The organism is Aeromicrobium sp. EU05-FHT14F07 (assembly GCF_058790455.1).
Genome location: NZ_JBYTCR010000003.1, coordinates 1 through 55,460, shown reverse-complemented (window position 1 = coordinate 55,460; position 55,460 = coordinate 1). Strand labels below are relative to the sequence as shown.

The following is a 55,460-nucleotide window of genomic DNA, read 5'->3' as shown; positions in this document are numbered from 1 at the left end:
CTCGTGCTCCAGGGCGCCGGCGAACCAGCGCAGGTTGCGGTCGTGGTCGGGCTCGACGGGGTCGACCGACGTCACGCGGAGGCCTCCGGTCGTGACGGTGCCGTCCTTGTCGAGGAGGACGACGTCGGCGGCGGCCACGTCGGCGACCGCGGCAGGATGCGGCAGGCCGATGTCGCGGCGGGCGACCCCGGCCCGCGCCGACCGCAGGGCCGCAGGGCCGGCGCAGAGTGCCGCGGCGGGCCCGGCGGCCACGAGCACCGCGGCCGCGACGAGGAGTCCGCGGTCGGGGGTGTCGGCCACGGCCCACCCGATCCCGGTCACGACGGCTCCGGCGGCGAGCAGGACCGTGGCGGCGCCGGGAACGTCCACGAGGCTCTGCTCCCCGCGCCAGCGGAGGACGAGGCTGAGCAGCGCGGCGGAGGCGACGACCGCGACCGCCATGGTCGGGGTGGTGTCGACGACCGTCTCGACGACGGTGGCGGCGAGCGCGACGAGGAGGCCGACGCTGCCGATCATCCCGGGCCCGACGCGGCGGCGCGCCAGCTCGACCGCCGCCTCTCGGTGCACCGGCACGGCCAGCGCGACGGCGAGGACGGCGACGCCGACGAGCACCCACCGCCAGCCGTCGAAGTGCAGGTCGGGCACCATCGACACGCTCACGGTCGACGCGGTGAGCAGCAGCCCGAGGACGAAGGTGAGCGCGAGGCAGCGGTGCGGGCCGCGCGAGGAGAGGCCGGTGGCCGCGTGGGCAGCGGTCACGGGGTGTCCTCCGCCCGGAAGCGCTCGAAGTCGCTCTGGTCGCCGGCCTTCCACAGCGGCACGCTCGCCTTGAGCAGCATCGTCAGCTGCACGAGGAACTCCGTGTCGTGCATCGCCTCGCCGAACAGCTCGTTGATGCGCTTCCAGCGGTAGCGGACCGTCTGCGGGTGCACGCCCAGACGGGCGGCGATCGCCGGTGCGCTGTCGCGGGTCTCGAGCCAGACGAGCAGCGTCTCGGAGAGGATCTCGCGCGAGTTCGGGGTCTCGGCGAGCAGGGGGCTCAGCAGCTCCTGCCCCAGCTGCTGGCGCAGCGTGGGCTCGGCGTGCAGCCAGATCTGCGTGCGGTGGGCCCGGCAGTCGATCACCTGCGCGTCGGGGATCACCCCGCGGCGCACCAGCTCGAGCGCCCGGCGTGCCCAGCGGAACGCCGAGGGCACGTCGGCCGGCTCGACGGCCCAGCCGATTGCGGCGCGGGGGACGCCGGCGTCGACGAGCGCCGCCGTCATGCAGTCCTGGTGCGTGGCGTCGACCATGACAACGACGGTGTCGTCGTGGCCGACGAGCAGCGCGTCGCGCGAGAGCACACCGAGGTCGCGGCGCTCTCCTCCGAGCTCGGCCACGGCGAGCACGATCGAGGTGGGGATCCGCCAGACTGTGTCGCTCCCGGGCTCGGCCGTGCCGGTGAGGAGCTGCTCGGCGAGGACGGCGCGGGCACGGTTCGGGTCCGCCTCGCGCTGCCGGACCGTCTCGGTGTGCCCGGCCTCGACTTGCTCGACGAGGTGGTCGACGAAGGCCAGCAGGCCGTCGGAGACGACGGCCGGTGTCGTGCCGTCGACGGTGAGGTGCCGCAACCGCGACCACGCCGTGCGCGTGCCGGTGCCGAGGGCCAGGTGGAAGTCGTCGAGCGAGCGGCCGGCGCGGGCCTCGCAGCGACCGATCGAGCGGAACATCTCGTCGAGGCCGCGGTCGCGGTGGGGCGCGCCGTCGAGCTCGTCGAGAAAGCGGTGGAGCGCGGTGGTGACCGCCTCGACCACGATCGGGTGGCGGGGCGACTCCCCGTAGTAGGGGATGCGCGCGCAGACGGCGTCGACGAGACCGGTGGCCAGCTCGGGCACCTCGCGGCGCAGACGCCGTGCGTGGGAGGCGACGAGGTCGGACGTGGGGCGGTCCGCGGACAGCGTCATCGCGCGGATCCGTGCGGTCCAGGTCCCATCGTCGGCTCCCCGTTCCGATGACTCGTGTGGCTGCACCGAGTTCTACCCCGTCGCCGGGCGCACGTCAACGATGAGCCGACCGTGCGACGTGGTCGGGCCGTGGTCGGACGTGGTGCACAGGGCCGTGCCCTCCTGTCGTCGCTCGGAACGGCCCGCTCCGGACCGCGCCCCCGTCGAGGACTGTGCCCCACGACCCGCGTCAGCGCAGGGCGGTCGTCTTCCATCGGTCCGGTTCTTGTCATGCGGGTGACAAGAACCGCGCCGATTTGCGACCGCCGGCTCCGAACGCGCGACGCCGACCCGCCGCGTACGACACGGTCTGGCCAGACATGTGACCCAGCGCACTGTGCTGCGTCCGCGTCGTCCCGCACCCAGGGACGTCGCGCCCCCCGATGTCGGTACGGAAGGACACCCATGAGGTTCGGATCTCGACGGACGACCGCCGTGGTCGCTGCAGGTGTGGTGGCGGTGGCCGGCCTGGTGGTCGTGGCGGCCACCAGCCAGGCGGCGCTGCCGACCAGCGGCGACCGGATCGCGCACTGGTCGGCGGTCGCCGACCCCGAGGGGGGCAGCAGCGTCGTCCAGCGCGCCGACATCCCTGCGCCGTCCGGCCAGCGGTTCACCGAGGTCCTGCCCCTCACGAACGTGGACAACGTGGCGGCCCTGACGGACCGTCAGGAGGTGCACTTCTACGGTTCGGCGAACCTCAACGTGCCGGCCGGCCTCGACGGGGCGACGGTCCGTGACGTCGACGTCAGCGGGCCGGTCCTCGGCGTCGTGACGGCGAGCGGCGACGTGACGACGTGGAATCGGTTCGGGGGCGACCAGCCCGCACCGCAGCCGCCCGCCGACCTGTGCGCGGCGACCCAGCTCTCGGTCGGCGGCACCGTCGACTTCGCAGTGGTGCGTTGCGAGGATGGCTCGGTCGAGGCCTTCGGCCGCAGCGGCGTGCGCTGGAGCGTGCCCGCCGACCTGCCCGAGGTCACCGAGGTCCGGGGCGGTTTCCTGTCCGGTGCGGCCGGACCGATCGTCCGCGTGCTGACGAAGGACCAGAAGGTCCTGCAGTGGACGCCGTCCAGCTCGACCGCACCCGTCACGGCGTCGGAGAACCCGGTGACCCAGGGCAAGCAGGTGGCGAGCCTGACGACGGCCACCGCGCTGACGACGTCGGGCGCCTTCCTCGACCTCGGGATCAACGACCAGCTGGCCCCGACCCGGCCCGTGCGACGCGGCGGTGCCACTCCGGCGCTGCTGGCCAAGCCGCTCGCGCACGTCGCCGTCGCCGACACCGGCGCGGGCCAGTACCTCACGCGCGACGGGGAGTTCGACGGCTGGAGCCCCGACACCGGCGTCATGATCGAGCTGCGCAAGCTCCCGTCGCGGCTGTCGGGGGCGAGCCTCGTGTCCGTCGGCACGGCCTCCGGCCACAGCGCGGTCATCGTCGCCGACACGGCGGCGCCCGAGGGCCCGAAGGTCACGGCACCGTCTCAGGTTTCGGGCGCCACCAACGGCGCCGCGCGTCCCGGCGACACGCTCACCGGCAAGGCTGCGACCTTCGACCCGGCCTCCGACGACGTGACCACGCAGTGGCTCGTGGACGGCAAGCCGGTCGCCGGCACGCAGGACCAGCCCACGTTCGCCGTGACCTCCGCCCAGGTGGGCAGCACCATCGCCTTCCGTACCAGCGCCGCTTTCCCGGACTCCGGCGATCCCGTCGTCTCGGACTCCTCCACGGTCACCGTGGTGAAGGCCGAGGGCCCGAGCGTGGTGAAGGTTTCGGCGGTCGAGGGGTTCGGTGCGCCGGACGTGTCGGTCAAGGGGACGTTCGCGAGCTTCTCGGAGGAGCCTGAGGATCGTGAGGCGTACTGGTTGGTCGACGGCGAGAAGGTCGCTGGGCAGGGGACGCCGGATGCGAAGGAGCTGTTGCTGACCGAGGACATGGTGGGCAAGAAGGTGCAGTTCGTGACGGTGGGCTACTTCGCCGACGACGTGGAGGTGGAGTCGGTCTCGGAGCCGTTGACGGTGCGGGTGAAGCTGGTCGAGGTCTCTCCGCCGACGGTCGAGGGGACACCTGAGGTGGGCTCGACGTTGAAGGTCGCGAAGCCGGCGGTGTTCAACGACGACTCGCCCGACGTGACCATCTCGCACAAGTGGTACCGCGACTTCGTCACCGTGGTCGGCGAGGGAGACACCTACACGCTGACCAAGGACGACATCGGTTCGACGATCTACTACAGCGCCGAGGCGATCCGTCCGGGTGAGGCGTTCCCGGCGTACTCGTTCGACTTCACCGGGGTCGGCCCCGTCACGGCGGCCAAGCCCAGCGTGACGTCCCCCTCGACCGTCCAGGGCTTCGGTGCGCCGGACGTGTCGGTGAAGGGGACGTTCGCGTCGTTCTCGCAGGAGCCTGAGGATCGTGAGGCGTTCTGGTTGGTCGACGGCGAGAAGGTCGCGGGTCAGGGGACGCCGGATGCGAAGGAGCTGTTGCTGACCGAGGACATGGTGGGCAAGAAGGTGCAGTTCGTGACGGTGGGCTACTTCGCCGACGACGTGGAGGTGGAGTCGGTCTCGGATCCGTTGACGGTGCGGGTGAAGCTGGTCGAGGTCTCTCCGCCGACGGTGGAGGGGACGCCGGAGGTGGGTTCGACGTTGAAGGTCGCGAAGCCGGCGGTGTTCAACGACGACTCCTCGGACGTGACGATCTCGCACAAGTGGTACCGCGACTTCGTGACGGTGGTCGGTGAGGGTGAGACGTACACGCTGACCAAGGACGACGTCGGTTCGACGATCTACTACAGCGCCGAGGCGATCCGTCCGGGTGAGGCGTTCCCGGCGTACTCGTTCGACTTCACCGGGGTCGGCCCCGTCACGAAGGCCGCGCTGACGGTCACGGGCCTGCCCGTCATCGAGGGTGACGCGGTGGTCGGCAAGACGCTCACCGCGGCCCCTGCACCGTCGAGCGACGACGACGCGACGGTCGCGTTCCAGTGGTTCGCCGACGGCCAGCCGATCGACGGTGCGACCGAGAAGACCCTGGTGCTCACCGACGGGCTCATCGGGAAGCCGGTCACGGTCCGCCAGACGGTGTCGCGTGACGGCGCGACCGAACCGGGCGCCAACCTCGCCCAGGCGACGTCGGAGCCGCGCACCGTGCGCGCCAAGCCGGTCGACCTGACGGTGACGAAGCCCGCCACCGTCGAGGGCAAGCGCATCGTCGGCCAGACGGTGACCGGGTCGCCGGCCACGTTCAGCGACCCAGAGGCCGGCGTGACCAGCTACTGGATGGTCGACGGCAAGCGCACCACGGCGACCGGCACGACCCTCACGCTCACGGCCGAGCACGTCGGCGCCTCGATCCGCTACGTCAGCGTCGCCGAGCGCGCCGAGGACGACGCCACGGCGGAGTCCGTGAGCGAGGGTCAGGTCGGGCCGGTGCTGGCGCAGGTGGCCGTGAAGACCGCGACGAAGCTGTCGGGCACGGCCAAGGTCGGCAAGACGTTGACGGCCACCCCCGCGACGTTCACCGGTGGGGAGGTCACGGTCGACGGCTCCTGGTGGGCCGACGGGACGAAGCTCGACCAGGGCGGGCTGAAGCTGCCGCTGACGGCCGAGCTCGAGGGTGCGGTGATCACGTTCCGTGCCACGGCCAGCCGCTCGGTCGACGGTGTCGACGAGCAGAAGACGTCGGAGGCGTCGAGCCGGAAGGTGGCCGCGGCCGACACGTCGACCCCGCCCACGACCCCGCCGACCACTCCGCCCGGCGGTGGCACCGACCCGAAGCCCCCGGCGGCCGGCCAGCCGTCGACGGACATCGTCCAGGGCTCGACCACGGTGGAGCGCGGCGACGTGCTCACGCTCCGACTGAGCCCCCGGCGTGCCGGCGACAAGGTCGTCGTGATGCTGTTCTCGACCCCCACCAACCTCGGCACCCACACGGTCGCGGCCGACGGCACGGTGCGGGTGAGGATCCCGCAGGGCGTGGACCTCGGGCGGCACCGGATCGCGGTCTACGACGCCGCGTCGGGCGCCCTCCTCGCCTGGCAGGCCATCACGGTCGTCGACGCCGCCGGAGGCACAGGGACCGGCGTCGGCTCCGGCGGCGGCGCGAGCCTGCCCGACACGGGCACCCCCGTCGATGCGCAGCTCATCGGCCTCGGCGCTGCCCTGCTCCTCGTCGGTGCCGGGGCGATCGGCTACCGCGCCCGTCGGCGGCCCAAGCACCGGGTGGGCTGACGTCGGACGTCAGTGGGTGGCGGGTCGAGCGGCCCGCCACCCGTCGGCGTCCCCAGCCAGGAAGTGTCACCTCCGTGACAGGTCTCGGGTACTCGGCGGGGCCCCGGGTGGTCCCGGCGCTGGACTCCTGCCGGCTCGTCGTCGATCTTCGGATCATCAGTGACGAGCGGAGGAGACCTTCTCATGCACACGTGCACGAAGCGGGCCGTCTCAGCGGCGGCATTGGTGCTGTCGGTGGGCATCGCTTCTCCGGCCTGGGCTGGGGGCTACGAGGTCGTCGTGGGAGGAAGCGTCTCGGCGTCCGACCACCCCGTCACCGCGACGAGCGTCGCGTCCCCTCAGTGGGTCTACGAGAAACCGAGCGGTTCCATCCTCAGCATGGCGTGCTCCAGCACACGCCTCGACCTGACGGTCCGGTCGGGCGCGAGCTCCGGTGCGTTCGCCCTCGCGCCAGGCGGGTCGAGCGCCGGCGGCAGCGGGCCGTTCAGTGTCATCAGCCATACCCACGTCGGGACCTGGCAGCTCGACCTCACGGGGTCCGCGACGGCAGGTAGTACCGACGTCGTCGACGGGGTGCTGCGGCACGTGCGGGTCGATCATGCGAACGCGGCCTGCAGGTTCTCGGTCGTCGGCGAGGCCCGTGTGCGCTTCCACGAGGCGACACAGCGTCTCGAGGTCGTCGAGAGAGGACGCTCAGGGTGGTTGCGTCAGATCGGTGTCGTCGGATGCCTGGGTCAGATCCGTGAGGGTGGGGTGGTCGACTGGCGGGTCACGTTCGACCTCGCCTCGCCGGACGGTGTGATCACGGTCAGGTAAGTGTGGCCTGCTTGGATGCGATGGGGCGCACCCTCTGGCTCACGGAGTCCTGTCCGGGAACGGAAGCTCCTCAGGCACGGGCCGGATCCGCGGGTTGTACGGCTGGTTGAGGTCGTCCGGGCACTTCGGGCCCAGGGTCTTCGGCGAGGTGCCGGGCGCCGGCGGGATGGAGCGCCCCGTGCCCTCCTCGTAGAACTGGCAGCCGAGAGATCCGATCCTCAGCGACAGCGGGTTGCCCGCACCGGAGATCGCGGTGGTCAAGAGAGGGGAGATGTCGTCACCGGAGGCGGTCGTGCAGCCTCGGAAACGCGGCACATCGATGGTTCCGTCGAGCTGTCCCCCCTGCAGTGCGACGAAGCTGGTCGACGGATCGAAGTCCGTCACCGACGGCGGCGGGGGTTCCCCGACAGGGAAGCTGGAAGGGCGGCTAGCGGTCGCGATGCGCGCGTCGGGCGCGAGGCATCCTTCGCCGAGGCGTACATCCTGGCCGTCGACCTCCACAGATCGCACCGCCACGTCGACCGTGGCGGAGAACTCCGTCGACGGGTAGAACTCCGTGGTGCCTCTCGAGGAATTCACGAGATGGAGGTAGAACGGGATGGGCAAGTCGGAGCTGTCCCGCTTCTGGCTGATCTGCAAGACGACCGTCGCGGGAATCGCGCCGAAGGCGACCGTCCGGACGGAGATGCGTGGAGACTGCCCGTAGTTGTGACGAGAGCCTCGGGGGGAGACGAAGTGCGCCCACACATCGACGGTGGAGTCATTGCCGCCCGCATCGTTCTGGCTCACGGTGAAGGCCGAGTTGGCGGCTAGGAGGCCGATGGGGACGCGAGCCCACTGCTTCGAAGCGGACGACCCGGTCATGCCCGTTTGCATGACGTTCATCCCCGTGAAGTCCTCCTGCACGTTCGGGGTGCTCTCGCAGGTACCGGGCGCCCACGCGAAGGGTCGGCATTCGGCGTAGGGCAGACCGGGATACCACGTACCCGGTCGCTGGGGCTTCTCTTCGGCGGAGGAGGAACCGCTGATCAGCACGAGGGCCAACGCGCAGCTCAGCACGGCGAACGGAAGGCGCACTCTCATCCCGACAGCGTCGACGTCAGTGGTCCCGCGGGTCAAGCACGAAGGGTCGTAGCAGCACTGTCCGGATGGAGGATTGTCATCCGCATGACAAGTTGCCGGTGATCCTCCGGGCCGGGCCGGGGCGCGACGCGCAGAACCATCACATCCCCCTCGCGCCGCGGTCGGTGCTGTCGTCATCGTCGCGCCGGTTCACTCCGCGGAGACATCGTCGCGCTGGTGCGGGACGCGGCCGATCGAGAGAAATTGTCACGCGCATGCCAATCTTTCGACCGATCCGAGCCGCGTCGGGGCGGGGGTGTTGCGGACAGTGGGCGATCTGTGGAGCCATGAGGTCGTGACCGCGGTCACATGACCTCATCGGCAGATCGGAAGGAACACCATGAAGATCAAGCACGCAGCCATCGGCACCGCCGCCCTCGCTCTCGCAGGAGTCGCGGCGGCTGGTCCGGCGCTCGCCACCGGCAGCTCCTACACCGTCGCGGTCGGCGGCAGCTCCGCGGCCGGGACCCACAACATCACTGCTGCGTCGACGGGATCGCTCAGCTTCGCGGTCCCCACCCTCAGCATGAGCTGCACCAGCGCGGCCGTCCCGTCGTCGCCGGCCTCGACCGTGGCCTCGGGCACCGGCGTGGTCGACATCGCCGCCATCAACAAGATCAACTTCACCGGTTGCACGGGCCCTGGTGGTGCCCTGACGGTCACCACCAGCGGCTCCTGGAAGCTGCACGGCACCAGCGCCGCCACCAGCGGCTCGTCCGACGTCGTGAGCGGCCACGTGGAGAACATCACGGCCGTCGTCTCGAACGCCGTCTGCCGCTTCACCGTCACCGGCTCCGCCACCGGCAGCTTCAACGAGGCCAACCAGCAGCTCAGCGTCAACGAGACCGGGTTCACCGGCAACCTCAAGGTCTCCAACGTGACCGGCTGCCTCGGCCAGGTGCAGAACGGCCAGTCCGCGAACTTCACCGGCAACTTCCAGGTGACGTCGCCCGACGGCGCCATCAACGTCAGCTGAACCTGACGGACTCGCCAGGGACGGCGGGTGGGGTCGGGCGAACCCCGGCCTCACCCGTATCCCCACGGGGCGTGGAGCACGCGCTCGACGCCTCCCCAGCACGTCTGAGAACTCACGGCTCGACCTCCGCGTCGCGGTCCGCGCAGCGGCCCAGGGGCGCCCACCTCCCAAGGAGTACACATGACCACCACCCCCACCGCCCGCTGGCGCAAGCGCGCTGCCGTGGCAGCCACCGGCGCAGCCGTCGCGCTCGTCCCCCTGGCGGCGCACGCCGCCACGATCGTCACGATCAACTACGACGCCCAGGGCACCTCGCACATCGCGAAGACCAACTCCGACGTCGCGCTCGGACCCACCACGCTGCGCACGGACCTGGACATCGACACCGGTGACTTCACCGGCTCGCTGCCCCTGCCCGGCACCTCGACCGAGTTCAAGATCGCCGGCTTCCTGCCCGTCAAGGCGAACGTCGACTTCGTCGAGGCGGCCCCGCTCACGGGTAACATCAACCTGACGCAGACGCAGGCGCAGGTCAGCTCCACTGCGACGTACTACGTGAAGCTGTCGAACATCAAGGTCGCCGGCTTCCCGACGTTCGCGGGCTCGAAGTGCCAGACGAAGGCGCCCGTGACCATCCCCGTCGGCACGCGCCCGGACGAGGGCTTCGATCTCATCAACGGCGGCGAGCTCGTCGGTACCTACACGATCGGCAAGTTCGAGAACTGCGGCATCAACACCCCGCTGATCAACAGCCTGGTGCCCGGCGCCGGCAACACCGTCGACATCACGGTGACGAACGGCGTCATCGCGGAGTAGGCCCGCTCCGTCGTCCAGATCGGCCCCGCGTCACCTCCGACGCGGGGCCGACCTGCTCCGGCACCGCTCGAGAAGGAGAACGTCATGACCATCGCACGCACCGCCCGCCGCGCCCTGCTGGGCGCGGCCGTCGCGGTCACCGTCGCCGTCGCCATCGGCCCGGCTGGTGCGACGGGCAACACCGTCGCCGTCGCCGTCGGCGGTTCCGTGGCCGAGGGATCGCATGCTTTCGCCGCTGCGTCCACCCGCTCCGTCCGGGTGGAGTCGAAGACGTTCACCTGGTCCTGCTCGGGTGCGACCATCCCGTCGAGTCCGGTGTCGGAGGTCAGATCGGGTCAGAATCTGACCGACGTCCTTGAGATCCGCGCTCTGCCGTTCCAAGGTTGCACGTGGCCCGGTGGAGCGTTGCCGATGGCCCTGACCACTCCGGCGACCTTCCGGGTCACCGGTCCGGCCACGTCGGGTAGCAGCGACGTCGTCCAGGGTCGGATCGATGGCGTCACCATCACAGCAAAGAACGCGATCTGCGACTTCACGGTCAGCGGTTCGATGCGAGCGTCACTGAACGAGGCCACGCAGCAGCTGAGCGTCGACGAGGCCGGCTTCACGGGGAACCTCGTGATCTCCCAGGTCCGGGGGTGCCTCGGCCAGGTGCAGAACGGGCAGGCGATGAACCTCAACCTGAATCTGCAGCTCACCTCGCCCGACGGAGCGATCAACATCAGCGGTTCCTGAGACCGAGCGGCCGCTCGGAAGCGCGGAGCAACCTTCATCATCACTCTCGGTCCAGGAGGACTCATCACATTCACGCGTAACTCGCCACGGGCACTCGCTGTTGCTGGCGCCCTTCTCGCCCTCGCCGTCGGCATCGGCCCAGCGGCTGCCACGGGGAACAGTGTCACGGTCGCCGTCGGCGGGTCCTCTGCGCCGGGATCCCACTCCATCACGGCCGCTACGTCCGAGGTGGTCTCATGGGCATCGCCGATCCTGGCCTGGAGCTGCACCCAGGCCACGATCCCGCCGAGTCCGGTGTCGGACGTCAGCTCGGGGTCGGGCGTGACCGACGTCCTGCAGATCCGCGCGCTCCAGTTCGGGGGCTGCGTGTGGCCCTATGGTTCGATCTTGATCGAACTCACCACTCCGGCGTCCTTCCGCGTCACGGGTCCGGCCACGTCGGGCAGCAGTGACGTCGTCCAGGGTCGGATCGATGACGTCACCATCAGGGCAAAGAACGCGATCTGCGACTTCACGGTCAGCGGTTCCATGCGAGCGTCGCTGAACGAGGCCACGCAAAAGCTGGCCGTCGACGAGTCCGGCTTCACGGGCAACCTCGTGATCTCCCAGGTCAAGGGCTGCCTCGGCCAGGTGCAGAACGGGCAGGCGATGAACCTCACCATGAATCTGCAGCTCACCTCGCCCGACGGAGCCATCAACATCAGCGGCTCGTGAGGCTTGAGGCCAGGCTGAGACGAGCTGTCGCCCGAAGCTAGAGGATGGCTCGTGGACGAAGGCTTCCCAGGCTGCTACGCATCGGTATCCTGAAGGTGGCGCGGGCTCAGGAACGCCTTCCGATCTGCCGAGAGACGACAGCCTCCTGGGCCCGCGCCACCTTCCGCGCGGTCAGACCGCGCGCCGCCACCGCAGCATGCTCGACTCCAGTGCGTTGAGGAGCGTCGCGGTCTGGGTGGGGTCCTCGAGGCGCGAGCCGAACAGGTCGCGCAGGCGACGCAGGCGGTGACGCACCGTCTGGTCGTGCACGCCCAGCTCGGACGCCAGGGCCGGGGCGCTGTGGTGCGTCTGCAGCCACAGCAGCAGCGTCTCCGCCAGGGCCATGCGGCGCTTCGGGGTCTGGGCGAGCAGCGGCGCGAGCTCGCGCTCGTCGAGCAGGCGCCGCAGCGCGGGGTCGGCGTGCGTGCACAGGAGGTCCTGGTGCTGCTCCACCTCCACCAGGCCGTCCGCGGGGGCCGAGATCACGCCCTCCTGCAGGAGCGACAGCCCGCGTGACGCCCAGCGGCACGCCAGGTGGGTCTGGGCCGGCGGCACGCTCCACGCGAGCGACACCGCCTCGCCGGTGCGGTGCGCGACGTCGCGGGCGAGCTCGCGCGCGACGTCGGGGGTGGCCACGACGATGAGCCGGCCGTGCTGCACTCCGGAGAGCGCTCCGGTGCACGTGCCGGCGAGCCGCGTCGTGTCCTCGGTGTCGCGGGTGACCGCGACGACGACCTCGTCGGGGAGCGTCCAGGAACATCGCTCCGCCAGCATCTCCAGCTCGGCCGGACAGGTGCCGCGCAGGAGGGCGACGAGCATGGCCGCGCGGCCCTCGTCGTGGTCGCGGCGTGCGCGGGCGCTGGCTCGGGCGAACCCGCGCACGGCGTGCTCGAAGAGCCGCTTCTGGTAGGCGAGCAGGCCGGCGCCGAGCGCGCCGACGACCTCGGCCGACTGGCCCAGCTCGCTCGCCGCGAGCTGCAGGTCCGTCCACGACTCCTGGGTCGCGATCTGGTGGGCCGCGCGCATCGCGTCGAGGTTCAACCCCGCCGTCGACTGGTAGCTGCCGACCCACTGGTAGAAGGTGAACACCTCGGTGCCCTGGGTCGGGGCTCCCGCGATGGTGTCGACGAACAGCTCGACGGCGCGACGGATGGCCTCGTCGATGCCCAGGTGGATCTTCGGGTCCCCCTGGGCGGCGAAGCCGGCCACCTCGCTGCGGATGCGCTCGACGATGCGCCGGGTCAGCTCGGCCGAGCGGGGCCGGTAGGCGGCGACGACGTCGGCGGGCAGCAGCGGCAGGCCCAGCGACTCGCGCAGGTTGGTGCGGGTGGACGTACGGGTGGCTTCCCTGTCGGAGCCGTGGTGGGTCAGTGCTGTCATGTGTCTCCCCCTTGCTCGTGTCCGGGCGCAGTGCGGGGGCGCTCGGACCATTCCCTCGAGCGTCAGTCAACGGATCGTGCCGCGACGAGTCCAGGGTCGAGGAGGGGGAGGGGACGAATCGGTCAGGAAGTTGTGACGCGGGTTACAACTTCCTGAGAGGGGTCGACGGGAGGGGTCAGGGACGCAGCAGGTCGAGCGGGTCGACGCCGAGTCTCTCGGCCAGCTGCTCGAGGCTGACGAGCGTCAGGTTGCGCTCCCCGCGCTCGACCGATCCGAGGTAGGTGCGGTGGTAGCCGAGCTGGTCGGCCAGCTTCTCCTGGCTCAGTCCCAGTTGCTTGCGGTGCGCACGCAGGCGCTGCCCGACGACGTGCTGCAGTGACTCGCTCACGCAGGCAGCGTGTCGCAGTGCGACTCATCGGTCGACAGACGGATGAGTAGCGCGTGGCGTCGGAGGCGCGCGACTCACTCCCGCTCGCGATCAGCCTGCGCGGGATCCGTGGCGGCAAGGGCGGCCGCGAGGCGGCGCGCACCGGCGGGGTCGAGGACGAGGCGGGCGATACCTGACTCCTCCAGGACGATCCACTCCTCGGGGTCGTGGCAGCGTCGGGTGCGGACCACGCAGACCTCGCCGTGCGTCGGGTGCGGCGTGGGGTCGTCGGCGGTGCGGCGGGCGAGCACGACCGGGACGTGGACCGGGACGCCGTCGTGGTGCCGGTCGTCCGGGTGGTCGTCCTCGGCGTGCGCGGTCGCGCACCAGGCGGGACAGGGTTCGTGCAGCCAGCTGGGGCGCTCGGGTCGGTCGCCGGGCATGCAGCTCCCTTCGTCGGTCGCGCGGTGGGGACACGAGGAACGCTAGGCGTCGCTGCGGACACCGGACCTGCGTCCGCATCGCCTCCATCCTGCGACTCATGGGTAGCGGATGCGGACCGGTCGGTGACGGCGACGGCGGGTGCGATCGAAAGTTGTCACGCACCTGACAAGCAAAGGTTACGAAAAGGTGAAGTTTGCTCTCGACGGGGTGCGGCCCTGGCGGGGTGGCGCACGACACACCTACGGTCACCACGGTTGGACGCATCGTGCACGCGTCCCGCGGACGGTCGACGGAGGGACGAGGACACCATGGGCGGAAGCGTCGAGGTACGGGGGCTGACCAAGACCTTCGGCCGCCAGAACATCTGGCACGACGTCACCCTCACGCTGCCGCCGGGTGAGATCACCGCGCTGCTGGGCCCGTCCGGCACCGGCAAGTCGGTGTTCCTCAAGTCGCTCATGGGCATCGTCGACCCCGAGCGCGGCGAGGTGCTCATCGACGGGGTCGACATGGTCTCGGTCAAGGAGGCCCACCGCCTCGAGCTGCGCAAGAAGTTCGGCGTGCTCTTCCAGGACGGTGCCCTGTTCGGCTCGATGAACGTCTACGACAACGTCGCCTTCCCGCTGCGTGAGCACACCCGCATGAGCGAGGACGAGATCCGCCAGGTCGTGCTCGACCGGCTCGACATGGTCGGTCTGCTCGGCACGGAGCACAAGGTCCCCGGCGAGATCTCCGGCGGCATGAAGAAGCGCGCCGGCCTCGCCCGCGCCCTCGTCACCGACCCCGAGATCATCCTCATCGACGAGCCCGACTCCGGCCTCGACCCCGTGCGCACCTCCAACCTCGCGCAGCTGCTGGTGGACGTGAACACGGCGACGGACGCGACCATGCTCGTCGTCACGCACAACATCGAGCTCGCGCGCACCCTGCCCGACAACCTGGGCATGCTCTACCGCCGCGAGCTCGTCATGTTCGGGCCGCGCGAGGAGTTCCTGCTCACCGACCACCCCGTCGTCAGCCAGTTCATGAGCGGCGACCCCGAGGGTCCGATCGGCATGAGCGAGGAGAACGACCACCGCACCATCGACCTGTTCGACGAGCCCGTCGACTACGGGCCGGGCGGGCCGATCCGCGGCGGGGGCGCCCGCGCCATCGAGGTGCTGCCTCGTCAGCTCGAGCCGCGCTCGGGCGTGGCGCGGCCCAGCTCGGTCCGGCACCGCGAGCGGGTGAGCGCCGGCAACGCGCCCCTCTACGTCGCCGACGACGACGACACCCACCGAGCGGAGGCGACCCCGACGTCGGGGGCGGTCACCCGCTCCCTCACCGCGACAGGCGACGTGTTCGCCCTCGCGCTCGACGCGACGCGTGCCACGTTCCGTCGTCCGTTCTCGGCCCGGGAGACGCTCGAGCAGTTCTGGTTCGTCGTGAGCGTCTCCTGGATCCCCGCGATCCTCGTGGCCATCCCGTTCGGTGCCGTGATCGCGCTCCAGCTCGGCACGCTGACGGTGCAGGTCGGCGCGCAGTCGTTCACCGGCGCGGCCAGCGTCCTGGCCGTCGTCCAGCAGGCAGCGCCGATCGTCACCAGCCTGGTCATCGCCGGCGCGGGCGGGGCGGCCATCTGCGCCGACCTCGGCTCGCGGCGCATCCGCGACGAGATCGACGCGATGCGGGTCATCGGCGTCGACCCCGTGCAACGACTGGTCGTGCCGCGCGTGCTCGCCTGCATCGGTGCCGCCGTCCTGCTCAACGGCCTGGTGTCGGTGGTCGGCGTGGTCGGCGGCTACGTCTTCAACGTCATGGTCCAGGGCGGCACGCCGGGCGCCTACCTCGCCAGCTTCACCGCGCTCGCGCAGATCTCCGACCTGTGGGTCGGCGAGCTCAAGGCCGTGATCTTCGGCTTCATCGCCGGCATCGTCGCCTGCCACCGCGGCCTCAACACGGCGCCCGGGCCGAAGGGCGTCGGCGACGCGGTGAACCAGTCGGTCGTCATCACGTTCCTGCTGCTGTTCTTCGTGAACTTCGTCGTCACGACGCTGTACCTGCAGCTCGTCCCGGGCAAGGGAGCCTGACATGACCCTCACGCCCGCCCAGGGTCCCGGTGCCCGCGCACCGCGTCCCGAGCCGACGCTCGCCGAGCTCGGCGTCGACGACCGCCCGCCCCGCTGGTGGGACCGCCCGCTCGACGCGATCGCCTCCGCGGGTGCGGAGCTGCGGTTCTACGGTCGCGTGCTCGCCTGGATCCCGGCGACGGTCAAGCGCTACCCGCGCGACGTGCTCCGCCTGCTCTCGGAGGTCAGCTTCGGCTCCGGGGCCCTGGCCGTCATCGGCGGCACCATCGGCGTGATGCTCGGCATGACCCTGTTCGTGGGCAGCGTGGTCGGCATGCAGGGCTACGCGGCCCTCGACCAGATCGGCACGTCGGCGCTCAACGGCTTCATCTCGGCCTACTTCAACACCCGCGAGATCGCGCCGCTGGTCGCCGCGCTCGCCCTGTCGGCCACGGTCGGCTCGGGGTTCACCGCCCAGCTCGGCGCCATGCGCATCAACGAGGAGGTCGACGCGCTCACCGTGATGGCGGTGCCCAGCGTGCCGTACCTCGTCACCACGCGCGTGGTGGCGGGATTCATCGCCATCATCCCGCTCTACGTCATCGGTCTGCTCACGTCGTACTTCGGCGCGCGCATGGTCACGGTGTACCTGCACGGGCAGTCGGCGGGCACCTACGACCACTACTTCTCGCTGTTCCTGCCGCCGATCGACATCCTGCTGTCGTTCGCGAAGGTGCTGGTGTTCGCGGTGCTGATCATCCTCATCCACTGCCGGCTCGGGTTCACGGCGCACGGCGGGCCCGCCGGCGTCGGCATCGCGGTGGGCACGGCCGTGCGTCGCAGCATCGTCACGGTGGCCGTGCTCGACCTGGTCCTCTCCATGGCGCTCTGGGGCACCACCACGACCGTCAGGATCGCCGGATGAGCGCGCGCCGTCGCGAGGCACCCCGCTGGGTCGACGTGCTGCTCGGGCTCACCTACGGGCTCGTCGTCGTCGCCCTGGTCGGCGGGGCGGTGCTGGCCTACAACCGGGCGTTCGTGCCGCGCTCGGACGTCGAGCTGCGCACCGACTCGGTCGGCAACGCCCTGCAGAAGGGCTCGGACGTGAAGCTGCACGGCGTGCCGGTCGGGGAGGTCGCCAAGATCAGCACCGCGCCCGACGGCGCCGTGCTCACGCTCGCCCTCAAGCCCGACGTGCTGAAGCGGCTCTCGCCCGACACCACGGCGCGGCTGCTGCCCAAGACGCTCTTCGGCGAGCGGTACGTCGACCTGCAGTCGACCTCGGCCTCCGCCGCGGACCACCTCCAGGCCGGCGCCACGATCCACCAGGACGCCTCGTCCGACGCGATCGAGCTGCAGAAGGTGCTCGACGAGCTGCTGCCGTTGTTGAAGTCCATCCAGCCGGAGAAGCTGCAGGCCACGCTCAACGAGCTGGCCACGATGCTGCGCGGCCGCGGCGGCGAGCTCGGCGACACGCTCCAGGCGTGGGGCGAGTACGTGCAGCGCCTGCAGCCGAGCGTCCCCCTGCTCACCGAGGACCTCGGCCGGCTCGCCACCGTCGCCGACACCTACGCCGACGCCGCGCCCGACCTGCTGACGGCGCTCGACGACCTGACCACCACGTCCGGGACCCTCGTCGACAAGGGCTCGGCGCTCACCGAGGTGTACCAGCGGGTCATCGCGTCGGCCGACGAGAGCCGCGGCTGGGTGGCGTCGAACGCCAACACGATCGAGATCCTGTCCGGCGAGAGCCGCAAGGCGCTCGAGGCCGCCGCGCCGTACGCCCGCACCTTCCCGTGCCTGCTGCGCTCGGCCCGCCAGTTCATCCCCCGGATGGACAAGGCGCTCGGCAAGGGCACGAGCAAACCGGGCCTGAAGGTCGTGCTCAACGTCAGCCCGCCACGCAGCGGCTACCAGCCCGGTCGTGACACGCCCCGCTTCGGTGGCGGCGGCACGCCGTCCTGCCCTTACGTGCCCACCGGCTCCGCGCCCCGCGCGGCGAAGGCGTCCGCCCAGCCCGCCGCGATCGCGCCACCCGCCTACGACACCCGCGCGTCCGCCGTCGCGTCGCCGGGCCTCGACGAGGCGAACTCGCCGGCCGAGAACCAGCTGATCGCCGAGCTCATGGGACCCAGCCAGGGCATGAGCCCCGACGACTACCCGCGCTGGGCCAGCCTGCTCGTCGGCCCGACGCTGCGCGGCACGGAGGTGGAGCTGCGATGAGGGCGACGATCGTCAAGAGCGTGGTGTTCACCGTCGTCACGGTGCTCGCCACCGTCATGCTCGCGGGCACCATCCGCAACTCCACGCCCGGTTCCACGAGCCGCTACACGGCCGTGTTCTCCGACGCCACCAGCCTCAACCGCGGCGACGACATCCGCATGGCCGGCGTCAAGGTCGGCACCGTCACCGACGTGCGCGTGCGCGACAACCGGGTCGCCGGGGTCGAGTTCACCGTGCAGGACGCGGTCCGTCTGCCGCGGGGGACGATCGCGCAGCTGCGGTTCCGCAACCTCGTCGGCCAGCGCTACATCTCGCTCGAGCCGCCGGAGACCAGCACGGGCGGCTCGCTGCCCGCGGGCCACACCTTCGGACTGCGCGAGACACGTCCCGCGCTCGACCTGACCATGCTGTTCAACGGCTTCCAGCCGCTCATGCAGTTCCTCGACCCGAAGGACGTCAACGCCTTGAGCGGTCAGATCATCGCCGTCTTCCAGGGGGAGGGCGCCACTGTGGAGGGTCTGCTGTCGAGCACCGCGAGCCTCACGTCGACGCTCGCGCAGAAGGACCGGGTGATCGGCGAGCTGATCGACAACCTCACGCAGGTGCTCGACACCGTGAACGGTCGCACCGACGAGCTCGACCGCACGATCGTCACGCTCCAGCAGCTCGTCTCCGGGCTCGCCGAGGACCGCAAGACGATCGGCGACACCCTCGACGGCATGGGCCGGCTCACGACGAGCGTCTCGGACCTGCTGGAGGAGGGTCGCCAGCCCCTCAAGGCGTCCATCGGCTCGCTCGGCGACCTGTCGGCGCAGCTGGCCGACGCCGAGGACACGCTCAACACGTTCTTCGCGCGCCTGCCCGTCAAGCTCGACCGGATCGGCCGCACCGCGTCCTACGGGTCCTGGATCAACTTCTACGAGTGCGAGATCACCGGCGTCATCCCGCGCCCCGAGGGCTACTTCGGCGACCTCGGCGCCAAGCCGGTCGCGAAGAGGTGCACCGCATGAGCCCGTCCCGCAAGGCCCGTTCGTTCCCGACCGCGTTCGGCGAGCGCAACCGCGTGTGGATCGCGGTCGTCGGGCTCACCGTCATGGCCGTCGTGTTCCTGCTGGCGTTCAACGCGCAGGCGCTGCCCGTCGTCGGCGGCGGAGCCACCCACCAGGCGCGGTTCGCGGAGGCGGGCGGCCTGAAGCCCGGCAACGAGGTGCGCGTGGCCGGCGTCAAGGTCGGCGAGGTGACCGACCTCGACCTCGACGGCGCATCGGTGCTCGTCACCTTCCGCGCCAAGGGCGTGCGCATCGGTCCGCAGTCACGCGCCGCGATCAAGGTCAAGACGACGCTCGGCCAGAAGTTCCTGGCGGTCGACCCGCTCGGCGCCGGCGAGCTCGACGGCCCCATCCCGCTGCAGCGCACCAGCACCCCCTACGACGTCAACGCGGCGTTCTCCGACCTGTCCGACACGATCGGCGCCATCGACACCGACCAGCTCGAGACGAGCCTCGACGTCCTGTCCGACGCCTTCCAGGACACGCCGAAGGCCGTGCGCGAGTCGGTGTCCGGACTGACCGACCTCTCCCGCGTCATCGCCAAGCGCGACGACGAGCTCGCCCGGTTGCTGAAGTCGACCCGCGAGGTCAGCGGCACGCTCAAGGACCGCAACGCCGAGTTCTCGAAGCTGCTGCAGGACGGCAGCGCGCTCCTCGACGAGCTCGCGGCACGGCGCCAGACCGTCCAGGCCCTGCTCGACGGCACCAAGCGCCTCGGCACCCAGCTCGTCGGACTGGTCCGCGACAACGAGGCCCAGCTGCGTCCCGCCCTGGCCAAGCTCGACCAGGTCGCGCGGATCCTCCAGGCCAACCAGGGCCAGCTCGAGGCGTCGCTGCGACGTCTGGCCCCCTACTACCGCACGCTCGCGTCGGCCACCGGCAACGGCCCGTGGATCGACTCCTACATCTGCGGCCTGTTCGACTCCTCCGGCAGCCCCGAGCTGCGCAACGACGTCGTCCGGGACTGCAAGCCGAGGAAGGGAGGGGGCCAGTGAGACGCCGCAGCCTCGTGCTCGCCGTCGTCGTGGCGCTCGCCGTCGTGGCCACCGTCGGCTGGCGCGCCACCGCCGACCGCGACCGCACCACCGTCAAGGCCGTCTTCGAGTCCAGCGTCGGCCTGTACGTCGGCTCCGACGTGCAGATGCTGGGCGTGCCGGTCGGCAAGGTCACCGGCGTCGACCCCGGCCCCGCCGGCGTCACCGTGACGATGCGCCTCGACCACGGCGAGGCGGCCGCCGCCGACACCGCCGCGGTCATCGTCGCGCCCACGCTCGTGTCCGACCGGTTCGTGCAGCTGACGAAGCCGCACGTCTCCGGCCCGGAGCTGAAGGACGGCTCGGTGCTGCCCATCGACCGCACCGCCGTGCCCGTCGAGATCGACGACCTCTACGCCAGCCTCACCGACGTCAGCGAGAAGCTCGGCCCCGACGGCGCCAACCGCGACGGTGCGCTGTCGCGCTTCCTCGACGTCGCCGACCGCAACCTGCGCGGCCAGGGCACCAAGATCAACCAGCTCATCAGCGACTTCGGCGACGCGTCGGGCACGCTCGCCGACTCCAGCGACGACCTCTTCGCGACGATCGGCAACGTCAAGGAGTTCAACGACATGCTGGTGGAGAACGACACGTCGGTCGCCAACGTCAACCGGCAGTTCGCCGAGGTCAACGACTACCTCGCCGACAGCAGCGGAGACCTCGCCGCCGCGATCGACAACCTGGGCCAGGCGCTCGCGATCGTCGACGACTTCATCCGCGACAACCGCGGCGCGCTGCGCACCAGCGTCGAGAACCTGCAGGGCCCGACGCGGGTGCTCGTCAACCAGCGCCAGGCGCTGGAGGAGACGGTGCGCCTCGTGCCGCTGGTCCTGCAGAACTTCCTGCGCGCCTACGACCCCCAGCGCAAGGCCCTGACCGGCCGCGGCAACCTCAACGAGGCGTCTATCTGGGCGCCCGGTGGCGACGCGCCCACCCTCCTGCCGGGGACGAACCGATGAGGCGGCTCACGCGCCGGCTCGCGGTCGCCGTCGCGGCGGCCGGGCTCGCCACGCTCTCGGGCTGCGGCATGCTCAGCGGGGGCGTCTACGACACGCCCCTGCCGGGCGGTGCCGACGTCGGCTCCCGGCCGATGCACATCACCGCCGACTTCGACGACGTGCTCGACCTCGTGCCGCAGTCGAGCGTCAAGGTTGACGACGTCGCCGTGGGACGGGTCGACCGCATCCGGCTCAACCCCGACGGCCGCAGCGCGCGGGTGACCCTGCTGGTCAACCGCGACGCCCAGCTGCCGGCCGGGACCGTCGCCCGGCTCGAGCAGACGTCGCTGCTCGGCGAGAAGTACGTCGCGCTCGTGCGGCCCGAGACACCGCAGGCCGGTGCTCCCGTCGGCGACGGCACGCGGCTCGGCCTGGCCGACACGTCGCAGGCCGCGGAGGTCGAGCAGGTGCTGGGCTCGCTGTCGATGGTGCTGAACGGCGGTGGCATCGGCCAGTTCCAGGAGATCTCCCGCGAGCTGCAGCAGGTCTCGACGGGTCGCCCCGAGGAGATCCGCGCGTTCCTGCGGCAGATGGACCAGTTCGTCACGACGCTCGACGACCGCAAGGAGTCGATCACCGCGGCGCTCGACGGGCTCAACCGGCTGTCGAAGAACCTCCAGGCCGACCAGGACAAGATCGCGAACGCCCTCGACGGGCTGTCGCCCGGCATGCAGGTGCTCGTCGACCAGCGCAAGCAGCTGGTGGCCATGCTGTCGTCGCTGGACCGGCTGTCGACGGTCACGGTCGACGTGCTCGACAGGAGCCAGGACGACATCGTCGCCGACCTGAAGGCGCTCGACCCGATCCTCGACCAGCTCGCCCGCTCCGGCCGCGACCTGCCCGAGTCGCTCGAGATCCTGCTGACCTACCCGTTCCCCGACTCCGTGCTCGGAGCCATCAAGGGCGACTACCTGAACGTCTTCGTCGAGACCAACTTCCGCACGCTCCCGGCCGGCTGCCAGGCCGCCGGCTGCGCGTGGCCGCAGGTCGAGGACCCGAACTACCCCAAGGGTGGTTCCGTCAGCGGCCAGGGGAAGGCCCTCGACCCGCAGCAGCTCCTCCAGCGCCAGCGCGACGCCGCAGGCGGGGACGGCGACGACCAGGAGCCCGACGAGGCGCCGCCGAGTCTGCTGCCGCCGACGTCGTCGCCGGCCCCGGGCTCCCCGAGGCCGTCGATGCCGGTGCCGAGTGCCACCGTGCCCACCCCGGACCGCACGCCCACCCCGTCGCCCTCGGCGTCGTCGTCGGCCACGCCGTCCACCAGCCCGCGAGAGGGTGAGCAGTGATGCTGACCGGACGCATCAAGGCGCAGATCGTGGCGTTCGTGGTCCTCGGGCTGCTCGCCACCTCCTACCTCGGCCTCAAGTACGTCGGCCTCGACCCGTTCTCGACGGGCTACACGGTGACGGCCACGCTGCCCGCCGCGGGAGGGGCGTTCGAGAACGGGCAGGTCACCTACCGTGGCGTGCCCGTCGGGCGCATCGACAAGCTCGACCCGACCGACGACGGCGTCCGGATCACGATGTCCATCGAGGGTGGCGCGCCGCGCATCCCGGCGGACGCCAGCCCCAAGGTGGTCAACCGCTCCGCCATCGGCGAGCAGTACGTCGACCTGCAGGGCGGGACGGCCGGCGGCGCGGCGCTGAAGAACGGTGACCGGCTGAGTGCCGGGGCCGAGTCCCAGCCGCCGGACATCGACACGCTGCTGCGGTCGGGGGAGAAGTTCGTCGGCTCGGTGCCGAAGGAGGCGCTCACGTCGGTGATCGACGAGGGCTACGACGCGACGCAGGGGGTCGCGCTCGACTTCGGCTCGCTGCTGGAGAGCTCCCAGCGGTTCCAGAAGGCCGCCGACCGCAACTTCGTGGTCACCCGCGGTCTCATCGAGAACTCCGACCGGGTGCTGCGGACGCAGGAGGCGTCGTCGCAGAGCATCCGCTCGTTCAGCGCGGACCTGTCGACCATCGCCGCGACGCTCGAGTCGTCCGACGGCGACCTGCGCACCCTCATCGACAACACCCCGGCGGCGGCGCGCGAGATCGACACCCTCTTCCAGGAGGTGGGCCGCCCTCTCGGCGTCGTGCTCGCCAACCTGGTCACGCCGGCGCAGGTGTTCGGCATCAACGCGAACGGTGTCCAGGACGCGCTGGTCACCGCGCCGAGGGCGTTCAGCATCGGCTGGACGATCACGGGCTCCCGGGGGATCAACCTCGCCCTCTCGCAGTCCTACTTCTCCCCGCTGCCGTGCACGACGGGCTACGGCGGCACGACCCCACGTCGCGGCACGGACACGTCGTCGGGTCAGTCGTTCAACCGCGACGCGGGCTGCCGCTCGGGCGCCGGGTCGTCGAACGTCCGAGGCCCGAAGAACGTCCCCAGCCGGTTGGGTCCCGCGCCCCGCCGCGACGCCGAGGGCCGGCTCGTGCGCGCCGACGTCCGCATGGCCGACTCGCTGGCCGACCTGATGGGTGGTGCACGATGAGCAGGACGACTGCGCTGGCCGAGCGTGGCAGCACGGGGGGAGACGGTGCCATGGAGGGGGCGACGAGCGACGCCGAGGTGCCCGACGGCGGTGGTCCGCCGACGTCGGACGAGCAGCCGCGAGGTCGCTGGCTGCTGGGCTGGGTGCTGCTCGCCGTGTCCCTCGCCGTCGCGGTGAGCGGCTCCGTGGCCTGGTGGAGCGCCGCGCACAGCGACGACCTGCAGCTGGCCCGCACGCGCGACGCCGTGCTCATCCGCGCCACCAGCGACATCGGCACGCTCAACAGCCTCGACTCCGCCGACGTGAAGGCCGGGCTCGACAGCTGGAAGGCGGTCACCACCGGCACCCTGCACGACCAGTTCTCGGGGCTGGACGAGCAGGACCGCCAGCTCCTCGCCGACCAGGGCAAGGAGTCGCGCGGCAAGGTCGTCGACGCCGCCGTCCTCGACGTCGACGGCGACACCGCGGAGGTGATCGCGTCGGTCGAGACGACGGTGCGGGACGCGAAGGACGCCGACGCGGAGCCCGTCGTCAAGCGCAACCGGTTCACGGCGACCCTCGTCCGCTCGGGCGGGACGTGGAAGGTCAGCGACCTCCAGCAGCTCGCGGTGGAGCTCTCGTGAGGGGCGCGAGGCGGGCGGCCGTGGTCGTCGTGTCGCTGCTGGCCCTCGTCGCCGGCGGAGTCGGCTGGTGGCAGTACGTCGACCTCACGTCGGGTCCGGCCGCCGCCAACCGCGCGCTCGTCGACGCGAAGGAGACGTCGCAGGTGCAGTCGCAGGTGGCCGTCGCGCTCGAGCGCGTGCTCACCTACGACTACGCGGACCCGACGCCCACGGAGCAGTCCGCCGACGCCCTGCTCGCCGGCAAGGCCCGTCAGGAGTACGACACCCTGTTCGCCGCGCTGCAGAAGCAGGCCCCCGGCCAGAAGCTGGTACTCACGGCGAAGGTCAGCACGGCCGGGGTGACCGAGCTGGAGGGCGACCATGCGGAGCTGCTGGTGTACGTGGACCAGTCCAGCCGTCGCGCAGGCGAGGACCAGGCCAACGTCTCCGCCGCGCAGCTGTCGGTGACGGCGAAGAAGTCGTCCGCAGGCACCTGGCAGGTCACCGGCCTGCGCCCCCTCTGACCCCTGCCGCCGGGGGTCGAGTCGCGCTGGGCTGTTGCCGGGTGGTCTCGATCCGTCGCTGCCGCTCGACCGGCGAAGTGTTCGCGGGGTGGGCTCGGCGCAGGGGGAGCGGCGGGTGGGGCAGACTGGGCGTGGTCGAGAAGAGGGAGCACCGATGGCCGACATCACCCGACGTCCGTTCCTGAACCACCTGCGGTCGGACCCGACGTCGTTCGTGCTGAAGCTCAAGGACGGCAAGGTCACGAAGTCCGGGGCGGGCGTGTCGTTCTGGTTCCGCCCCAGCACCGCCGCGCTGGCGGAGGTGCCGCTGGAGGACCGCGAGCAGGTGCTGCAGTTCACCGCGCGCACCAGCGACTTCCAGGTGGTGTCGGTGCAGGCCACCGTCACCTACCGCGTCGTCGACCCGGCCGTCGCCGCCACCCGCATCGACTTCGGCATCGACCCGCGCAGCGGCGACTGGAACGCCCGCCCGTTGGAGCGGCTCGGCGGTCTGCTGACCGAGCTCGCCCAGCAGCCGGCGCTCGACCACCTCGCGGGCACCTCGCTGACCGACGCGCTCGCCCACGGCATCGCGCCCGTGCGCCAGCGGGTCGCCGACGAGCTCGCCGGCGACCAGCGGCTCGTCGAGCGAGGCCTGGCCGTCACCGACGTCCGGGTCGTCGCGATCCGCGCGGAGGCGGACCTCGAGCGGGCCCTGCAGACCCCGACGCGTGAGGCCGTGCAGCAGCAGGCCGACCGCGCCACCTTCGAGCGGCGTGCCGTCGCGGTCGAGAAGGAGCGCGCGATCGCCGAGAACGAGCTGACCAACCAGATCGAGCTGGCGCGCCGCGAGGAGGAGCTGGTCACCCAGCGCGGACAGAACGAGCGTCGCCGGGCGACCGAGCAGGCGGAGGCCGAGCGGATCGCGGCGGCGGCACGCGCCGAGCGCGAGGGTCTGCTGGCCCGCGCCGAGGCCGACCGCGCCCGCACCGTCGGCGAGGCGAAGGCTGCCGCCGAGGCGGCGGCGTTCGCGTCGTACGCCGAGATCGACCAGGGTCGGATCCTCGCGATCGCCGCACGCGAGCTCGCGGCGAACCTGCCGCCCCTCACGCACCTCTCCCTCACGCCCGACCTGCTCGCGCCGCTGCTGGAGAAGCTGGGCGACGCCGGTGCGGCAGGCGACCAGGAGGCCGGTCCGACGCGATGACGTTGCGGCCGCGGGCCGTCGTCGTCCACCGACGGTCCGAGTACGAGGAGCTGGTCGCCCGGCACGCCACGCGCGACCAGGCCGCCTTCTTCCTGCGCACCCGCGACCGTGACATCGCCGAGGTCGAGCAGCGTCACGAGGCGCTCGCGCGGGCGCGCGCCGTCGTGTCCGCGGCGATCCCGATGCACTGGCGGCGGGCCGAGGTCGAGCGCTCCGAGCTCGACCGCTTCGTGTTCGGGCCGGAGGACGTGGTCGTCGCGGTGGGCCAGGACGGGCTCGTCGCCAACGTCGCGAAGTACCTGGACGGCCAGCCGGTGGTCGGTGTCGACCCGGAGCGCGGCCGCAACCCCGGGGTGCTCGTGCCGCACGCGCCCCAGCAGGTGGTCGACGTGCTGGCCGGCGTCGAGCGGGACGACCGGCCGGTGCAGGAGCGGACGATGGTGCAGGCGCGCACCGACGACGGCCAGGAGCTGTCGGCGCTGAACGAGGTGTTCGTCGGCGACCCCGGCCACCAGTCGGCGCGCTACGTCCTCCGCGCGGGCGACCGGGTGGAGCGGCACTCCTCGTCGGGGATCCTCGTGGGGACGGGCACGGGTGCGACGGGCTGGCTGCGCTCGGCGTGGGAGGAGCGCCGCAGCGGCCTGGTGATGCCCGGCCCGACCGACCCGGGACTCTGCTGGTTCGTCCGCGAGGCGTGGCCGTCGCCCGCCACGGGCAACGAGGTCACGGAGGGTCTCGTGGGTGTCGACGCCTCGCTCGTCGTGACCGTCGAGTCCGACGCGCTCGTCTGCTTCGGCGACGGGATCGAGGCCGACGCCCTGAGCGTCTCGTTCGGCCAGCGGTTGACGGTCGGGCTGGCCCCGCGTCGCCTGCGGCTCGTGGCCTGACGCTCCCCGCGCGAGCGCCCGGCCCCGAGGAGGGTCAGGCGCCGACGCGCAGCACGGTGAGCGTGGAGCCGTCGGCGGCGGTCGCCGTCCCGGTGCCCAGGGCGGTCCAGCAGCGCAGCGACAGGTTCTGGTCCTGCGCGACGCCCGCGACGGCCTGCACGGGGACGACCGACCTGCCCCCGGCCGGGACGGTCACGGTGCTGGTCGCGAGCGGCGCGCTGTCGCCGGTGCGCACGAGGCCGCACGTCACGTCGGTGCCGAACCTCGAGCCGACGGCCGCGGCGCCGGTGACGAGGACGGTGCCGGCCTGGTCGGCCGGCACGGAGTAGCCGCGCATCTCCGTGGAGCTGGCCAGGACGACGCTCGTCGAGAGGGTCTGGCCGACGGCCGCGCCACCGTTGCCGGTGCCGGGCGTCCGCAGCAGCCGTCCGACGACGTCGGACGTCAGGTCCTGCGTGCCGAGGCTGCCGTCGGCGACCTCGCGTGTGCCGATGCTGCCGCGCGCGAGGTCCTGGCTGCCGATGCTGCCGTCGAGGATGACCTGCGTGGTCACGGCGTCGAGGGCGATCTTGGCGCCGGTGACGGACCGGTTGCGCAGGTCCTCCGAGCGCACCGAGCCGTTGACGAGCGCCTGCGTGCCCACCGAGTCCGGGCGCATCTTCGAGGCGCTGACGGCGCGGTCCGCGAGCTGGCGGTTGCCGATGCTGCCCGCCTTCACGGCGGCGTAGGAGGTGCCGCCGAGCGACAGGAAGAGCGCGACGGTGGCCACGACGAGGGCGGCCGACGGTCGACGCCGACGTCCCTCGGCGCAGTGGCAGGTGCAGGACGACGACATGACGGACCTCGGGCGTGCGACGGATGGTGCGGCCAGCCTAGGCGAGGGGACGGCCCGGGCGTGGGCGTACGGGGACACCGCCCTCTCGACCGGGACGTCAGTTGACCTGGCGCTCGCGACCGTCCCAGAACTCGGCCCGCAGCTTGAACTTCTGCAGCTTGCCGGTGGCGGTGCGTGCGAGCTCGTCGCGGAACTCGACCCGCTTGGGGCACTTGTAGCCGGCCAGCCGCTCACGGCAGTGGGCGATGAGCGCCGTCTCGTCGATGCCGGAGTCGGGCTCGACGACGACCAGCGCCGTGACCAGCTCGCCCCACCGCTCGTCGGGGATGCCGATGACGGCGACCTCCCGGACCGCCGGGTGCGACGCGAGCGCGTCCTCGACCTCGATCGACGACACGTTCTCCCCGCCGGAGATGATCACGTCCTTCTTGCGGTCCGCGATCGTGACGTAGCCGTCCTCGAACGCTCCGCCGTCGCCCGTGTGGAACCATCCCCCTGCCAGCGACTCGCTGGTGGCGTCGGGGTTGTCCCAGTAGCCCTCGAGCACGGTGTTGCTGCGGGCCAGCACCTCGCCGGTGTCGTCGACGCGGATCGACGTCGACAGCGCGGGAGCGCCCGCGCGGCCCAGCTTGCGGGCCTGCTCCGTCGGGTCGAGGTCGTCCCACTCCTCGCGCATGCGGCTCATGGTCAGCAGCGGGGCGGTCTCGGTCAGCCCGTAGATCTGGATGAACTCCCAGCCCAGCTCCTCGCGGACCCGCTCGATCGTGCGGGTCGGTGGCGGGGCGCCCGCGACGACGCAGCGGACCCGGTCGCGTCCGACCGGACCGTCCCAGTCCTTCAGGGCGTCGAGCACGGCCGACAGCACCGCGGGAGCGCAGCAGAGGTAGGTCACCTGGTGCTCCTCGATCCGACGCAGGATCTCGGCCCCGTCGACCTGGCGGAGCACCACGTGCCGCCCGCCCATGCCGGTGACGCCGTAGACCTGGCCCCAGCCGTTGCAGTGGAACATCGGCAGCGTGTGCAGGTACACGTCGCGGTCGCTCACCGACGCCTGCCAGCCGAACACCGTCGCGTTGGTCCAGAGGGCGCGGTGCGTCTGCTCGACGCCCTTGGGTCGCGCGGTCGTGCCCGACGTGTAGTTGATGGTCGCCGTCGCGTTCTCGTCAGGCTCCCACGCCCGCGGCTCGACGCCGTGGGCCGGAGGATGCGGGGAGGCAGGCGACCAGCCCCAGACCTCCTCGTCGTCGACGCCGGCGACGAAGACGTGCTTGGCCGCGGAGCATGCCTCGCGCAGGTGCTCCAGGCCCGGGTCGAGGATGACGACCTCGGCGCCGCTGTGCTGCACGATGTACTCGACCTCGGCCGGCGCGAGGCGGAAGTTGACGGGCACGAACACGCGCCCCCAGCCGGAGACGCCGAAGAACGACGTGTAGAGCCGGGCGGCGTTCTGCGAGACCATCGCGACTCGTCCGCCGACGGGCACGTCGAGCGCGTCGAGCCGCGCAGCCTGGGCCTGCGCGAGCCGCATCACCTCGGCGTACGTGAGCTCGCCCCACGACGGTGCCGGCTGGTCGGGCTCGTCGATGACGGCCACCCGGTCGGGGTAGACCGTGACGGCACGGTCGAGGAAGTCGCGGATGCTGAACGGGACGAGCACGGGGGCCTCCAGGCGGTATGACGCGGGTCACTCCCATCATGCATCGCGCCACGGTGCACCGCCGTCGCGGCCTCGCCGCCCGCGTCGGCGACCGTCCCGTGCCCTGGGCGGCCAGCAGCAACGTCGGCGCCACTCCTCGGCGAGGATCGCGTAGGCGAGCCCGTCGACCCAGCCGAGGTCGCGGTGCAGCGCGTCCTGGCGGGTGTGGGCCTCGCGGCGCATCCCGACGCGCTCCATGAGCCGCCACGACGGCTCGTTGGTGGCGAAGCACTCGGCGACAACGCGGCGCACGCCGAGCTCCTCGAAGCTGATCCGCAGCAGCTCCTCGACGGCCTCGGTCATGAGACCCCGCCCGTGATGGCTGGGGGCCAGCACCCAGGCCAGGACGGCGACCGTGTGGCGCGCCTGCTCGCGGACGTCCTTCTGCCCCCAGGCGTCGGCGACGGTGACCATGGTGTCGCCGACGACCTGCCCGTCGACCTCCACGGCGAGCGCGTCGGGGAGGTCGTCGGCGCCGAAGTGCGAGGCGACGAGCTCGTCACGGGTCCGCGCCGGCCGGCCCAGCCACCGGTTCACGTCGGGGTCGCCGCGGTAGGCGAGCACGGCGTCGACGTCGTCGAGCGTGAGCGGACGCAGCGTGAGCCGGGCCGTGCGGCGCGGCCACGTCAGGTCCGCGAGCCGCGGGCGTCGAGGGTCGAGGTCGGGCACTCAGCGATCGTAGGGGTAGAACCCGTGGCCGGACTTCTTGCCCAGCAGGCCGGCGTCGACCATGCGGTCGAGCACCGGAGGCGGTGAGTACAGCGGCTCCTTGAACTCCTCGTACATCGAGACCCCGATGGCGCGGACGGTGTCGAGGCCGATGAGGTCGGCCAGGGCGAGGGGGCCCATCGGGTGCCCGCAGCCCAGCACCATGCCGGAGTCGATGTCGGCGGCCGACGCGTAGCCCGCCTCGTACATGCGGATGGCCGACAGCAGGTACGGCACGAGCAGGCTGTTGACGACGAACCCGGCTCGGTCGGTCGCCTCGATGGGCTCCTTGCCGAGGGTCTCGGAGACGAAGGTCTGCATCCGCTGCAGCGTCTCGGGCGACGTGGTGAGGGACGGGATGAGCTCGACGAGCCGCATGACCGGCGCGGGGTTGAAGAAGTGCACGCCCATGACCCGGTCGGCGCGCCCGGAGACGGCACCGAGCTTCACGATCGGGATCGAGGACGTGTTCGACGCGAGCACGGCGTCGTCGGACTCCAGGATCGACCCGAGGGTCCGGAACAGGTCGAGCTTGGTCCGCTCGTCCTCGCTGGCGGCCTCGACGACGAGGTCACGGTCGGCGAGCGCCTCGAGGTCGGACGTGAACGTGACACGCTCGAGCGTCGCGGTGACATCGTCCGCGGTCAGCTTGCCGCGCTGCTCGGCCTTGCGCAGCGATGCCTCCACCCGCTCGGCGGCGCGCTTCGCGGCGTCGTCGTCGACCTCGACGGTCACGACCGACAGGCCGGCTCGCGCCCCGACCTCGGTGATGCCCGACCCCATGAGGCCTCCGCCGACCACGCCCAGACGTGCGATCGTCATGACGTTCTCCCTCCTGATGCTTGGACGTCCTAGCACTTTCAGCCTACGCCACGTGACCGAGGGCCCGGACGGCCCTCGGCCCCGGCGACAGGAGCGCGGGACCGCGCGTGGTGCGCCGGGAGCGCAGTGCCCGACGTGGTGGGATGGACCCATGCGTGCACGACACCTGGCCTCCGCGGTGCTCCTGCCGGTGCTGGCGCTCGGCGCGTCGGGCTGCAGCGGCGGGTCGGACCCGGCCACCCGGCCCGCGCCGTCCGCCTCGCCGACCGCCGAGGGCCTGCCCGCGGGCCGCTCCGCCCCGGAGCTGCTGTCGGCGGTGGAGTGCAGCCGTGACGGCGACGGCACCTGGTCGGCGACCGGGCTGGTGTCCAACCCGACGAAGAACAAGGCCAGCTACCAGGTGAGCGCCCAGGTCGGGCCGGCCGACGGCACGAGTCCCGCCGCCACCCGTCGCCTCGACGACGTCGCGGCGGGTGCGGAGCAGCCGTTCCTGCTCACCGACATCCCGACCTCCTCGCCCGACGGTCCGTGCCACCTGCAGCTGCTGGTGCTGGCGCCGGACTGACCCGGCTCGTGCGGACGCGACGACGCCCGCACCCCGACGAGGGGCGCGGGCGTCGCGACGGTGACGGTGGGCGTCAGGAGCGGGCGATGCGGACCATGTCCTCGCGGGGCACGACCTTGACCCGCTCGCGCGGGTGCTCGTGGGCCTCGCCGAGGCTCAGCTCGTGGGCGTCGAGCTGCTCCCAGCCCTCCCACGTGGTGTACTCCAGGCCGCGCGACGCGAGGTAGGCGTCGACGGACTCGGGGTCGGGCTGGGCGGCCTGGTCGAGACCGGGCGCGTCCTCGAGCAGCATCGAGATCGTCTGGGCGGCGTCGGACTTGGTGTGGCCGATGAGGCCGACCGGCCCGCGCTTGATCCAGCCCGTCACGTAGGCGCCGGGCAGGGCCGAGCCGTCGATCTCGATGACGCGACCGCCGTCGTTGGGCACGACGCCGGCGGTGACGTCGAACGGCAGACCGGGCAGGTTGTCGGAGTAGTAGCCGATGGCGCGGTACACGGCCTGGACGGGCCAGTCCTGGAACTCGCCGGTGCCACGGACGTTGCCGGTGCCGTCGAGCTCGGTCACCTCGGTGCGCAGGCCCACGACCCTGCCGTCCTCGCCGACGATCTCGACGGGGTTCTGGCAGAAGTGGATGTGGATGCGGTGCGGGGCGCCCGTGGGCTCCTTTGCCAGGTAGTTCTGGAGCACGTCGACGACGAGCTTCTGGCTCTTGGCGGCGCGGATGGCCTCGAGCGAGCCCTCGTCGAGCTCGAAGCCCTCGGGGTGCACGATGACGTCGATGGTGGGGGAGTGGCTCAGCTCGCGCAGCTCCATCGGCGTGAACTTGACCTGCGCCGGGCCGCGCCGCGCGAACACGTGCACGTCCTTCGCGACGTTCTTCTTGAGACCCTCGTAGACGTTGTCGGGGATCTCGGTGACGAGCAGCTCCTCGGCCGTCTTGGCCAGGATGCGCGAGACGTCCAGGCCCACGTTGCCGACGCCGAGCACGGCCACCGACTCCTGGTGCGGCTGGAACGGCCAGTCGCGGTCGACGTCGGGGTGGCCGTCGTACCAGGCGACGAAGTCCGCGGCGCCGTGCGAGCCGTCGAGGTCGATGCCGGGGATGTCGAGGTCGCGGTCGCGGCGGGCGCCCGTGGCGAAGACGACGGCGTCGTAGAACTGGCGCAGGTCGTCGAGCTTCAGGTCGTCGCCGAAGGAGACGTTGCCGAAGAAGCGGATGTCCTCGTTCGCCATGACGCGCTTGAGCGCCTTGACGATCTCCTTGATGCGCGGGTGGTCGGGGGCCACGCCGTAGCGGATCAGCCCGAACGGCGTGGGGTCACGCTCGATGAGGTCGACGCTCGCGCCCTCGAAGGGTGCGGGGACCTCGGACTTGGTGAGGATGTCGGCGGCGTAGACGCCGGCCGGGCCGGCGCCGACGATCGCGACCCTGAGCTTCCTGCTCATCAGTGGGACTCCTGGGGGGACTGCGGGCACACCGCCAGGATCAGTCGATGTGCATGAGGACATCCTAAGTTCTCCTGCCACACGCCGCGAAGTCGTCCGGTGTGCGAGATCGACCACGTCGACGGGGCGGCGGTTCGCCCCCGATCGCAGGGCGTCAGCGCGCCGTCAGGCGGCCGCGCAGGATCGGCAGCCCTGGCCCGCCGAGGGTGTCGAGCGCCTGCACGCGGCCGGAGGTGGCGAGCAGGAGGTCGACGGCCCGACCCTCGACGACGTCGTCCCCGTCGCCCACCACGAGGTCGGCGTCGCTCGCGACGAGGCGCAGGTCCGCCACGTGCTGGCGTCCGCCGCCCATCGACACCGAGGTGCGGGCCTGGTGGCGCAGGGCGTCCGCGACCGCCCGCGGTGCGTAGTCGTGGTGGAGCCCGAGCGGTCGACGGACGTCCTCCCCGTGCACGACCTCCTCGACCAGCCGGCTCGCGAGGGGCACGGGCGGTGTGTCGGTGCGTCCCACCACGGACCGGAGGCGCGCCCACGTCTCGGCAGGGTCCGCGCCTCGCTCGCGGGCGACGCCCTGGTCGTTCTGTCGGTCGAAGTCGAACCGGGCCCGCACCATCGCGACGACGAGTCGCGCGGTGGTGGCGCGGGCGTTGTCGACGAGGTGGGCGGCGACGTCGTGGACGGACCAGCCCGAGCACCAGGACGGGACGTCCCACTGGGCCGGCGCGAGGGTCGCGAGGTCGTCGACGAGCGCGGCCCGCTCGGCGTGGACGAGGGACCAGGTCGGGTTCATGGCCTCGAGGGTAGGGCTGCCCGCCGACACCCTCAGCGGAAGCGGCGGCCCTCGTCGCGACGGTACGCCCAGCCGGTGATGGCGGCACCGGCGAGCGTCCACGCGAGGAGGACGAGCAGCCAGGTCGCGTCGACGTCGGAACCGGTCATGGTGGCCACGACGAGGTCGCGGGCGGCGCGCGTGGGCGTGCCCTGGGAGGCGGTGTCGAGCCACGACGGGAACGTCTCGGGCGGCACGAACAGGCCGCCGAGGAAGGCCAGCGGGAACAGCACCGCCTGGGCGACCGCGAGCGCCGCCTTGGGCCGCAGGCCGTAGCCGATCGCGAAGCCGATGACGAGGAACGGCACGCCGCAGCCGAGCAGCGTCAGCCCGACGAGCGGGAGCCGGCCCCACGGCACGGTCGCCTCCGTGAGGAACGCGGCGATCAGGCCGACCACCAGCAGGCCGAGGGCGCTGAGCACCACGCCGGTCGCGATCCGTGCGACGAGCTGCGGGACGGCGCCCGCGGGGAGCGAGCGCAGGAACGTGTCGAACGGCCGCGTGCGGTCCTCGGCGATGCCGGCGCCGTAGGTGAACAGGCACACCGACACGATCGAGAACAGCGCGACCTGGCCGGTGGCGGCGGTGGCGGCCGAGGCGTCGCCGGCGACGGTGCGCTGCGGGACGACGAAGCAGAGCAGCACGAGTGCCGGGAAGGCCACCGTGCTCACGATGACGACCGGCTCGCGCACCGCCTCCAGGACGGCGAGCCGGGTGTGGGCGAGGGCGATGCGCAGGGCTCTCGACGGGTGGTGGGCCGCAGGTCGGCCGGTCGTCGTGGTCATGGGGTCCTCCAGCTCTCGTCGGTCGGTCAGGCGGCGGTCAGGTGGGTGAACGCGTCCTCGAGGGAGGCGCCGCGGACGCGCAGGCGTCGGAAATCGGCGGCGCCCGAGGCGAGCGCCCGCACCACGAGGTCGGCGTCGCGGGCGAGCACCTCCACGTCGTCGCCGTCCACCCGCACGTCGACCACGCCCTCGAGCTCCGCCACGCGGCCGACGGTGCCGGTCCACGAGAGCCGTTCGACGTCGACCAGGTCGCGCACGCGCTCGAGGGTGTCGTCGACCAGGACTCGTCCCTCGGCCATGACCGCGACGCGGTCGGACAGCTGCTCCACCTCCTCGAGGTGGTGGCTGGTGAGCAGCACCGCCACCCCGTCGTCGCGGTGGGAACGGATGCCGTCCCAGAGCGCGTGGCGGGCCTCGACGTCGAGGCCGGTGGTCGGCTCGTCGAGCAGCACGAGCGCGGGCCGCCCGACGAGGGCGAGCGCGCACGCGAGCCGGCGCTGCTGCCCGCCCGAGAGGCCGCCGCAGCGGCGGTCGGCGAGGTCGGCGATGCCGAAGCGGTCGAGCGCCTCGCGCACCGGGAGCGGGTCGGCGTGGTGGTCGGCCACGAAGCGCACGACCTCGGCCGCGGTGAGCGACTCCGGCAGTCCGGTCTCCTGCGGCGTCACCCCGAGCGCGGCCCGGTTCCGCGGCAGCCGGGGGTCGAGCCCGAGCACGCGCACGGTCCCGCGGTCGGGCGTGCGCAGGCCGGAGACCATCGACAGGAGGGTGGTCTTGCCCGCCCCGTTCGGTCCGAGCAGCCCGACCACCTGGCCGGCACGTACCTCCAGCGTGACGTCGGCGACCGCCGGTCGGTCGCCGAAGGAGCGGGTGACGTGGTCGACGTGCAGGACGGGCGTGCTGGTCATGGGTCCCCCTGGAGGAGCGTGCGAAGGGTGCGGGTGTAGGTCTCGAAGGCGGCGCGGCCGGCGTCCGTGAGGCTGACGTGCGTGGCCGGCGTCCGACCGTCGATGGTCTTGGTCTGCTGGACGTAGCCGGCGTCCTCGAGCTTGCGCAGGTGGGTGGAGAGGTTCCCGGCCGTCATGGTCAGCTCCTTCTGCAGGCGCGGGAAGGTGAGCGTCTCCCCGGGCGCGAGCGCGGCGAGGAAGGCCGTGACCCGCAGGCGCGCCTGGGCGTGGATGACGGGGTCGAGGTCGGTCATCGGTGCCCCTCGCGGTGCGCGTGGAGCGCGGCGACGGCGAAGCCGCCGCCGCCGAGCAGCGCCATGAGCAGGTAGAGGGTGGGCGCGCCGGCGAACGAGGCGCCACCGACGAGGAGGGCGATCCAGGCGCCGAGCACGAACTGGCGTCGGTCGTGGAACGCGATGGCGGACCCCATGTAGAGGACGGCGACGACGAGGCACGGGACGGCGTTGTAGACGATCGCGGCGGCCTCGCCCTCGAGGCCGACCCGTCCGAGCGCACCCGCGACGAGGCAGGCGCCGGCGAAGCCGATCCCCCAGGCCCAGCCGAGCCACGCGTTGGCCTCGGCGTCGGGCCCTCCGATGCCTCGGGTGCGGCCCTCGATGTGCACGACCGTGGCCACGATCGCGGCGGCGATCAGGACGCCGAAGACGATCGGCCCCGGGAGTCCGGGCTCTCCCTGCGGGCCGGACCACGTCCACAGTGCGAGGTAGCCGACGCCCCACGCGACGGCCCACACGCCGTAGACGACCCGTTCGTCGACCCGCACGGAACGGCGGGCCCGGTCGCGCTCGGCCTCGATGATGGCCCAGCTCTCGGCGAGGTCGGGGGCGTGGTCGCCGGCCTGGTCGTCGGGCTGGTGGTCGTCCATGGTCTCTCCCGGAGATGAGTTTGTAATGCAAAGTAGTTTGCACGGATCGGCGACGGGAGTCAAGGTCCGTCCGCACCTGCGGGAACGTCGAGCGGGACGCGGCCGTTGGAGAAGTTGACGACGCAACGACCTTCCGCGTCCCAGCCCGACTGACTGGAGAAGACCCATGACCCTGCGCCGCCACCAGAAGGCCGTGCTCGCCGCCACGGCCGTCCCGACCCTGCTGCTCGCCGCCGCGTGCGGCCAGTCCTCCTCCGACGACGCGACGGGCAGCACGCCGAGCAGCGCCGCCACGAGCGAGTCGGCGTCCGCCGACACCGGCTCCTCGGAGTCGTCCGGCGACTACACCCCCGGGACCTACGAGGCGTCCGGTAGCTACTCCAACCCCGGCGGGACCTCGACGGTCGACGTCGAGGTGACGCTCGGCGACGTCGGGATCATCGACGCCGTCACCGTCACGCCGAAGGCCTCCGGCACCTCGAAGCAGTACCAGGAGAAGTTCGCCGGCGGCATCGCCGACGAGGTCGTCGGCAAGAACATCGACGACCTCGACGTCTCCAAGGTGGCCGGCTCCTCGCTGACGGCGGGCGGCTTCAACCAGGCGATCGACGAGATCAAGTCCAAGGCGCGGGGCTGACCGGACCTACCATGTCCGTCATGGGCGACGCCGAGACGACCTCCTACGACCGTCGGGCGAGGCGCGCCGACCTCGGCGCCGACCTCGCGATCCTCGTGTTCGGCCTGGCCGGCGCGGCCGTGATCCTGACCCAGGTGCCCGCCGACGTGGTGGCGATGCAGGCGCTGGCCGTCTACGCGCTGTTCGCGGCGCTGGGCGCGGGCGTCCTCGCGGTCGCACGGCTGCGCACCCGCGCGTTCCCAGGGCTGCGTGAGGCCACCGTCGACGGCAGACCGGCCCGGGGGGTGCGCGCGTGGTCCGGCCCGTTCGTGCACAGCGTGTCGCTCGACGTCGGGCTCGTCGCACTCGGTGCGGTGGTGAGCTCGATCGGCGTCGCGTCGGGCTCGGCCTGGGCGGCCCTGTGGGTCCCGGCCCTGGTGGCCACGGCCTGGTTCGCGGTGCGCGTGGTGCTCGTCCTGGTCGGCCGCCGTCGGGTCGACGCGCTCTGGCTGACCGACCAGCACGTGGTCCACGACAGTGCGGCCGGTCGCGCCCGGATCCCCCGCACGGACGTCGAGTCGGTGCGGCCCTGGAGCGGCGGCCTGTTCGTCGACGGCCCCACCAGCCGCTCGGGTCCACCGCTCGGCTTCCGAGCAGGGGCGCGCGCCCGACCCGGCGAGCTGCGTGTCGACACGTCGCTCATGGGAGTCGGTCCGCACGACCTCGCCGCATGGTTGCGCGAGCAGCTCGACGACGACGCGCGGCCCCGCCGTTGACCCGACCCGACCAGGAGGAGACGTGATGACCCAGCCCTTCGTACAGGCCGGAACAGGCCGGCCCGCCCTGCCGCCCGTCGTGTACGTGCCGACGAGCGCGGCCGACGACCCGAGCCTGCGGGAGGTGCAGATGCACACCCTCGAGGACGGCCGGACGGCCCTCTTCGTGTACTCCGCGATCGACCGGCTGCACGACCTCTACCGCCCCGACGTGCCGTGGCTGCTGTGCGACGTCGCCACCTTGCAGCGCGTGCACGACGAGACCCCGTACGACCTCCTGTTCCTCGACCTCGACCCCGGCCTGCGCGACGGTGAGGAGGCCCGACGATGAGCATCGACGTCGACCTGGCGGTGCTCGGCACCATCGCCACCGACCTGGCCGACGCGGGGACCACCCTGAGCGGCATCGACACCGCCGGGTCGTCGGGCGTCGACGCCGGACCGATGACCGCGGTCATCGCCTCGATGGTGGCGCAGGTGATCGACAGCGCCGCGAACGTCGCCGACGGGCTGAGCGGCACGGGCACCCTCGTCGGCCTCAGCCGCGAGTACTACCAGCGGGCGGACGCCGATGCCGAGGTGTCCCTGGAGGACATCCGGTCCACCATGCAGGAGGAGGGCGGACGGTGAGCATCGACACCGAGATCGAGGGTTCGCCGAGCAGCGTCAAGGGTGTCGCGACCTGGCTCCGCCAGACGCTCGCGACGGCTCTCGACGCCGCCGCCGACGCCGCGAGCACGGCGCGGTCGTCGGCGCTCGGCTCCTGGAACGGGGAGGCCGGGGACGAGTTCCTCGACGTCGCGCGCCGGCTCCGCACGGGTGGGGACGACCTGGCCGGGGCGGCACGGGACATGGCGGGCGACCTCGACGAGTTCGCGACGTCGCTGACGACGTGCCAGAGCGACATGGCCGACGTCCGCAGCACTGCACGGGAGGCGGGGCTGACCGTCGCCGGGTTCGTCGTGCAGCACCCCGGCGACGGTCCCGCACGACCTCCCGAGCACTTCGAGGGCACGGAGGCCGAGGTGGCCGCGCACGACCAGCGGGTCGCCGAGTACAACGCGCACCAGGACAAGCTCACCGCCTACGCGGCCGCGCAGACCGAGGCCTCGCGGGTCGACCGGGTCTACGAGACCGCCTGCCGGTCCCTGCAGGACCAGTACACCCCCGGTCAGCACGCCAGCTGGCTGCTGAGCCTCGCCGAGGCGGTCGGCGAGGGTGCGGCCGCTGGTGTCGCCAGCCAGCGGGCCAACGCGCTGCGCACCCAGGCGCAGGGTCTGCTCGACGAGGCGTCCCGCGCCATCGCCGACCTCCAGGCCAACCCCGACCGGTACGTCCAGCGTCGCTGGTTCTTCTTCGAGCGGGTCGACACCGCGCGGCTCGAGGCCGACCGCCTGGCGATCGCCGGCAAGCTGGACGAGGCGCAGGACCTGCTCGCCCGGGCCAACGCCGCCGGCGAGTCGCGGCTGCCGGCCAACCTCGGCCGGGTCGGCAAGGCGCTCGGCGTGATCGGGCTCGGGCTCGGCGTCTACAACGACTACGCCGAGGGCGAGACGGCTCCCCAGATCGCGACGTCGCAGGGCGTGTCCTTCCTCGCCGGCATGGGCACGGGAGCCGCAGCCGGAGCGGCGATCGGCTCGGTCGTGCCGGTCGCGGGCACGGCCGTCGGCGCGGTCGCGGGGACGATCATCGGTGCCGGCGTGGCGATCTTCTCCGACGGCATGATCGACTCCTTCTTCGAGAACGGCCCCGACGTCGGCGAGGCGTTGTCCGAGGGTGTCGAGGCACTCGGCGACACCGCCTCGGCGATCGGCGACGGCATCGGCGGCGCCGTCAGTGCCGTGGGCGGCTGGTTCGATTGACCGGGGTCGGTCCGCGCGCCGCGACGGTGGCGTGGGACTTCGAGGCGATCGGGACGGCGTGGGAGATCGACACCGCGCAGCCGCTCGCGCCGGAGGTCGAGGCGGCCGTGCTCGCGCAGTTCGAGCGTTTCGACCGCACCTGGTCGCGCTTCCTCGCCGACTCCACCGTCGCCGCCATGGCGCGTGAGCCGGGCACCTGGCAGCTCGAGGGGGCCGACGCCCTGATCACGCTCTACGACGACCTGCACACCGCCACCGACGGAGCGGTGACGCCGCTCGTCGGCCGGTCGCTGGAGGACCTCGGGTACGACGCGGGGTACTCGCTGCAGCCGTCCGGTCGTCCTCAGGTGCCCGAGGACTGGTCGCGCGTCCGTCGTGACGGGACGCTCGTGGTCGGCGGCGGACAGGTCACCACGACCCGCCCGCTGCTGCTCGACGTCGGGGCTGCGGGGAAGGGTCTGCTGGTGGACCTCGTCGTCGACGTGCTCGCCGACCACGGTGTCGAGGAGGCGACGGTGGACGGCAGCGGCGACCTGCGACACGTCGGCGGCCCCCCGATCCGCGTCGCCCTCGAGCACCCGGGCGACGCGTCTCGCGCCGTCGGCGTCGTCGAGGTCGCCGACGGTCAGGCGCTCTGCGCGTCGGCCGTCAACCGACGGATGTGGGGCGACGGACTGCACCACGTCGTCGACGGCCGCACCGGCCGGCCGACCCGCGACGTCGTCGCCAGCTGGGCCCTCGTGGACGGGTCGTGCATGGTCGCCGACGGCCTGGCCACCGCGCACTTCTTCGCCGACCCGCAGACGCTGCTCGACCTCCACCCGCACCACTTCGTCCGGATCCACGCCGACGGCCGCGTGCTGCGGTCGCCCGACCTCCCTGGGGAGCTGTTCACATGAGCACGAGTCGCACGAGCACCGGACCGAGGCCCTCGGTCGACGCGATCCTCGGTCGGGTGAGCATGTACCGCCTCACGACGATCGTGCTGTCGGCGATCGTGGCGGTCTACCTGCTCTTCACGTCCACGGGCGTCATCGACGGGCTCTCGACGCTCGGCAACCTCGCCGCCCTGGCGGTGCTGCTGGTGGTGTCGGTCGCCGCGAACCGGTTGCTCGGTCTCGTGTGGCGTCGCGTCCCGCACGACGAGTCGGCCGTGATCACCGCGCTGCTGCTGTTCTTCCTGTTCGTGCCGCTGCCCGAGGCCGCCGCCGGGTCGGGCTCGGGCGTCGGGGTCGCCAACCTACTCTGGCTCGCGGCGGCCGCCGTGCTCGCCAACGCGTCGAAGTACGTGCTCGCGTGGCGAGGTCGGCACGTGCTCAACCCGGCGGCCGCCGGAGCGCTGCTCGTCGTGGTCGCCCAGTGGGCGGTCGGGCGGGAGTCGTCAATCAACGCGCTCTGGCAGACGGCGGCCACCCAGGCGCTGCTGCCGTTCGTCGCGGTCGGCGCGCTCCTCGTGCTGTGGCGGACCCGACGCCTCGACGTGGGGCTCGTGTTCGTCGTCGTCGCCGCCACCCTCGTGCTGGTCGGCCTGACGGTCGGCTTCGGCACGCCGCTGTCGCAGGCCTGGCAGACCGCGCTGTACTCCTACCCGATCGTCTTCATGGCCGGCTTCATGGTCACCGAGCCGCTCACGCTGCCGCCCCGCCGCGGGCAGCAGTGGCTCGTGGCCGCGGTCATGGCGGTGCTGCTCGGCTTCCCGACCTTCGCCGACGTGCTCGGCCTGCAGGCGCCGACGTTCGGCCCGCTGACCATGACCCCCGAGCTGGCGATCGTCGTCGGCAACCTGGTCGCGTTCGCGCTCTCCCGACGGACGGGGGTGGTGCTCCGGACGACCGGGACGCGTCGGCTCGCGGGAGACACGTGGGAGGTCACCTTCCGGCCGACCCGTCCGGTGCGGTTCGTCCCGGGCCAGTACCTGGAGCTGCACCTGCCGCACCGCGGTGTGGACGGACGCGGCGTGCGGCGGGTGTTCAGCATCAGCTCGCCCCCGCAGGCCGGCGACCTGAGCGTCGCCCTGCGCGTGCCGGAGCCGGCGTCGTCGTTCAAGCAGGCGCTCGTCGGGCTGCGCGAGGGCGAGCGGGTGCACGCGACCGGCGTCCACGGCGACTTCGTCTGGCCCCGCGGCGGTCGACCGCTGCTGCTCGTGGCGGGCGGGATCGGGGTGACGCCGTTCCTCAGCCAGCTCCGCGCGGGCGAGGCGCGCGACGTCGTGCTCGTCTACGGCCTGCCCGACGGCGACGTCGTGCCCTACCGCGACGAGCTGGTCGCGAGCGGCGTGCGGGTCGTGCTGGTCTCGCCCGAGCCTCCCGCCGACCTGCCGGCCGACTGGGCGCACGTGGCGGCACCGTTCGTCTCGGGCGAGGTGGTGGCCGAGGCGGTGCCCGACGCCGCGGAGCGCGTCGCCTACGTGTCCGGCCCGCCGGCGATGGTCTCGGCCGTCCGCGGCGACCTGCGTCGTCGGTGCGCCCGGGTCCGGACCGACTACTTCTCCGGCTACTGACGCACCCCCTCCCAGCCGGTGCCCGTGTGCGTGGGGCCCCACGCAAACGTGCATGTCGGGCGCATGTTTGCGGTGGGGCGAGCTGGTTTGCGTGGGGCCCCACCCAAACCGGCTGGCTCTCGACGCGGATCTCGCGGCCCAGAGTTGAGTGGAATGGACTCAAGTCTCATGATGTTGTTCTGGGTGTACGGCGAACCACGCCGGCGGAAGGACGCATCAGGAGCAGCCCATGGACCTCTCGAACCTCACCACCCGTAGCCAGCAGGCGCTGGCCGCCGCGATGCAGCAGGCGGCTGCGGCCGGCAACCCGGCCATCGAGCCCGCCCACGTGCTCACGGCCCTCCTCGCCCAGGACGGCGGCACTGCCGTGCCGCTCCTGCAGGCCACGGGCGTCGACGCCGGCGTCGTGAGGTCGGAGCTCAAGACCGTCGTCGACGCGCTGCCGTCGGCGGCGGGCAGCAGCGTCCAGAACCCTGGTCTGTCCCGCAGCACCCACGAGGTGCTGCAGCGCGCGGCCGACCTGGCCGGCGAGCTCGGTGACGAGTTCATCTCGACCGAGCACCTCGTGGTCGGGGTCGCCACGGTCGACTCACCGGCCAAGGACGTGCTCGCCGGTCACGGCGCCACGCCCGACGCGCTACGAGCCGCCTTCCAGACGGTCCGGGGCGGGGCACGCGTCACCAGCGCCGACGCCGAGGACACCTACCAGGCGCTCGAGAAGTACGGCGTCGACCTGACCGCGGTCGCCCGCGAGGGCAAGCTCGACCCGGTCATCGGTCGTGACGCCGAGATCCGCCGCGTCGTGCAGGTGCTGAGTCGCCGCACCAAGAACAACCCCGTCCTCATCGGCGAGCCAGGCGTCGGCAAGACCGCCGTCGTGGAGGGGCTGGCGCAGCGCATCGTCGACGGCGACGTGCCCGAGTCGCTGCGCGGACGGCGGCTCATCAGCCTCGACCTCGGCGCGATGGTCGCGGGGGCGAAGTACCGAGGCGAGTTCGAGGAGCGGCTGAAGGCCGTGCTCGAGGAGATCAAGGCGTCCGACGGCCAGGTCATCACCTTCATCGACGAGCTGCACACGGTCGTCGGTGCGGGCGCCACGGGCGACTCCGCCATGGACGCCGGCAACATGCTCAAGCCGATGCTGGCGCGCGGCGAGCTGCGCATGATCGGTGCGACGACGCTCGACGAGTACCGCGAGAACATCGAGAAGGACCCCGCGCTGGAGCGCCGGTTCCAGCAGGTGCTGGTCGGCGAGCCGTCGGTCGAGGACACCATCGCGATCCTGCGCGGCCTGAAGGAGCGTTACGAGGCGCACCACAAGGTCGCCATCGCCGACGCCGCGCTCGTCGCGGCAGCCACCCTCTCCGACCGCTACATCCCCGGACGCCAGCTGCCCGACAAGGCCATCGACCTCGTCGACGAGGCAGGCTCGCGGCTGCGCATGGAGATCGACTCCAGTCCTGTGGAGATCGACGAGCTCCGGCGCGCCGTCGACCGGCTCCGCATGGAGGAGCTGCACCTGCAGAACGAGACCGACGACGCCAGTCGTGAGCGGCTCGAGAAGCTGCGCAGCGAGCTCGCCGACCGCCAGGAGACCCTGCGTGCGCTGGAGCAGCGGTGGGAGAGCGAGAAGCAGAGCCTCAACGCGGTCGGTGAGATCAAGGAGCGCATCGACGAGGTGCGCATCGCCGCCGAGCGCGCCCAGCGCGAGGGCGACCTCGAGACCGCTGCGCGTCTGCTCTACAGCGAGATCCCGACGATGGAGGCGCAGCTGGCCGCCGCGCAGGCCGCGGAGTCGGCGCGCGAGGCCGGGGACGGCACGGACCGGCTGGTCAACGAGGAGGTGACCGCCGACGAGATCGCGGAGGTCGTCGCGTCGTGGACCGGCATCCCCACGGGTCGTCTGCTCGAGGGCGAAACGGGCAAGCTCCTGCGGATGGAGGAGGAGCTCGGCAAGCGTCTGGTCGGCCAGCGCGAGGCCGTGACGGCCGTGTCCGACGCGGTGCGTCGCAGCCGCGCCGGCATCGCCGACCCGGACCGCCCGACCGGGTCGTTCCTGTTCCTCGGTCCGACCGGTGTGGGCAAGACGGAGCTGGCGAAGACGCTGGCGGAGTTCCTCTTCGACGACGAGCGCGCGATGGTGCGCATCGACATGAGCGAGTACGCCGAGAAGCACGCGGTGTCGCGACTCGTCGGTGCCCCTCCGGGCTACGTCGGGTACGACGAGGGCGGCCAGCTGACCGAGGCCGTGCGACGGCGCCCGTACTCCGTCGTGCTGCTCGACGAGGTCGAGAAGGCGCACCCGGAGGTGTTCGACATCCTCCTGCAGGTGCTCGACGACGGCCGGCTGACCGACGGCCAGGGCCGCACGGTCGACTTCCGCAACGTCATCCTCATCCTCACCAGCAACCTGGGCTCGGCCTTCCTCGCGGACCCGTCGCTGGACGAGCAGACGAAGAAGGACGCGGTCATGGACGTCGTGAAGGCGTCGTTCAAGCCGGAGTTCCTGAACCGGCTCGACGAGATCGTGACGTTCGAGCCGCTCGGCACCGCCGAGCTGACGCACATCGTCGACCTGCAGCTCGCCTCGCTGGGGCGCCGGCTCGCGGCTCGACGGATCACGCTCGAGGTGACCGACGCGGCGAAGGAGTGGCTGGCGCTCACGGGCTGGGACCCCGCCTACGGGGCCCGACCCCTGCGGCGCCTGGTGCAGCAGGCGATCGGCGACCGCCTCGCGAAGGCGCTGCTGGCGGGCGAGGTGCGCGACGGCGACACGGTGCGGGTCGACCGCGAGGTGGGCCCGGACGGCGTCCCGGCCGACGCCCTGACCGTGACCGCCGTCTGACGCACGGATCTCTCTGCGTTCTGGCGGTTCTGGGGACGGATCTCTCTGCGTTCGCGAAGTCATAGCGACGACAACGCAGAGAGATCCGTCGTCCTCGTGGTCCGGTCCACACCGCCTCGCCTAGCGCGGGCTCGGTCGTCCACAGCGAACGGCTGAGCCCTGGGGCGGCGCGCGCGGGTCTTCCACGCTGGACGGATGACGCGACGTGACGGTTCGGTGCTCAGGGTGACGGAGGCGAACGCCGCCGTCGGCGCGGGGGCGGTGCGGCACCGGGTCGCCGCCGGGCAGTGGCAGCGCCCCTGTCGAGGTGTCGTCGTGATGCACAACGGGCCGCTGAGCCCGGGGGAGCAGGAGGAGGTCGCGCTCGCCTCGAGCGTCCCCCGTGCCGTGCTCGGCGGCCCGTCGGCCCTGCGCCACGACGGCCTCGACCTGTTGGACCGCCGGGTCCACGTCGTGCTGCCGCTGGGCGCTCGCCGCCCCTCCTGGCCCGACGCGCGCGTCCACTGGTCGGGCGAGCTCGACGAACGGGACGTGCACCCTGGTCGTCTGCCGCGGCGGACGCGGCCCGCGCGGTCGGTGCTCGACTCCGCGTCGTGGAGCTCCGAGGAGCGATTCGCCCGGTGGGTGGTGATCGCGGCGATCCAGGGCGGGATCACCACCACCCGCCACCTCAGGGAGGCGCTGACGCGGCGGGGACCATGTCGGCACCGGGCTGTGGTCCTCGCGTCGGTGCTCGATGCCGGAGGCGGGATCCAGTCACTCCCCGAGCGCGACTTCGCTGCGATCTGGCGTGCTGCAGGACTGCCCCGGCCGACCCGGCAACGACCCGTCCGCGGTGGCGGTGGGAGGTACTTCCTCGACGTCTGGAGCGACGCTCTCGGGTTCGGCGTGGAGGTGCACGGCATCCCTCACCTCGCGGTGGAGCGGTGGGACCGCGACCTCGAGCGATCGAACGAGATCGTGATCTGCGGCGATGTGCAGCTGGCGTTCTCCTCGTTCGCGGTCAGGCGCCGTCCGCGCGACGTCGGCGAGCAGCTGCTGCGCATGGCGAGGGCGCGCGGCTGGACCGGCCTTCCCGACTGGCGACTGCTCCCGGTGCCGCGCGGTGGTCGGTTCCCCTGCTGAGGATCCGGATGTCTCTGTGTTCTCGTCGCCAGGGCTACGCGACCGCAGATAGATCCGTCCCGGCACGACCAGAACGCAGAGAGATCCGTGGTCGGTTCGTGCGCCGGGGGCCGACAGCCGCGGCCTCGTTAGGGTGGTGGGCATGGCAGACCGCCCCCCGAGGCCACCGGCGCTCACCCTGACCTGCATCTTCGTCGGGGTCGGGTGCGGGCTGCTGCTCGTGAACCTCGTGTCGGCGCTCTCCTCGTGGGGCTCGATCGAGCTGCAGGACGCCGTCCGCGACGCGCTCGCGCAGGAGCCGGTCAAGGAGCTGGGCCTCGGCATGGACCAGGCGCTCGACTACCTGCGCTACGCCGTCTACGTCGGCATCGTGCTCACCGCCTCCGGGGCCGTGTTCGCGGTCTACGCGGCCCGCGGGCACCGGACGTCGCGGGTCATGCTGACGATCCTCTGCGGCATCGCCTTCGTGGTGCTCGCCACGCTGGGCCTGCCCGGGCTGCTCCCGGCCGCGTTCGCGGGACTGTGCGGCTGGTCGCTGTGGACCCCTGAGGCGCGACGCTGGTTCGACCAGGTCGACGGTCGGCCCGCGGCCGACGTCCCGGCGCCGCCCCCGGCGGGCACCGACCCGTTCGCGTCCCGCTCGGCCGCCCCCGGCGGTCGCCCGCTGGACCAGGCGTCGGGCGAGACCGTCATGACCACCACCCCCACCCACCCCTCGGCGCAGCCAGCGCCGGTCGTCCCCGCCGCCCGGCCGCGGTCGGTCACGGTGGCCGTCGTGACCACGTTCGTGTCGTGCGGCGTCGTGGCGCTGCTCGGCCTGCTGCTCCTGCTCGTCACGACGGTCGGGGCCGACGCCTACCGCACGGCGCTCACCGAGCCCGGCCTCGCCCGGGACCTGGTCCGCTCGTCCGGCATCAGCGCCGACGAGATGATCGAGCTGCTGCGGGTGTCCGCGATCGTCTGGCTCGTCGCGTGCCTCGCCGGCGTCGTCGCGGCCCTCGCCGTCGTCCGTCGGGCGCCTGCCGGCGGGACCGCGCTGGTCGTCGTCGCGGCCGTCACCATCGCCCTCTCCGTCTTCTTCCTCCCGCTGGGCGTCGTCACCGGCGCGGCGGCGGTCGTCGTCATCGTCCAGCTGCGTCGGCCCGAGTCGCGCGCCTGGCTCTCGAGGGAGTGACCCAGGTCACCGACCCCCTCGCCGAGAGGCGGCCGAACGTCCGCCGCGAGTAGGGTTGGAGGCATGAGCAACAGCGTCGTTCCCGGCTCCAAGCGCCCCCACGTCGTCGTGGTCGGAGGTGGCTTCGGAGGGCTCTCCCTCGTCCGCAAGCTCAAGCGTGCCGACGTCGATATCACGCTCATCGACCGGCACACCTACAACACGTTCCAGCCCCTGCTCTACCAGGTCGCGACGGCCTCGCTGAACCCCGGCGACATCACCTGGTTCCTGCGTGCGGTGCGCGCCGGCCAGAAGAACGTGCGCTTCCTCAAGGGCATCGTCACGAGCATCGACCACCAGTCGAAGGTGCTCAGCCTGCACGGCGAGGTGTCCGTCTCCTACGACTACCTCGTGCTCGCGAACGGCGTCACGACCAACTTCTTCGGCACCCCCGGCGCGGAGGAGTACTCGCTGCCCCTCTACAAGCGCTCGCAGGCGCTGCAGGTGCGCGACCGGCTGTTCGCGAACCTCGAGGAGTTCGCGATCAACGGCCAGGACGAGGACCTGCGCATCATCGTGGTCGGCGGTGGCGCGACCGGCGTCGAGACGGCCGGCGCGTTCGCCGAGTTCCGCAACAACGACATGCCGACGACCTACCCCGAGCTCGACCGCGCCCGCATCCACGTGACGCTGCTGGAGATGGCGCCGCACGTGCTCGGCCCGTTCGACGAGAAGCTGCGCGAGTACGCCAAGCGCTCGCTGCTCAAGCGCGACGTCGACCTGCGGCTGAACACGGCCGTCAAGGAGGTCCGCGAGGACGGCGTGCTGGTCGAGGCCGAGGGTCGCACCGAGTTCCTCAAGGCCGGCATCGTCGTCTGGGCGACGGGCGTCACCGCGCACCCGACCGTCCTCGACTGGGACGTCCCGCAGGGCCGCGGTGGCCGCATCGAGGTCGACGAGCACCTGCGCGTGAAGGACCGCCCCGACGTCTTCGCGATCGGCGACATCGCGATCGGTCCCGACCCGCTCCCGCAGCTGGCCCAGCCCGCCATCCAGGGCGGCAAGCACGTCGCCAAGCTGATCAAGGCCACCACGAAGGGCAAGGCCGACCGGGTCAAGCCGTTCAAGTACTCCGACAAGGGCACGATGGCCACCATCGGCAAGTCGTCGGCGGTCGCGGAGATCACCCACGCGCCGAAGCTCACCGGCTTCCCCGCCTGGATCATCTGGGTGGCGCTGCACATCGCGACGCTGCTGGGCAACCGCAACCGGTTCGCCACGCTCATCAACCTGTCGAGCAAGTACCTCTTCTCGGGCAGTCACAACGCGATCGTGGGCGAGACCCCGTACGTCGTGTCCAAGCACAAGCTCGAGATCACGCCGCTGGAGAAGCAGAAGGCCGAGCGCCGCGTCCTCGAGCGCAAGGCCGCCGCGCACGAGCACGAGCACCAGGCCTGACGTCCGTCGGCCGGCTCACAGGTCGGCCAGCACCTCGTGGGCCTCGACGAGCGACGGCCCGTACCAGGTGAGCAGCCGCCCTGACACGAGTCGGGTCGGCGCGGTCGTGAACGCCTCGGGCCCGTCGTCGGGACCGAACATGTAGGGCTCGTCGGGCAGCAGGACGAGGTCGATGTCGGAGGTGTCGAGGTCCCTCACCTCCACGTGCGGGTAGCGCTCGTGTGGGTCGGCCGCTGGGCCGGTCGTCACCTCCCACCCGAGTCGGCGCAGCAGGTCGGCCGTGAAGGTGCGTGGCCCGACGACCATCCACGGGTCGCGCCAGATCGGCACGGCCACCCGCCCTCGGGGCGTGGGTGCCGGTGCCGACCAGAGCTCCCGGGCGTCCGCGAGCCACGCGGGCTCGCCCCAGCCGAGCGCCTCGGTGAACAGCCGATCGAGGGAGGCGAACGCGTCGTCGACGGTCTCGATCCGCGTCACCCACACGGCGACGCCCGCGTCGCGCAGCCGCTGCACGTCGAGCTCGCGGTTCTCCTCCTGGTTCGTGACCACGAGGTCGGGTCGGGCCGCCTCGACGGCGGCGCGGTCGGGGTTCTTGGTGCCGCGCACGCGCAGGACGTCGAGGTCGTGCGGGTGCGTGCACCAGTCGGTCGCCCCCACGACGGCGGCCGGTCGTGCGGCGGCCAGTCCCTCGGTGATCGAGGGGACCAGGCTGACCACGCGTCGCGCCTCGGTGGGCACGGCGACGTCGTGGCCGAGGTCGTCGAGGGTCACGCCTCGTCCGACCGCGCCTCCCGGCGGGCCTGCGCCCGTTGGCGCGCCTCCGCCATCGCGCTGCGCCGCTCCGCGCCGTCACGGCCCGACGCGGCCGCGATCCCGAGGCCGGCCACGACCAGCACGACCACGACGGCCACCATGATGAAACCCCACGCCAGCACGGGCACTCCTCTCGTCTGGTTCCTTCGTACCCGACGGGCGCGACCGGCGCCTCCCGAGCGGGTCAGCGTCGGACACCCAGCCCTCCGCTGAGCGGCAGCTCCCACGCGGGTCTGTCTCCCTCGATCGCTGCGTCGAGCACGGCGGCGACGTCGTCGGGGAACGGCACGGGCCGACGCGTGGCGAAGTCGACGTGCACGGTGACCGCCTCCATCACGCACGACAGCTCGCGCCGGGTGTGGTTGGTCAGCAGCGCGGCGACGTGCAGCACCTTGTCGCTGCGGTTGACGACCACGACGCCGCCCCCGATGTTGTCGCCCTCGACCGACTCCCCGAGGTAGCGCAGGTGCTGCTCGGCGGTGAACGTCGTCAGCCCCCGCTCGGTGATGTAGGTGTCGGACATGCCCAGGTCGCGCTGGTGGCGGGCCCAGATCGCGGAGCCGCCGAACGTGAAGTAGTGCGCGATGTTCATGTGCCGGTTCTCGTCGAGGTGCTCCGGGCCGACCACGTGCTCGTGGACGGTGGTCAGGCTCGCGACCTGGTCGTACGAGGGGATCGTCGTCACGGCCCGACGCTACCTGGCACACGTCGAGCCCCGGACGCACCGCACCCCACGGCCGCGGGGACCGTGGGGTGCGAGAGCGGGACCGGTCGGCGCCGGTCAGCGACCGAGACCGGCCTTGTCGACCTTGCGGTGGAAGTGCATCCCGGCGAGACCGCCGAGCGCAGCGCCCACGAGGGCCGTCGCGACCACGCCGACCAGCGCGACGACGCCCTGCAGGCTGAGGTCGGAGAGGCTGTCCGGGATGCGCGGGAACGCGTTGAGGTCGTCGAACACGTTGTACTGCGAGCCGGCGACGGCGCCGAGGATCGCGACGACGACGGCGGCGACGACGGCCCAGCCGAAGACCGCCAGGCCCTGGCGGATGCCGTCGAAGCGGGCCATGCGACCGGCGACGTACCCGCCGCTGTAGTACGACACGAGCACGACGACGAGGAGCAGGATGACGCCCGCCCAGCCGATCTCGTCGGCGGAGATGCCCTGGTTCTGGGCGGCATCCGTGATGTCGGAGGTGTCGGACACGAGGCCGACGCCGGCGCCGGCCGCGGCGACGAGCGCCGTGAGCAGTACGGTCATGCCCGTGGCGGTGATCCATCCGAAGAAGGCACAGACGATCTTGACGCCGCCGAACCGCTCCTTCTCACGGTCGACGACCTCGCGACGGTCGAGCGTCGGCTCGGTGCGGTCGGCGACCGGGTCGCGGTGGGCGGGGGCTTCGTCGCGGTGGGCCGGGGTGGCCTCGGGGCGGGGGTCGTGGGTCGTCATGGCGGGGCTCCTGTCGCTGAGCTCGATCGATCGGCGATCGGGCCTTGACTTTCACGGTAGGACGTGATCGTGATACCGGCGACTCGAACGAGTCGTCGGCGCCGCCACCGGCCCCCGGTCAGACGTTGCGCCGGTACTGACCGCCGACCTCGAAGAACGCCTCGGTCACCTGCTGCAGGGTGCACACGCGTGCGGCGTCCATGAGGACCGCGAACACGTTCTCGCCCGATGTCGCCGCGTGCTTGAGCCGCGCGATCGCCTCCTCGGCACTCGACCGGTGCGCCTGCTGGAAGGCGTGCACCCGGTCGAGCTGCGACTGCTTCTCCGACTCCGTGGCCCGCGCCAGCTCGACCACGGGCTCCTCGGCCTCGACGTCGGGCCGGCGGAAGGTGTTGACGCCGATGATCGGCAGCGAGCCGTCGTGCTTGCGGTGCTCGTACAGCATCGACTCGTCCTGGATCCGGCCCCGCTGGTAGCCGGTCTCCATCGCGCCCAGCACGCCGCCGCGCTCGTTGATCGCGTCGAACTCGGCCAGCACCGCGGCCTCGACGAGGTCGGTCAGCTCGTCGATGACGAACGAGCCCTGGAGCGGGTTCTCGTTCATCGCCAGGCCCCACTCGCGGTTGATGATCAGCTGGATGGCCAGGGCGCGCCGGACCGACTCGGTCGTCGGCGTCGTGACGGCCTCGTCGTAGGCGTTGGTGTGCAGGCTGTTCGCGTTGTCGTAGATCGCGATGAGCGCCTGCAGGGTCGTGCGGATGTCGTTGAAGTCCATCTCCTGCGCGTGGAGGGAGCGACCCGACGTCTGCACGTGGTACTTCAGCTTCTGGCTGCGCTCGTTCGCGCCGTACTTCTCCTTCATCGCCACCGCCCAGATCCGGCGGGCGACGCGGCCGAGCACCGAGTACTCCGGGTCCATGCCGTTGGAGAAGAAGAACGACAGGTTGGGGGCGAAGTCGTCGACGTCCATCCCGCGCGCGAGGTAGGACTCCACGTAGGTGAAGCCGTTGGCGAGGGTGAAGGCGAGCTGGCTGATGGGGTTCGCCCCGGCCTCGGCGATGTGGTAGCCGGAGATCGAGACGGAGTAGAAGTTCCGCACGCCCTCGTCGATGAAGTACTGCTGGATGTCGCCCATCATGCGCAGGCTGAACTCGGTGGAGAACAGGCACGTGTTCTGGCCCTGGTCCTCCTTGAGGATGTCGGCCTGCACGGTGCCGCGCACGTTCCTCAGGGCGTGGGAGCGGAGCTCGGCGTGCTCGGTCTCGTTCGGCTCGCGGCCCTCGCGCTCGCGGAACGCGTCGACCTGCTGGTCGATGACGGTGTTGAGGAAGAACGCGAGCACCGTCGGCGCGGGCCCGTTGATCGTCATCGAGACCGACGTCGAGGGCGAGACCAGGTCGAAGCCGTCGTACAGCGCCTTCATGTCGTCCAGCGTCGCGACGGAGACGCCTGACGTGCCGACCTTGCCGTACACGTCCGGACGCGGGTCAGGGTCGCGTCCGTAGAGGGTCACGGAGTCGAAGGCGGTGGAGAGGCGGGTGGCGTCGCCGTCGTCGCTGAGCAGCTTGAACCGGCGGTTGGTGCGGAACGGGTCGCCCTCGCCGGCGAACATGCGGGCCGGGTCCTCACCGTCCCGCTTGAACGGGAAGACGCCCGCCGTGTACGGGAAGAAGCCGGGCAGGTTCTCCCGACGCCAGAAGCGCACCAGGTCGCCGTGGCCGGTGAACCGGGGGAGGGAGACGCGCGGGATCTTGCTGCCCGAGAGCGACTCGCGGGTCAGCCGGGTGACGATCTCCCGGTCGCGGACCTTCACGACCTGCTCGTCGCCGGAGTAGGACTCGACGACGGCCGGCCAGCCGGCGATCTGGTCTGCGACCTCGTGGGGGATCTGCTTGCGGGCGGAGTCGAGGAGCGTCTCCACGGCGACGGCGTCGAGGCCGGCGTCGGCGAGCTCGGCGGCCGTGGTCTCGAGCCGCTGGGCGCGGTCGGCGGCGTCGGCCAGGCGTTCGGTCTCCACGTGGTACCCGCGGACCGTCTCGGTGATCTCGGAGAGGTAGCGGGCGCGGTCGGCGGGGACCACGGCCTGGATGCCCGTGGAGCACCGCACGGCCACCGGTGCCAGGGTGCCCTCGGCGACCGGCAGGCCGTGCTCGGCGAGGTGGTCGCGCAGGTGCTGGTAGAGCGCCGTGACACCGTCGTCGTTGAACGTGGCGGCCGACGTGCCGAAGATCGGCATGTCCTCGGGCTTCTTGCCGAACGCCTCGCGGTTGCGCACCAGCTGGCGGCCGACGTCGCGGTAGGCGTCCTTCGCGCCGCGTCGCTCGAACTTGTTGATCGCGACGACGTCGGCGAAGTCGAGCATGTCGATCTTCTCCAGCTGCGACGCGGCGCCGAACTCCGGCGTCATGACGTACATCGCGGTGTCGACGTGCGGGACGATCGCGGCGTCGCCCTGCCCGATGCCGGGAGTCTCCACGACCACGAGGTCGAACCCGGCGGCCTTGAGCACGGCGACGACGTCGTCGAGGCAGTCGGGCAGCTCGTGGGAGCCGCGGGTGGCGAGGGAGCGGAAGTAGACGCGTTCCCCGTCGAGGGAGTTCATGCGGATGCGGTCGCCGAGGAGTGCACCGCCGCCGCGGCGACGAGTGGGGTCGACCGCGACGACGGCGAGGCGCAGCTTGTCCTGCTGGTCGACGCGGAACCGACGCACGAGCTCGTCGGTGAGCGAGGACTTGCCCGAGCCACCGGTGCCGGTGATGCCGAGCACCGGGGAGGGGTGGCCGGCGGCGGCCTCGCGGACGCGCTCGAGGTCGGCTCCGGTGAGCCGGCCCGCCTCGGCGAAGGTGAGGGCGCGGGCCACGGCGGAGCGCTCACCCGCAAGCACGGCCTCGACGTCGAGAGGACCGGCGGAGGTGAGGTCGACGTCGCAGGCCTCGACGACGGAGCTGATCATGCCCGCGAGGCCCATGCGCTGGCCGTCCTCGGGGGAGAAGATCGTGACGCCCGACGCGCGCAGCCGGGCGATCTCCTCGGGGACGATGACGCCGCCCCCGCCGCCGACGACCTGCACGTGACCGGCGCCCTGCTCGCGCAGGGACTCGACGAGGTACTCGAAGTACTCGACGTGCCCGCCCTGGTAGGACGAGACGGCCACGCCCTGGACGTCCTCCTCGATCGCGGCGTCGACGACCTCCTTGACCGAGCGGTTGTGGCCGAGGTGGATGACCTCCGCGCCCTGGCTCTGGAAGATCCTCCGCATGATGTTGATCGACGCGTCGTGCCCGTCGAAGAGCGCCGACGCGGTGACGAGTCGGACGGGGTGCGTGGGCACGTGCAGCGCAGTCATGCGAACTCCTAGGAAGTCAGATGCTCGGACATCCTACTAAATGGTGATGAGGGCCGCCAGGTCTCCGTCAGGCTCCCGCCGGAGTCCTTCTGTTCAGCGAGGCAGTTGACGGCGTCGTGCAGCACCTCCGCGCCGTCGCTCCCCAGCGCCACGTGTGACGACCGAGCCTCGCCGATCGCCTCGCCGCGGCCACGCCCGTCCGCTCCGCTCTCACGGAGTCGCTCGGTCCAGACACTGAGGCTCGTCACGGTCACCCTGCCGTCGTACGCGTGCCCCGAGTCTGGCTGAGGCGGAGCGGTGGAGGCAACCCTCGTCGACGCCGTCCGCACGGGCGGCGGCCCCCTATGATCGGGCCATGGCGACCGAACCCCGACTCGCGTTCGACCCGCTCGAGCGGGCAGGCGAGCTGTGGGAGGAGCGCATCGGTGACGCGACGGCCATGCGGCTCGCGACGTCGATCATGCGGGTGCACCAGCTCGTGATCAGCCGTCTCGACGCGGCCCTGAAGCCGCACGGGATCACGTTCGCCCGCTTCGAGGTGCTGCGGCTCATCTCCTTCAGCCGCGCGGGCCGGTTGCCGTTGAGCAAGATCGGTGAGCGGCTGATGGTGCACCCGACGTCGGTCACGAACGCGATCGACCGTCTCGAGGCGCAGGGCCTGGTGGTCCGCGAGCCGGACCCGAAGGACCGTCGCCGGACCTTCGCGTCGCTGACCGCAGAGGGCGAGCGGGTGGTGGAGGACGCCACCGCGGCGCTCATGGACGTGCAGTTCGGCGTCGCCCAGCTCGACCCCGACGATCAGCAGGCGGCGTACGCGCTGCTTCGGGGGCTGCGGCAGGTCGACTTCGGCGCCTGACCCCGCTGGCGCTCCGCGCCCGTGTGGTCGGGAGGATCGACTGGTCCTCCGGCGGAGGGGATCCCGCCTCGGCCGAGCTCTGCCGAGGGTCCGGGCGTCGGTGACGTGGACCCGTGGTGCAGTGCGCTCGACCTCAGGCATCGTGGCGCCACTCGATGACGGGAGCTGCGACCCGTGGGTAGTGCTCGATGACGACGACCTGAGGTTCGGTCTGGCGGTTCCAGGCGCGGGTGAACGCGGTCTGTGCGGGGATGGTGCGGGTGGGGAGGTGCCAGTGGGCGTTGCCGTGCTCGTCGTGGGTGACGGTCAGGGCTCCTCGGGTCTTGAGTCCGTGGTGGGGTGGGCAGCGGTGGTGCAAGTTGCCCGCTTCGGTGGGTCCGCGTTGCTGCCCGGGTGGTTGTCCGGGTGGTGGGTCGGGGTCGTAGGGGATCTGGTGGTCGAGGTCGCATGCGATGGCGGGGCGGGTGCAGCCGGGCACGTCACACGTGCCGTCGATCAGGT

General features: G+C 71.9%; 52 protein-coding genes and 1 pseudogene (1 of these 53 running past the window's edge). 31 read left to right on the top strand and 22 right to left on the bottom strand.

All coding sequences use genetic code 11. The features are described 5' to 3' along the window. Both AC3WRM_RS04095 and AC3WRM_RS04090 read right to left on the bottom strand, forming a co-directional pair. Positions 1-759: the 5' portion of an HAD family hydrolase gene (locus AC3WRM_RS04095; RefSeq protein ID WP_492249501.1), read on the bottom strand. Its footprint begins 681 nt before the window's first position; 759 of the gene's 1,440 nt are visible here — the first part of the coding sequence; it begins with the start codon at positions 757-759; the stop codon falls past the left edge of the window. Further along, positions 756-1,943, bottom strand: coding sequence for a PucR-like N-terminal domain-containing protein (locus AC3WRM_RS04090; RefSeq protein WP_492249502.1), 1,188 nt, complete (start codon positions 1,941-1,943; stop codon positions 756-758). Before AC3WRM_RS04090 ends, AC3WRM_RS04095 begins: the two co-directional genes overlap by 4 nt. A 444-nt stretch (positions 1,944-2,387) precedes the next feature. On the opposite strand from AC3WRM_RS04090, the gene AC3WRM_RS04085 reads away from it, so the two are divergent. Further along, positions 2,388-6,206 carry a hypothetical protein gene (locus AC3WRM_RS04085; protein WP_492249503.1) on the top strand — a complete coding sequence of 1,273 codons (3,819 nt, stop codon included), beginning with the start codon at positions 2,388-2,390 and terminating at the stop codon, positions 6,204-6,206. A 378-nt stretch (positions 6,207-6,584) separates the two neighbouring features. Continuing rightward, positions 6,585-7,022 carry a hypothetical protein gene (locus AC3WRM_RS04080; RefSeq protein ID WP_492249504.1) on the top strand — a complete coding sequence of 146 codons (438 nt, stop codon included), beginning with the start codon at positions 6,585-6,587 and terminating at the stop codon, positions 7,020-7,022. Positions 7,023-7,061: 39 nt separating this feature from the next. On the opposite strand, the gene AC3WRM_RS04075 is transcribed toward AC3WRM_RS04080, so the two are convergent. After that, on the bottom strand, positions 7,062-8,105 hold the full coding sequence (locus AC3WRM_RS04075; RefSeq protein ID WP_492249505.1) for a hypothetical protein: 1,044 nt from the start codon (positions 8,103-8,105) through the stop codon (positions 7,062-7,064). Between the two features lie 379 nt (positions 8,106-8,484). On the opposite strand from AC3WRM_RS04075, the gene AC3WRM_RS04070 reads away from it, so the two are divergent. From AC3WRM_RS04070 to AC3WRM_RS04055, 4 genes are all read left to right on the top strand, one after another. After that, positions 8,485-9,120, top strand: a complete 636-nt coding sequence (locus AC3WRM_RS04070) for a hypothetical protein (RefSeq protein ID WP_492249506.1) — start codon at positions 8,485-8,487, stop codon at positions 9,118-9,120. 180 nt (positions 9,121-9,300) lie between these two features. Next, complete coding sequence (locus AC3WRM_RS04065; protein ID WP_492249507.1) at positions 9,301-9,936, top strand: hypothetical protein; 636 nt, start codon at positions 9,301-9,303, stop codon at positions 9,934-9,936. Between the two features lie 84 nt (positions 9,937-10,020). Beyond that, positions 10,021-10,671, top strand: coding sequence for a hypothetical protein (locus AC3WRM_RS04060; RefSeq protein ID WP_492249508.1), 651 nt, complete (start codon positions 10,021-10,023; stop codon positions 10,669-10,671). Positions 10,672-10,992: 321 nt separating this feature from the next. Beyond that, positions 10,993-11,385, top strand: a complete 393-nt coding sequence (locus tag AC3WRM_RS04055) for a hypothetical protein (protein WP_492249509.1) — start codon at positions 10,993-10,995, stop codon at positions 11,383-11,385. Between the two features lie 171 nt (positions 11,386-11,556). On the opposite strand, the gene AC3WRM_RS04050 is transcribed toward AC3WRM_RS04055, so the two are convergent. The 3 genes from AC3WRM_RS04050 to AC3WRM_RS04040 form a co-directional block, all read right to left on the bottom strand. Next, the gene (locus AC3WRM_RS04050; RefSeq protein ID WP_492249510.1) at positions 11,557-12,804 is read right to left on the bottom strand and encodes a PucR-like N-terminal domain-containing protein; all 1,248 of its coding nucleotides are present in this window, start codon (positions 12,802-12,804) and stop codon (positions 11,557-11,559) included. A 175-nt stretch (positions 12,805-12,979) separates the two neighbouring features. Next, positions 12,980-13,192 carry a helix-turn-helix domain-containing protein gene (locus AC3WRM_RS04045; RefSeq protein ID WP_492249511.1) on the bottom strand — a complete coding sequence of 71 codons (213 nt, stop codon included), beginning with the start codon at positions 13,190-13,192 and terminating at the stop codon, positions 12,980-12,982. Positions 13,193-13,266: 74 nt separating this feature from the next. Next, positions 13,267-13,614: a DUF6907 domain-containing protein gene (locus tag AC3WRM_RS04040; protein ID WP_492249512.1), complete on the bottom strand. Its 348-nt coding sequence runs from the start codon at positions 13,612-13,614 to the stop codon at positions 13,267-13,269. 309 nt (positions 13,615-13,923) lie between these two features. Here AC3WRM_RS04040 and AC3WRM_RS04035 point away from each other — a divergent pair, with 309 nt between their 5' ends. The 12 genes from AC3WRM_RS04035 (at position 13,924) to AC3WRM_RS03980 (ending at position 26,645) form a co-directional block, all read left to right on the top strand. Next, positions 13,924-15,684, top strand: a complete 1,761-nt coding sequence (locus AC3WRM_RS04035; RefSeq protein WP_492249513.1) for an ABC transporter permease — start codon at positions 13,924-13,926, stop codon at positions 15,682-15,684. 1 nt (position 15,685) lies between these two features. Then, a complete protein-coding gene (locus tag AC3WRM_RS04030) occupies positions 15,686-16,588 on the top strand; it encodes an MlaE family ABC transporter permease (RefSeq protein ID WP_083516164.1) in 903 nt (300 codons plus the stop codon). Next, positions 16,585-17,886 (top strand): MCE family protein, encoded by a 1,302-nt coding sequence (locus tag AC3WRM_RS04025; RefSeq protein WP_492249514.1) that lies wholly within the window; start codon positions 16,585-16,587, stop codon positions 17,884-17,886. The genes AC3WRM_RS04030 and AC3WRM_RS04025 overlap by 4 nt, the downstream gene beginning before the upstream one ends. After that, positions 17,883-18,896 (top strand): MCE family protein, encoded by a 1,014-nt coding sequence (locus tag AC3WRM_RS04020; RefSeq protein ID WP_492249515.1) that lies wholly within the window; start codon positions 17,883-17,885, stop codon positions 18,894-18,896. The genes AC3WRM_RS04025 and AC3WRM_RS04020 overlap by 4 nt, the downstream gene beginning before the upstream one ends. After that, the gene (locus tag AC3WRM_RS04015) at positions 18,893-19,930 is read left to right on the top strand and encodes an MCE family protein (RefSeq protein ID WP_492249516.1); all 1,038 of its coding nucleotides are present in this window, start codon (positions 18,893-18,895) and stop codon (positions 19,928-19,930) included. Before AC3WRM_RS04020 ends, AC3WRM_RS04015 begins: the two co-directional genes overlap by 4 nt. Next, positions 19,927-20,928: an MCE family protein gene (locus tag AC3WRM_RS04010; RefSeq protein WP_492249517.1), complete on the top strand. Its 1,002-nt coding sequence runs from the start codon at positions 19,927-19,929 to the stop codon at positions 20,926-20,928. Before AC3WRM_RS04015 ends, AC3WRM_RS04010 begins: the two co-directional genes overlap by 4 nt. After that, positions 20,925-22,253 (top strand): MCE family protein, encoded by a 1,329-nt coding sequence (locus tag AC3WRM_RS04005; protein WP_492249518.1) that lies wholly within the window; start codon positions 20,925-20,927, stop codon positions 22,251-22,253. Before AC3WRM_RS04010 ends, AC3WRM_RS04005 begins: the two co-directional genes overlap by 4 nt. After that, positions 22,253-23,446 (top strand): MlaD family protein, encoded by a 1,194-nt coding sequence (locus AC3WRM_RS04000; RefSeq protein ID WP_492249519.1) that lies wholly within the window; start codon positions 22,253-22,255, stop codon positions 23,444-23,446. The genes AC3WRM_RS04005 and AC3WRM_RS04000 overlap by 1 nt, the downstream gene beginning before the upstream one ends. Next, positions 23,443-24,069 (top strand): Rv1363c family protein, encoded by a 627-nt coding sequence (locus AC3WRM_RS03995; RefSeq protein ID WP_492249520.1) that lies wholly within the window; start codon positions 23,443-23,445, stop codon positions 24,067-24,069. The genes AC3WRM_RS04000 and AC3WRM_RS03995 overlap by 4 nt, the downstream gene beginning before the upstream one ends. After that, positions 24,066-24,572 carry a hypothetical protein gene (locus AC3WRM_RS03990; protein WP_492249521.1) on the top strand — a complete coding sequence of 169 codons (507 nt, stop codon included), beginning with the start codon at positions 24,066-24,068 and terminating at the stop codon, positions 24,570-24,572. Before AC3WRM_RS03995 ends, AC3WRM_RS03990 begins: the two co-directional genes overlap by 4 nt. 154 nt (positions 24,573-24,726) lie before the next feature. Beyond that, a complete protein-coding gene (locus AC3WRM_RS03985; protein WP_492249522.1) occupies positions 24,727-25,758 on the top strand; it encodes an SPFH domain-containing protein in 1,032 nt (343 codons plus the stop codon). Further along, entirely contained in the window at positions 25,755-26,645 is an 891-nt protein-coding gene (locus tag AC3WRM_RS03980; protein WP_492249523.1) for an NAD(+)/NADH kinase, read from the top strand. Before AC3WRM_RS03985 ends, AC3WRM_RS03980 begins: the two co-directional genes overlap by 4 nt. Before the next feature lie 34 nt (positions 26,646-26,679). On the opposite strand, the gene AC3WRM_RS03975 is transcribed toward AC3WRM_RS03980, so the two are convergent. The 4 genes from AC3WRM_RS03975 to AC3WRM_RS03960 all read right to left on the bottom strand — a co-directional run bounded on the left by AC3WRM_RS03975 (position 26,680) and on the right by AC3WRM_RS03960 (position 30,706). After that, positions 26,680-27,480: a hypothetical protein gene (locus tag AC3WRM_RS03975; RefSeq protein ID WP_492249524.1), complete on the bottom strand. Its 801-nt coding sequence runs from the start codon at positions 27,478-27,480 to the stop codon at positions 26,680-26,682. A 97-nt stretch (positions 27,481-27,577) separates the two neighbouring features. Beyond that, positions 27,578-29,137 (bottom strand): AMP-binding protein, encoded by a 1,560-nt coding sequence (locus AC3WRM_RS03970; protein ID WP_492249525.1) that lies wholly within the window; start codon positions 29,135-29,137, stop codon positions 27,578-27,580. Between the two features lie 36 nt (positions 29,138-29,173). Next, the gene (locus AC3WRM_RS03965) at positions 29,174-29,845 is read right to left on the bottom strand and encodes a GNAT family N-acetyltransferase (protein ID WP_492249526.1); all 672 of its coding nucleotides are present in this window, start codon (positions 29,843-29,845) and stop codon (positions 29,174-29,176) included. Beyond that, the gene (locus AC3WRM_RS03960) at positions 29,846-30,706 is read right to left on the bottom strand and encodes a 3-hydroxybutyryl-CoA dehydrogenase (RefSeq protein ID WP_492249527.1); all 861 of its coding nucleotides are present in this window, start codon (positions 30,704-30,706) and stop codon (positions 29,846-29,848) included. A gap of 151 nt (positions 30,707-30,857) precedes the next feature. Between AC3WRM_RS03960 and AC3WRM_RS03955 the strand changes: the two genes are divergently transcribed. Further along, positions 30,858-31,271, top strand: coding sequence for a hypothetical protein (locus AC3WRM_RS03955; RefSeq protein WP_492249528.1), 414 nt, complete (start codon positions 30,858-30,860; stop codon positions 31,269-31,271). 73 nt (positions 31,272-31,344) lie between these two features. On the opposite strand, the gene AC3WRM_RS03950 is transcribed toward AC3WRM_RS03955, so the two are convergent. The 6 genes from AC3WRM_RS03950 to AC3WRM_RS03925 form a co-directional block, all read right to left on the bottom strand. Next, the gene (locus tag AC3WRM_RS03950) at positions 31,345-32,718 is read right to left on the bottom strand and encodes an FAD-dependent oxidoreductase (RefSeq protein WP_492249529.1); all 1,374 of its coding nucleotides are present in this window, start codon (positions 32,716-32,718) and stop codon (positions 31,345-31,347) included. A gap of 154 nt (positions 32,719-32,872) precedes the next feature. Further along, positions 32,873-33,508 (bottom strand): maleylpyruvate isomerase family mycothiol-dependent enzyme, encoded by a 636-nt coding sequence (locus AC3WRM_RS03945; RefSeq protein ID WP_492249530.1) that lies wholly within the window; start codon positions 33,506-33,508, stop codon positions 32,873-32,875. Between the two features lie 32 nt (positions 33,509-33,540). Next, positions 33,541-34,332 carry an ABC transporter permease gene (locus AC3WRM_RS03940; RefSeq protein WP_492249531.1) on the bottom strand — a complete coding sequence of 264 codons (792 nt, stop codon included), beginning with the start codon at positions 34,330-34,332 and terminating at the stop codon, positions 33,541-33,543. 26 nt (positions 34,333-34,358) lie between these two features. After that, positions 34,359-35,237 carry an ABC transporter ATP-binding protein gene (locus tag AC3WRM_RS03935; RefSeq protein WP_492249532.1) on the bottom strand — a complete coding sequence of 293 codons (879 nt, stop codon included), beginning with the start codon at positions 35,235-35,237 and terminating at the stop codon, positions 34,359-34,361. Further along, entirely contained in the window at positions 35,234-35,530 is a 297-nt protein-coding gene (locus AC3WRM_RS03930) for a transcriptional regulator (protein ID WP_492249533.1), read from the bottom strand. The genes AC3WRM_RS03935 and AC3WRM_RS03930 overlap by 4 nt, the downstream gene beginning before the upstream one ends. Next, positions 35,527-36,162 (bottom strand): hypothetical protein, encoded by a 636-nt coding sequence (locus AC3WRM_RS03925; RefSeq protein WP_492249534.1) that lies wholly within the window; start codon positions 36,160-36,162, stop codon positions 35,527-35,529. The genes AC3WRM_RS03930 and AC3WRM_RS03925 overlap by 4 nt, the downstream gene beginning before the upstream one ends. A gap of 166 nt (positions 36,163-36,328) precedes the next feature. Between AC3WRM_RS03925 and AC3WRM_RS03920 the strand changes: the two genes are divergently transcribed. From AC3WRM_RS03920 to AC3WRM_RS03870, 11 genes are all read left to right on the top strand, one after another. Continuing rightward, on the top strand, positions 36,329-36,799 hold the full coding sequence (locus AC3WRM_RS03920) for a hypothetical protein (protein ID WP_492249535.1): 471 nt from the start codon (positions 36,329-36,331) through the stop codon (positions 36,797-36,799). 20 nt (positions 36,800-36,819) lie between these two features. Further along, the gene (locus AC3WRM_RS03915) at positions 36,820-37,554 is read left to right on the top strand and encodes a hypothetical protein (protein WP_492249536.1); all 735 of its coding nucleotides are present in this window, start codon (positions 36,820-36,822) and stop codon (positions 37,552-37,554) included. Positions 37,555-37,579: 25 nt separating this feature from the next. Then, entirely contained in the window at positions 37,580-37,885 is a 306-nt protein-coding gene (locus AC3WRM_RS03910) for an SAV_915 family protein (protein WP_286690740.1), read from the top strand. Beyond that, positions 37,882-38,184, top strand: coding sequence for a hypothetical protein (locus AC3WRM_RS03905; RefSeq protein WP_492249537.1), 303 nt, complete (start codon positions 37,882-37,884; stop codon positions 38,182-38,184). The genes AC3WRM_RS03910 and AC3WRM_RS03905 overlap by 4 nt, the downstream gene beginning before the upstream one ends. After that, a complete protein-coding gene (locus AC3WRM_RS03900) occupies positions 38,181-39,416 on the top strand; it encodes a hypothetical protein (protein ID WP_492249538.1) in 1,236 nt (411 codons plus the stop codon). Before AC3WRM_RS03905 ends, AC3WRM_RS03900 begins: the two co-directional genes overlap by 4 nt. Then, entirely contained in the window at positions 39,413-40,315 is a 903-nt protein-coding gene (locus tag AC3WRM_RS03895; RefSeq protein WP_492249539.1) for an FAD:protein FMN transferase, read from the top strand. The genes AC3WRM_RS03900 and AC3WRM_RS03895 overlap by 4 nt, the downstream gene beginning before the upstream one ends. Further along, positions 40,312-41,916 (top strand): FAD-dependent oxidoreductase, encoded by a 1,605-nt coding sequence (locus AC3WRM_RS03890; protein ID WP_492249540.1) that lies wholly within the window; start codon positions 40,312-40,314, stop codon positions 41,914-41,916. The genes AC3WRM_RS03895 and AC3WRM_RS03890 overlap by 4 nt, the downstream gene beginning before the upstream one ends. Positions 41,917-42,145: 229 nt before the next feature. Continuing rightward, a complete protein-coding gene (gene clpB / locus AC3WRM_RS03885; protein ID WP_492249541.1) occupies positions 42,146-44,761 on the top strand; it encodes an ATP-dependent chaperone ClpB in 2,616 nt (871 codons plus the stop codon). A gap of 195 nt (positions 44,762-44,956) precedes the next feature. Continuing rightward, entirely contained in the window at positions 44,957-45,886 is a 930-nt protein-coding gene (locus AC3WRM_RS03880; protein ID WP_492249542.1) for a hypothetical protein, read from the top strand. Between the two features lie 142 nt (positions 45,887-46,028). Beyond that, the gene (locus AC3WRM_RS03875) at positions 46,029-47,060 is read left to right on the top strand and encodes a hypothetical protein (protein WP_492249543.1); all 1,032 of its coding nucleotides are present in this window, start codon (positions 46,029-46,031) and stop codon (positions 47,058-47,060) included. Between the two features lie 63 nt (positions 47,061-47,123). Next, complete coding sequence (locus AC3WRM_RS03870) at positions 47,124-48,497, top strand: NAD(P)/FAD-dependent oxidoreductase (protein ID WP_492249544.1); 1,374 nt, start codon at positions 47,124-47,126, stop codon at positions 48,495-48,497. Positions 48,498-48,512: 15 nt separating this feature from the next. Here the strand turns inward: AC3WRM_RS03870 and AC3WRM_RS03865 are convergent, their stop codons facing one another. From AC3WRM_RS03865 to icmF, 5 genes are all read right to left on the bottom strand, one after another. Beyond that, positions 48,513-49,268, bottom strand: a complete 756-nt coding sequence (locus AC3WRM_RS03865) for a helical backbone metal receptor (protein ID WP_492249545.1) — start codon at positions 49,266-49,268, stop codon at positions 48,513-48,515. Next, positions 49,265-49,432 carry a hypothetical protein gene (locus AC3WRM_RS03860; protein ID WP_492249546.1) on the bottom strand — a complete coding sequence of 56 codons (168 nt, stop codon included), beginning with the start codon at positions 49,430-49,432 and terminating at the stop codon, positions 49,265-49,267. Before AC3WRM_RS03860 ends, AC3WRM_RS03865 begins: the two co-directional genes overlap by 4 nt. Before the next feature lie 62 nt (positions 49,433-49,494). Continuing rightward, positions 49,495-49,995, bottom strand: coding sequence for an acyl-CoA thioesterase (locus tag AC3WRM_RS03855; protein ID WP_492249547.1), 501 nt, complete (start codon positions 49,993-49,995; stop codon positions 49,495-49,497). A 96-nt stretch (positions 49,996-50,091) separates the two neighbouring features. Next, the gene (locus tag AC3WRM_RS03850) at positions 50,092-50,757 is read right to left on the bottom strand and encodes a hypothetical protein (protein WP_492249548.1); all 666 of its coding nucleotides are present in this window, start codon (positions 50,755-50,757) and stop codon (positions 50,092-50,094) included. 118 nt (positions 50,758-50,875) lie between these two features. Continuing rightward, the gene (gene icmF, locus AC3WRM_RS03845) at positions 50,876-54,103 is read right to left on the bottom strand and encodes a fused isobutyryl-CoA mutase/GTPase IcmF (RefSeq protein ID WP_492249549.1); all 3,228 of its coding nucleotides are present in this window, start codon (positions 54,101-54,103) and stop codon (positions 50,876-50,878) included. 355 nt (positions 54,104-54,458) lie between these two features. On the opposite strand from icmF, the gene AC3WRM_RS03840 reads away from it, so the two are divergent. Further along, positions 54,459-54,959: a MarR family winged helix-turn-helix transcriptional regulator gene (locus AC3WRM_RS03840; protein WP_492249550.1), complete on the top strand. Its 501-nt coding sequence runs from the start codon at positions 54,459-54,461 to the stop codon at positions 54,957-54,959. Between the two features lie 133 nt (positions 54,960-55,092). Here AC3WRM_RS03840 and AC3WRM_RS03835 read toward each other — a convergent pair. Beyond that, positions 55,093-55,460: pseudogene (locus AC3WRM_RS03835) on the bottom strand (hypothetical protein); the annotation flags it as partial.

What these genes read in the sequence shown, in the direction of transcription:
- AC3WRM_RS04090 (WP_492249502.1), bottom strand. Translation starts at nt 1,943, where the DNA reads ATGACGCTGTCCGCGGACCGCCCCACGTCCGACCTCGTCGCCTCCCAC.
- AC3WRM_RS04085 (WP_492249503.1), top strand. Translation starts at nt 2,388, where the DNA reads ATGAGGTTCGGATCTCGACGGACGACCGCCGTGGTCGCTGCAGGTGTG.
- AC3WRM_RS04080 (WP_492249504.1), top strand. Translation starts at nt 6,585, where the DNA reads ATGGCGTGCTCCAGCACACGCCTCGACCTGACGGTCCGGTCGGGCGCG.
- AC3WRM_RS04075 (WP_492249505.1), bottom strand. Translation starts at nt 8,105, where the DNA reads ATGAGAGTGCGCCTTCCGTTCGCCGTGCTGAGCTGCGCGTTGGCCCTC.
- AC3WRM_RS04070 (WP_492249506.1), top strand. Translation starts at nt 8,485, where the DNA reads ATGAAGATCAAGCACGCAGCCATCGGCACCGCCGCCCTCGCTCTCGCA.
- AC3WRM_RS04065 (WP_492249507.1), top strand. Translation starts at nt 9,301, where the DNA reads ATGACCACCACCCCCACCGCCCGCTGGCGCAAGCGCGCTGCCGTGGCA.
- AC3WRM_RS04060 (WP_492249508.1), top strand. Translation starts at nt 10,021, where the DNA reads ATGACCATCGCACGCACCGCCCGCCGCGCCCTGCTGGGCGCGGCCGTC.
- AC3WRM_RS04050 (WP_492249510.1), bottom strand. Translation starts at nt 12,804, where the DNA reads ATGACAGCACTGACCCACCACGGCTCCGACAGGGAAGCCACCCGTACG.
- AC3WRM_RS04040 (WP_492249512.1), bottom strand. Translation starts at nt 13,614, where the DNA reads ATGCCCGGCGACCGACCCGAGCGCCCCAGCTGGCTGCACGAACCCTGT.
- AC3WRM_RS04035 (WP_492249513.1), top strand. Translation starts at nt 13,924, where the DNA reads ATGGGCGGAAGCGTCGAGGTACGGGGGCTGACCAAGACCTTCGGCCGC.
- AC3WRM_RS04030 (WP_083516164.1), top strand. Translation starts at nt 15,686, where the DNA reads ATGACCCTCACGCCCGCCCAGGGTCCCGGTGCCCGCGCACCGCGTCCC.
- AC3WRM_RS04025 (WP_492249514.1), top strand. Translation starts at nt 16,585, where the DNA reads ATGAGCGCGCGCCGTCGCGAGGCACCCCGCTGGGTCGACGTGCTGCTC.
- AC3WRM_RS04020 (WP_492249515.1), top strand. Translation starts at nt 17,883, where the DNA reads ATGAGGGCGACGATCGTCAAGAGCGTGGTGTTCACCGTCGTCACGGTG.
- AC3WRM_RS04015 (WP_492249516.1), top strand. Translation starts at nt 18,893, where the DNA reads ATGAGCCCGTCCCGCAAGGCCCGTTCGTTCCCGACCGCGTTCGGCGAG.
- AC3WRM_RS04005 (WP_492249518.1), top strand. Translation starts at nt 20,925, where the DNA reads ATGAGGCGGCTCACGCGCCGGCTCGCGGTCGCCGTCGCGGCGGCCGGG.
- AC3WRM_RS04000 (WP_492249519.1), top strand. Translation starts at nt 22,253, where the DNA reads ATGCTGACCGGACGCATCAAGGCGCAGATCGTGGCGTTCGTGGTCCTC.
- AC3WRM_RS03995 (WP_492249520.1), top strand. Translation starts at nt 23,443, where the DNA reads ATGAGCAGGACGACTGCGCTGGCCGAGCGTGGCAGCACGGGGGGAGAC.
- AC3WRM_RS03985 (WP_492249522.1), top strand. Translation starts at nt 24,727, where the DNA reads ATGGCCGACATCACCCGACGTCCGTTCCTGAACCACCTGCGGTCGGAC.
- AC3WRM_RS03980 (WP_492249523.1), top strand. Translation starts at nt 25,755, where the DNA reads ATGACGTTGCGGCCGCGGGCCGTCGTCGTCCACCGACGGTCCGAGTAC.
- AC3WRM_RS03975 (WP_492249524.1), bottom strand. Translation starts at nt 27,480, where the DNA reads ATGTCGTCGTCCTGCACCTGCCACTGCGCCGAGGGACGTCGGCGTCGA.
- AC3WRM_RS03960 (WP_492249527.1), bottom strand. Translation starts at nt 30,706, where the DNA reads ATGACGATCGCACGTCTGGGCGTGGTCGGCGGAGGCCTCATGGGGTCG.
- AC3WRM_RS03955 (WP_492249528.1), top strand. Translation starts at nt 30,858, where the DNA reads ATGCGTGCACGACACCTGGCCTCCGCGGTGCTCCTGCCGGTGCTGGCG.
- AC3WRM_RS03950 (WP_492249529.1), bottom strand. Translation starts at nt 32,718, where the DNA reads ATGAGCAGGAAGCTCAGGGTCGCGATCGTCGGCGCCGGCCCGGCCGGC.
- AC3WRM_RS03945 (WP_492249530.1), bottom strand. Translation starts at nt 33,508, where the DNA reads ATGAACCCGACCTGGTCCCTCGTCCACGCCGAGCGGGCCGCGCTCGTC.
- AC3WRM_RS03940 (WP_492249531.1), bottom strand. Translation starts at nt 34,332, where the DNA reads ATGACCACGACGACCGGCCGACCTGCGGCCCACCACCCGTCGAGAGCC.
- AC3WRM_RS03935 (WP_492249532.1), bottom strand. Translation starts at nt 35,237, where the DNA reads ATGACCAGCACGCCCGTCCTGCACGTCGACCACGTCACCCGCTCCTTC.
- AC3WRM_RS03930 (WP_492249533.1), bottom strand. Translation starts at nt 35,530, where the DNA reads ATGACCGACCTCGACCCCGTCATCCACGCCCAGGCGCGCCTGCGGGTC.
- AC3WRM_RS03925 (WP_492249534.1), bottom strand. Translation starts at nt 36,162, where the DNA reads ATGGACGACCACCAGCCCGACGACCAGGCCGGCGACCACGCCCCCGAC.
- AC3WRM_RS03920 (WP_492249535.1), top strand. Translation starts at nt 36,329, where the DNA reads ATGACCCTGCGCCGCCACCAGAAGGCCGTGCTCGCCGCCACGGCCGTC.
- AC3WRM_RS03915 (WP_492249536.1), top strand. Translation starts at nt 36,820, where the DNA reads ATGGGCGACGCCGAGACGACCTCCTACGACCGTCGGGCGAGGCGCGCC.
- AC3WRM_RS03910 (WP_286690740.1), top strand. Translation starts at nt 37,580, where the DNA reads ATGACCCAGCCCTTCGTACAGGCCGGAACAGGCCGGCCCGCCCTGCCG.
- AC3WRM_RS03905 (WP_492249537.1), top strand. Translation starts at nt 37,882, where the DNA reads ATGAGCATCGACGTCGACCTGGCGGTGCTCGGCACCATCGCCACCGAC.
- AC3WRM_RS03890 (WP_492249540.1), top strand. Translation starts at nt 40,312, where the DNA reads ATGAGCACGAGTCGCACGAGCACCGGACCGAGGCCCTCGGTCGACGCG.
- clpB (WP_492249541.1), top strand. Translation starts at nt 42,146, where the DNA reads ATGGACCTCTCGAACCTCACCACCCGTAGCCAGCAGGCGCTGGCCGCC.
- AC3WRM_RS03880 (WP_492249542.1), top strand. Translation starts at nt 44,957, where the DNA reads ATGACGCGACGTGACGGTTCGGTGCTCAGGGTGACGGAGGCGAACGCC.
- AC3WRM_RS03875 (WP_492249543.1), top strand. Translation starts at nt 46,029, where the DNA reads ATGGCAGACCGCCCCCCGAGGCCACCGGCGCTCACCCTGACCTGCATC.
- AC3WRM_RS03870 (WP_492249544.1), top strand. Translation starts at nt 47,124, where the DNA reads ATGAGCAACAGCGTCGTTCCCGGCTCCAAGCGCCCCCACGTCGTCGTG.
- AC3WRM_RS03850 (WP_492249548.1), bottom strand. Translation starts at nt 50,757, where the DNA reads ATGACGACCCACGACCCCCGCCCCGAGGCCACCCCGGCCCACCGCGAC.
- icmF (WP_492249549.1), bottom strand. Translation starts at nt 54,103, where the DNA reads ATGACTGCGCTGCACGTGCCCACGCACCCCGTCCGACTCGTCACCGCG.
- AC3WRM_RS03840 (WP_492249550.1), top strand. Translation starts at nt 54,459, where the DNA reads ATGGCGACCGAACCCCGACTCGCGTTCGACCCGCTCGAGCGGGCAGGC.